The sequence below is a fragment of the Streptococcus acidominimus genome (assembly GCF_001921825.1).
GTDB lineage: Bacteria > Bacillota > Bacilli > Lactobacillales > Streptococcaceae > Streptococcus > Streptococcus acidominimus.
On record NZ_MSJL01000008.1, the window covers coordinates 1 to 57,671 of the forward strand.

The following is a 57,671-nucleotide window of genomic DNA, read 5'->3' on the forward strand; positions in this document are numbered from 1 at the left end:
GCGAAGTTTAAGACTTTTCAAATCATGAAACAAGACTATCGTGGTCGGAGAAAACGTTTTGAAATACGTGCTGAGTTAATTTGTGGGATTATTAATTTTGAAACCAAGTAGTTACCGAACAAGTCTATTACAAGGGTGCTGAACGTTTAGATGAAGATATTTATTACAAAAGATTCTAGGTGACTTTGCTTACCAACTTAAAAAATGGCTATGTATTAGCCTTTATTAATACTTCATGGTTGGATCATGAGGTATTTTTGTTGTGTTGAGTGAGTACAAGTCCTTTCAGAATAAATATGTAGAGAAGCGCTAAAAAATGGTATAATGGAACTATTAAATAAAATGAGGATAAGATGATGTCAGAACAAGTACAGAGACAGGAACTACACCGGAGGATTTGGGCGATTGCGGATGATGTGCGCGGTGCGGTGGATGGCTGGGACTTCAAGCAGTATATCTTGGGGATTTTATTCTATCGCTTTATCAGTGAGAATTTTGTAAACTATATCGAGGGTGGTGATCCTACTGTTCATTATGAAGAGTATTCTGAGGAGTTGATTACGGATGAGGTTAAGGATGACGCTATCAAAACCAAGGGCTATTTCATTATGCCTGACCAGCTTTTTTCAAATGTCGTCAAAACAGCTCGAGCAAATGAGGATTTAAATACCGATCTAAAAGATATTTTTGATGCCATTGAAAGTAGCGCCACTGGCTATGCCAGCGAACACGATATCAAGGGGCTTTTTGATGATGTCGATACGAGAAGCAACAAACTTGGAAGCACCGTTGCCGAGCGCAATCAACGTCTTGCGCTGATTCTTGAGGGGATTGCCAGCCTAGATTTTGGTAATTTTGAAGACAACCAGATTGATCTTTTCGGAGATGCCTATGAGTATCTGATTTCTAATTATGCCTCTAATGCGGGGAAATCTGGAGGTGAATTTTTTACGCCTCAGAGCGTGTCACGGCTCTTAGCCAGAATTGTTATGCTAGGGAAAAATGAGAAGAATAAAATCAACAAGATCTACGATCCAGCCTGCGGGTCGGGTGCGCTTCTTCTCCAAGCGAAGAAGCAATTTATCGATCATATCATTGAAGATGGATTCTATGGTCAGGAAATCAATATGACCACCTACAACCTAGCAAGGATGAATATGTTCTTGCACAATATCAACTACGACAAGTTTAGTATCGAGCGAGGCAACACCCTCTTAGATCCCAAGCATGGGAATGACAAGCCCTTTGATGCTATCGTCTCAAATCCTCCTTACTCGATCAAGTGGGTGGGGAGTGATGACCCAACGCTTATCAATGACGACCGTTTTGCACCAGCGGGAGTGCTTGCCCCTAAGTCCAAGGCTGACTTTGCCTTTATCCTGCATAGTTTGTCTTATCTATCGAGCAAGGGGAGAGCTGCTATTGTGACCTTCCCGGGGATTTTCTATCGTGGTGGAGCGGAGCAAAAGATTCGCAAATACCTAGTAGATAATAACTTTGTAGAGGCTGTCATCCAATTGCCAGATAATCTCTTTTTTGGAACCTCTATTGCCACCTGTATCCTCATCTTGGCGAAGAACAAACCGACAACTGACCTTCTCTTCATCAATGCAAGTCAGGAGTTTAAGAAAGAAACCAATAACAACATTCTGACGGAAGATAATATTGAAAAAATCCTGAAGAGCGTTGAGAGCAAAGAAAATGAAGACTACTTTGCCCAAGTTGTGTCACAAGAAAAGGTGGCAGAGGCAGATTATAATCTATCCGTTTCGACTTATGTGGAGAAAGAAGACACTCGTGAGAAGATTGATATTGATCAGCTCAATCGAGACATCAAAGAGACCGTCCAAAACATTGATCGCTTGCGCGCGGAGATTGATAAGATTGTCGAGGAGTTAAGCTAATGAAAATGAGACATAAACTAGGTATTTCAAGAGCAGATATTGGGGGGAGTTTTCTATGACCTATATTGATGATTTAATCAAAGAACATTGTCCTAATGGAGTGGAATGGAAAGAGTTGGGGAGAATATCTGAGTTTTATGGTGGATTAACAGGGAAAAATAAGTCAGATTTTCAAGTAGGAAATTCTAAATATGTCACCTATAAGAATATTTTTAGTAACATAGAAGTTAAAGAAGAATTATTTGAGTATGTTAAAGTTGCTAATGATGAGAAACAACATTTTATTGCTTATGGCGATATATTGATTACAGGATCATCAGAAAGTCGAGAAGAGGCGGGCTTGTCATCGGCTGTAACGTTTATTCCAGAAGAGAGAATTTACTTGAATAGTTTTAGTTTTGGAATACGTTTTAATAATGATATTGAGATAGTTCCAGAGTTTTCTAAATATCTTTTTCGTTCTAGGGCAATCCGCAAACAGATTGAAAAAACAGCAAGTGGAGTGACGAGATATAACATTTCTAAAGTGGCGTTTAAAAAAATCAAAATCCCCCTCCCACCCTTAGAAATTCAGCAGGAAATCGTCAAAATACTTGACAAATTCACAGAATATGTTACGGAACTTACGGCGGAACTTACGGCGGAACTTACGTTCCGTAAGCAGCAATACGCCTATTATCGGGACAAGCTCCTATCCTTTGAGGATGACGTCTATCAGGTAGAGTGGAAGACCTTGGGGGAGGTGGCAACAAAGATTATATCTGGAGGTACTCCAAGTAGAGCGAATAATTCTTATTATGGAGGAGCAATACCATGGTTAAGAACACAGGAAATTGATTTTCGCGAAATTTATTCCACAGAATTAACAATTAGTGAAGAAGGGTTAGCTAATTCATCTGCAAAATGGGTAGCTGAAAATTCTGTGATTATTGCTATGTATGGTGCGACCGCTGGAAAAGTTGCTATTAATAAAATACCTCTAACCACTAATCAAGCTTGTTGTAATATTGAAGTTAATGAAAGGTTAGTGATTTATCGCTATGTTTATCATTGGTTGAGCTATAATTATGAAAACTTAAAATCAATGGGACAGGGCTCCCAATCAAATATAAATATAGGAATTGTTAAATCTTTTCACATTCCTGTCCCATCTCTCGACATTCAATCTCGTACCGTCCAAGTTCTCGATAACTTTGACACGGTTTGTAATGATTTAAAAATCGGACTTCCCAAAGAAATAGCACTACGTCAGAAACAATATGAATTTTTTAGAGAAAAACTCTTGACATTCACCGCCGAAGGCGTGTATCCTAAACGGAACGGAACGGAACGGAACGGAACGGAACGGAACGGAACGGAACGGAACGGAACGGAACGGAACGGAACGGAACGGAACGGAACGGAACGGAACGGAACGGAACGAGGACATAATTAGGCTCTTAAACTGGGTCTTTGGACCGATACGGGTGTCACTCGGATCTATCTGTGACTTCACACGAGGTAATGGTCTTCAGAAAAAAGACTTTGTTGCTAATGGCTTTCCTGTTATTCATTATGGACAAATCTACACTAGATATGGTTTTTCGGCTAGAGAAACACTCTCTTTTGCAGAAAAGGCTGTCTTTGATAAATTGAAAAAAGCCCAGCCACAAGATATTGTCATGGCGACCACTTCCGAGAACGTTGAAGATGTCGGAAAAGCCCTTGTCTGGGAAGGGAAGGAAGAAGTGGGCATTGGAGGACATTCATGCATTTTGCATACCGAGCAAAATGCTAAATATTTAGTCTACTATTTTATGACCAATCAGTTTAAAATTCAAAAAGAGAAATTAGTTGTAGGAACAAAAGTCATTGAATTTTATCCTAAGAATATTGAAAAAGCAATTATTATTCTCCCTCCAATCGACACTCAAGCTCGTATTGTCTCCATTTTGGACAAATTCGACACGCTGACTTCCGACCTTAGTCAGGGCTTACCAAAAGAGATCGAACAAAGACAGAAGCAGTATGAGTATTTTAGGGATAGTTTATTGAATTTTAAATCGTAGATTCTTATACTCAACTGATTGATTTTTACCCTCATAATAAGCATGCCGATTTAGAGTACAGAGAATTACTACCACATGAGAAAAATACCATCATCAATCTATTTAGGAGTTTTGATGCCACTTATCATTTTAGAGAAAAGGAGTAACCATGTCTGAAAGTATACAAACAGAAACGATTTTGGAATCCAACAACTTTATTGTATTAGAGAAATACACCAAATCTGAAAAGGTTGGGTCCTATCAGACAGAGGCGGATTTGGAACGGGAATTGATTGCTGATTTGCGTGGTCAAGGCTATGAGTATCTGAACTATGTGACGACACCAGAAGCGCTTTTGCTCAATCTCAAAACGCAACTAGAAAGTCTCAATTCGGTTACTTTTACAGATAGTGAGTGGCAGCGTTTTTTAGATGAGTACCTGAATAAGCCGAGCGATAGCTTGATTGACCGCACGCGAAAACTACATGATAACCATATCTATGATTTTATCTTTGATGATGGGCATATCCAAAATATCTACCTCTGGGATAAGAAAAATATCAGTCGTAATAAACTGCAAGTTATCAACCAGATGAAGCAGACGGGCACCAGTGCCAATCGCTATGATGTGACCCTGCTAGTAAATGGGCTACCCTTGGTTCAGATAGAGTTGAAAAAGCGGGGTGTAGCTATCCGAGAGGCCTTTAATCAGGTACATCGTTACAGCAAGGAGAGTTTTAATGAGAAAAACTCCCTCTTTAAGTATTTACAGCTCTTCATTATCTCAAATGGGACAGATACCCGCTATTTCGCGAATACGACCAAACGGGATAAAAACTCCTTTGAATTTACCATGAACTGGGCATTGAAAAACAACGACCCGATCAAAGATTTGAAGGACTTTACAGCAACCTTCTTGAGCCAGCAAACCTTGCTCAATGTCTTGATTAACTATTCCGTATTTGATATCAATGACACGCTACTCATCATGCGCCCGTATCAGATTGCAGCAACGGAGCGCATCATCTGGAAGATTCGCTCTGCTATTGCCTCAAAAACCAAAAGCGGACCTCGGACAGGAGGTTATATCTGGCATACGACAGGGTCGGGAAAAACCTTAACCAGCTTTAAGGCGGCAAGACTAGCGACCGAGATGGAAGAGGTGGATAAGGTCTTCTTTGTAGTGGATCGTAAGGACTTGGACTACCAGACCATGAAGGAGTATCAACGATTTTCACCTGATTCGGTCAATGGATCGAATAGTACAGCAGGATTGAAGCGCAACATCGAACAAGATGATAATAAGATTGTCGTGACTACGATTCAAAAGCTGAACAATTTTATGAGTAGTGAAAGTCAGCATGAGATTTACCAGAAGCAGGTCGTCTTCATCTTTGATGAGTGCCACCGCTCCCAGTTCGGTGAAGCGCAGAAGCGCTTAAAACAAAAATTTAAGAAATATTGCCAGTTTGGTTTTACAGGGACCCCCATCAAGACAGAGAATGCCATTGGGTATGAGACGACCGAATCCGTATTTGGTCAAGAACTACATACCTATGTGATTACAGATGCCATTCGTGACCAAAAAGTCTTGAAGTTCATGGTGGACTACAATGATGTCCGCCCGCAATTCAAGGAATTAGAAACCGAGCAGGATTTAAAAAAACTGCTTGCAGCTGAGACCAAAGAGGGGCTACTCTGTCCAGCGCGGATTACAGAAATTTCTAGCTATATTTTAGAACATTTCGACCAAAAAACGCACCGTTTTTCAGGAAAAGGTTTTAATGCCATGTTTGCCGTTTCGAGTGTTAAGGCGGCGAAAGCCTACTATCAAGAGTTGCAAAAACAGCAAAAAGATGTAGCGAAACCTTTGAAAATTGCGACCATCTTCTCCTATGCAGCCAATGAATCGCAGGCTGCAATCGGTGAAATTGATGACGAGACCTTTACACCCAGCGATCTGGCAGATGTCAGTAGCAAAGAGTTTTTGAGCTCTTGTATCGCTGATTACAACCGTCTTTTCGGGACAAACTTTACGATGAGCGGAAAGGATTTCCAAAATTACTATCGTGACCTCGCCAAGCGTGTTAAAAACCGTGATGTCGACCTGCTAATTGTTGTAGGAATGTTTCTGACAGGATTTGATGCTCCGACCTTAAATACGCTATTTGTCGATAAGAACTTACGCTATCACGGTTTGATCCAAGCCTTCTCTAGGACCAATCGGATTCATGATGCGACGAAATCCTTTGGAAATATTGTCACCTTCCGTGATCTAGAACAGGCAACGACAGAAGCCATCAAACTCTTTGGTAAAACCGAAGAATCGGAAGTCTTACTTGAGCGCTCTTATCAAGATTATATGTATGGTTACATAAAAGAGGGTGAGGAACAAAACGGTTATCTGGCTGTTGTTCAGGAGTTGCGAGAACGCTTTCCAAACCCGTCTGAGATTACTACCGAAAGTGATAAGAGGGCATTTGTTGACCTATTTGGAAAATTCTTGCGCTTGGAGAATATCTTGCAGAATTATGATGAGTTTATGAGTTTGCAAGCCTTTCAAAGTCTTGATTTTTCTGATGAGGGGGCAGTTGATCGTTTCAAGGAACATTTCCATATCGATGATGAGGAATTTGAAAGGATCGCTCAGTTCTCGATTCCGACTGCGCGTGAGATCCAAGATTACCGTTCAACCTATCATGACATCAAAGACTGGTATAGCAATGAACGTCAAAATCAGCAAGACAGCCAATCTAATGTGAACTGGGATTCAGTTGTTTTTGAAGTCGAATTGCTAAAATCGCAAGAAATCAATCTGGATTATATCTTAGAGTTGATTTTTGAGACCAACAAGAAGGTTTCTGATAAGGAGCTTTTGATTGAAGAAATCACGCGTACTATTCGGGCAAGTCTGGGAAATCGTGCCAAGGAAGAGTTGATTGTCGCGTTTATCCAGCAGACTGATTTGGATCGTTTTGTGGATAAGGCTGCCATTATTGAGAACTTCTTCCTCTTTGCGCAAGAGATCCAGAAAAAAGAGGTAGATGGACTGATTCAGTCAGAAGAGCTCAATGAAGAGAATGCCAGACGTTATATTCAAATCTCTTTGAGGCATGGATATGCCAGTGAGAACGGCAATGCCCTCAACGAAACGCTCCCCAAAATGAGCCCGCTCAATCCGCAGTATCGGATCAAGAAGCAGAGGGTCTTTGAGAAAATCGTCGCCCTAGTCGAAAAATTTAAGGGAATTGGTGGAGAAATCTAACCACTCCTTTCTCAATCAATCAAGATACTCTAATCCCCCCTTTGCACAAGAACAGTTGTAACAAGCAATTCCCCGAAATTGCTTGTTACAAAAATAAGCCGTACTTGCTACATCAAGTCGGCTTATTCTTTTATAGTCATTTAGTTTATATTTTTATTACTTCGTTAACTCGTCTTGCTGTACTATTGAGAAAAGTTACACTTTTCTTATCTATCACTTGAAATAGTTATCAACTATTTCAACTACCTGCGACTCGTTGCCTAGTACTAAAAATAAACTAAACGGCTATAATACTCGTCAAAAATCAAATTCCTAGGAAATCTTTAAGCTATCAAACCCCTTATCAGGTGTTTATGAGAAAACTAAAAATGGTGAACTTAATTTGACAAACTGGGCTGTTCTTTTGCTACAATTAGCAGGACAGGCTTTAGAGAGAGGGGAGGCACCGTCTTGGCTATTCTTTCTAGTCTTAGTCCTCTTGGGCTTCTTGCGGGGGCTTTTCCGCTATGGTGAACACTACTTTGGGCACTATGTAGCCTTTCATAGTCTAGCAGTCTTTCGGAAGATGGTCTTTGCCAAATTACGCGCCTTGGCGCCAGGAAAGCTGGATCGTCAAGATAGCGGCAGTTTGCTCAAGATGATTGGGGAGGATATCGAGGCCTTGGAAATCTTCTTTGCCCATACCTTGGCACCTATTGCAACAGGTCTGTTGGTTGCCCTTCTCATGGTTGGTACTTTTTCTGCTTATAGCTGGGACTTGGCAATGCTAGCGCTCGTGACCTACGTCTTGCTCGCTCTTGTGTTGCCTCAGCAATTTGCCAAGCGTCTGACACCGATTTTGCAGGCGCAAAATCAGGAGCGAAAGACCTATGTGGCTTCTTTTCTCCAAGGGTTGAAAGCGGTCAAGGACTTGCTGCAATTCCAGCAAATAAAAGCCTACACCCAGACCTTGCAGGCAGCAAGCCAGCGAGTCAATGCTAGGGAAAGACAAGTAGCCCAGACCAACTTTATGCAACAGGCTTATAGTTTTGCGGTGATTGGTCTTGGAATGACGTTCTTTGCTTGGCGGACGCTTATGCTCGTTCAACTGGAGCGCTTGAGCCTGTTTGTCGGTCTGTCATTGGTCGTTGCCTTTAGCAGCTCCTTTGCTCCCTTTTTGGAGTTGAGCCGTCTGCCCTTAGGATTTAAGCGGGCGATCAATGCAGGGCGCAATATCTTTGCCCTCCTTGATGAGCCAGAGAGGGAACGGGCAGGAAAACCCTTGTTGGAGACCATTGATGAGGTCGGGATTTGTAACCTACAATTTGCCTATGCAGATGGTGGCAATTTGGTCTATGATGGCTTGTCCGTTGACTTTGCCAAAGGGGGAATTATCGGGATTGTTGGTCCATCAGGTGCGGGTAAATCTACTCTGATGAAGTTAATCATGCGGTGGTATGATTGGCAGGCAGGAAGCATTCGACTGAACAAGTATGATAGTCAGACCTTACATCCTAGCTACTTACAGGCTCATTTTGCCTATGTTCCCCAGATTCCCCAAATTTTTAAACAGACGATTCGTGAAAATCTGGTCTTGGGAAGAAGCGATATTTCTGATGAAGATATTCTTGTTCTGGCAGAAAAGTGCCAGATGAAAGACCGGATTTTAGAAGCAGAAGCAGGCCTTGACACGCTTGTTGATGCAACTAATTTTTCAGCAGGCGAAGCCCAGCGTCTGGAATTGATGCGTGCCTTGTTAAAACGGGCAGACTGCTATATTTTTGATGAACCGACCAGCCATCTGGACTCGCTCAATGAAGCCCTATTTCTGCAATTGATCAAGCAGGAGTGTCATGGTCTGATCTTTCTTATCTCACATCGCCCAAGCACTCTTGCCTGTGCGGATCGGATATATCGAGTGGAAAATGCCTGCCTAGTTTCGGGTGAAAGATAGACACTGGCGGCTATTCATGCTATCATTTGAACTAAGCGTATGATTGATATAGATAGTCATTTAGTTTATATTTTGTAATTGAACACGCCCTAAACTCTGTGCGAAAAAGATAAATCTTCCTAGAGTCTGATGCCTCTGCGTCAGATTTCCTATTTTCGCTTTGAGTTTTTAACGGGCTTTGTATCTTGGTGTAATTGAACACGGGCTAGAAGCTCGGAAAAAAGAGACGCAGATGTTCTAGCTTTAGCTAGTTACAGCTGTGGCTACCTTTAGGTATAGACTTCCTTGCTCCAAAGGTATAGTATACCTTTGGAGGCGAGAAATAGAAGTTTGCGGAGCAAACTCTCATCTAAAAGTTCTGCGTCAGATTTCCTAGTTTGCCGTAGCTGTTGCAGGCTATGCCTGCTTTACAGATACGGATACTCTTGAGTACCCTGTGTGCTTTATACGCTCTCATATCTTGTGGAATTGAGTTCAGCCTAAAACCTCGGAAAAAAGATAAATACTCCTAGAAGCAGAGACTTCTTCGTCGTATTTCCTATTTTTCAGTCGGTTTTTTAACGGCTTCACATCTTAAAATTGAACTCGAGCTACAACTCACTGACAAAAAGATCAAACTCATTGATTGCAAGCCAATCTGCTTCGTTTGCCTATTTTGTCTAGGAGTTGTCAAACGCTCTCGTATCTTGGCTTATAGAGAAGGAGAAAATGATGAAACAATTAAAAGTGAAAGATTTAATGGTAACAGGGGCTTTTGCGGCTCTGTACTTTCTATGTGTGGGTCTGGGGACCTTGGTGGCTGCGATCTTTGATCGCTCGGGAAATATGATGTATGCTCCTGCCTTTGCAGCTATCTTAGGTGGTCCAGTTTATATGATCTTGATTGCTAAAGTTGGAAAATTTGGTTCGATCAGTCTGGTCAGTGCTGTCATGGCATGCTTCTTTTTCCTATCAGGCTATATGACAGCTGCCTTTTTACCAAGCCTATTCTTTGGTATCTTGGGAGATCTGCTCGCCAAGCAGGGGCAGTACAGGCAGAAATGGCTCAATCTCATGAGTTTTGTTGTCTTTTCCTTTGGAAATTTAGGGCCGATTATTCTCATGTGGTTGATGAGGGATACCTATGTGGAAAGCCTTGTGGCACGCGGGAAATCCGCAGCATATATTGCGCGTGTTATGGTTGATTTTACTCCTTTAAATGTCCTTAGCTTGTCTGGAACAATTGTGCTTGGTGCTTTACTTGGAGGTTTTTTAGGTCAGAAAATGCTGGCTAAATCCTTCAAAAAATCGGGGTTGTTAGAATGAGGTTTGATGCTAGAAGCAAGATTCTGTTGGTTATTTTTGCAGGGGTCACCTACGGGATGCATGTAACAGTTTGGGAGCGGATCTACTTGCTTGGAGGCATTGCAGTATGTAGCCTCCTTGTGGGGCGCTTTAAAATGGCTCTTGTGACCCTATTTGGGTATCTTCTAGTCTATCAGGTGAGCCAAGTAGAGCTACTTCCCATGTGGCTCTTTCGCTTTACCTTTTTGCTTAGTCATATCTGGGTTCCCCTTATGGCTGGGCATTTTCTACTTTTGACGACCTCTGCCTATGAATTGATTCATGGGCTTAGAAAATGGCGACTGCCAGAGAGTTTTTTATTGACCCTAGGCGTCATGTTCCGCTTTCTTCCCCTGATAAAAAAAGAGATTCGAGTGATTCAAGCATCTTTGAAAACACGAGGAATATTTTTGAGCAAACGCCATATTTTCCTACGGCCTCACCGTTATGCAGAGTATATCTTAGTCCCTTTGATGATGTCGCTTCTGCGTTCGGCGCAGGATTTGACGATTGCAACCTTGACCAAGGGGCTTGCGGTGGGTAAGAGACCTAGTGAATTTGTACAGTCTCGGTGGACATGGCTAGATTGGAGTGTATGTGCATGGTGTATCAGTTTTCTCATTCTGAAATTCAAGTGAAAGCCCAATCCTTACGGCTTTGCTATACCCATAGCAGGGCTCTAGCCTGTCAGGTGGAGGAGTTGCGCCTTGAAAGAGGGCAATGCCTAGTTCTGTGTGGTCCGAGTGGATCTGGTAAGTCTTCGTTTCTACATCTTATCAATGGTCTGGTTCCAGAATATTATCAAGGAGAGGTTGAGGGGAGCTTGCAAATCGGAGGGCTCCCCTATCAAGCTGCAAGTGTTGAGACTTTAGCCTATCACGTTGCTTCCGTTCTTCAGAATCCAGCAGCTCAATTTTTCCATCAAAAGGTTCTGCAAGAGCTGGTCTTTCCTTGTGAGAACCAAGGTGTATCACGCACTACCATTTCCGAGCGCTTGGTAGAGGTGAGCGAAAACTTTCAATTGAAGTCCTTGCTAGAGCAGGATATGGATAGTCTATCTGGTGGGCAAAAGCAGGTGGTTGCTATTGCGACAGCAGCCATGCAGGGAACAGACATCATGGTCTTTGATGAGCCGACTGCCAATTTAGATGCAGCAGGGGTAGAGCGGGTGCAGGAATTGCTCCTTTCCTTGAAAAAGCAGGGCAAGACCCTAGTGATTGCAGAACACCGCCTAGCCTATCTAAGAGAGATAGCAGATTCCTATGCTTATTTTTGTGACGGCAAGCTAGTAGAACACCTGCCAGCACTTGATTTTCTGGCATACTCTGAAGAAAAGCGGCAAGAGTGGGGCTTGCGAACGTCTGATTTGACTCCCTATCAAGCCCGCGTAAAAGAACTGGTGCAAGCCTTTAGAAATGACCAAGCAGGACTTGAGTTACACTATTTTTGTGTCCATCATCAGGGGGATTTCCTTTATCAAATAGAGCAGCTCGTGCTTGCTCCGGGACAGGTCGTTGGTATGATCGGGGCAAATGGTTCTGGAAAAACCAGTTTTGCGCGTTCGCTGGTGGGCTTGGAAGGAGATAAGGTGGGGGTTGTTCGTTGGCAAGGACAAGTCTTAAATGCTCGAGAACGTCTTGCTAAAATGGCATACGTCATGCAAGATGTGCGCCAACAACTGGTGACAGAACGGGTGGCGAAAGAGTTGAGTTTAGGTCTAGCCTCTGACCCATTAGATCAGGAAGTATTGGAGACCTTTCGCCTATCCCATCTCTTAGACCGCCACCCCATGAGCCTATCAATGGGGGAGCAACAGCGCCTGATGATTGCGGCTAGCCTACTAAGCGATAAGGAAATCATGATCTTTGATGAACCTTCAAGCGGTCTGGACAGAGAGCAGATGGAGCAACTGGCAAATCAACTCCAGTATCTAAAAACCAAAGGTAAACTGGTACTGCTCATCTCTCATGATGATGAATTACTAGCCAGAATCTGCGATAGAATAGTAGATATAAGATACGAGAGCGTTAAACAACTCCTAGACAAAATAGGAAATCGAAGCAGGGTGTCTTGCACCCAATGAGATTTATCTTTTTGTCAGTGAGTTGTAGCTCGAGTTCAATTACCCAAGATACGAGGACGTTAAAAAAGCGACTGAAAAATAGGAGACTGACGTAGTATTCAATGAACACAAGGAAGTCTATCTTTTTTCCGAGCTTTTAGCCCGAGTTCAGTTACACCAAGATACAAAGCCCGTTAAAAACTCAAAGCGAAAATAGAAAATTCAACGCAGAAACTAGAGAGAGTTTGCTTCGCAAACTTATATTTCCCGCCTCCAAAGGTATACTATACCTTTGGAGCTAGGAAGATTTATCCCTAAAGGGAGCCACAGCTGTAACTAGCTAAAGCTAGAACACCTGCGTCTCTTTTTTCCGAGGTTTTAGGCTGAACTCAATTCCACAAGATACGAGGACACTCGTTCTATCTCCAACCTTCAATAGTCTTTCTAGACTGTTGAAGCGAGCAAAGCAGACCCTTTAGGTAATAACAGTCATTTTCCTGATTGTTTCTATCCTATCTATTAAAGTACAGAATGTAGACAACTTTATATTCCTTGCTTTATGATTTTTTAAAATGTATAATGAAAGCGATAACAGAATTTTGTATTAGAAAGGCAATAAAATAGGAAACAATGCTATCCAAAATTCAAGTTGTAAAAAGGCGTAAGTTAAATGATAGTGAATTGAATAAAGGTTAGGACGTTGTTCATTAACATCAGTCATCTGCATTAACTTACCGTATACCTTTGTCAGCCTAATTTAGAAAGGTTTCATTATGGAAAAGATAACAAAATTAAAAAGACTTTTCTTAGCGCTTTTAATTCTTAGTATTACTACATTATTTGATATAACAACTGCATACGCGTACGAAAATACTCAACAAGTGAATGTAACAAACGACACAATGCTGGAGCCTAATCAACCAAATATACCCATTCAATCAACAGATGAGCGAATTGCCTACATAGATCAAGAAACAGAAGTCGCAATGAACTATATTGTCCATCATAATAACCGAATGTACTTTGATTTGGATAGAGCGCAAAAAGATGGTGTTTCAGGTGAAGCACTTGATATTGGTTTAGCAATTGAAGACGTTAGCAATGAATATATGAGTGGAAAATTTATTCCAAGTACTTATTTTCGCTCTGTTCCGCTTCCTATATATGGTAACTACTGTGGACCCGGACATAGTGGGAATAACTTCACATTACCTCCCATTGATCACTTAGATTGGGGTTGTATGCAACATGATAAATGTTACAAGCCTTGGTCTCCAGGGCAAAATTGTGAGTGCAATAGGCAGCTCATCTATTTCATTCAAACAAATCGAAGATGGATGCCAGATTCTGCACTTCCAATTGCTAACGCTATTAGAGCATATTTTGAAAGAGTAGGGCTTATTGGATGTTAAAAAGGATAAAGGTAATTGGGAACAAATATAGTCCTCATGTTATCGGAATAATTTTATTCATTTGGATTGCCCTACTCCTTCTTCCCGGTCAATATCTAGGAGAGAATTATTTTATCAGAAATAAAATACTACTTGATATATTTCCGGTGATTGGAGTGCTACTCATTGTTTTATCTGCTCTATGTAAAAACATAAAATATTTAATTTTGGGTATCAGTTTGCTTTTTGCATTCTATCTCACCATGCTTCTTGGCTATCTGTTTCTCGGAGTTTAATAGCTATATAAAGGTATTTTTGTACATAAAAAAGATGTTTTGTGAAAACTACGGAAAAATAGGAGATATAAGAAAAGAACCAAGTACCGCTAGGGATAAAAGTATAGCTGGCTTGTATCATCTATAAAGGAGTGGACTTCATTTGGCGATTGAAATCACAATGAAGTTCTGCTCCTTTTTGGTGATACTTGACATCAGTTTAAGGTTTCTATTAGAAAAATTTAATGATATTTTCAGAAAATAGACATATACTCTTTCTATGTTGATAGTCTACGGAAATCCTAATCATGGATTGGAATATCGAGAAGAATAGAATGGAGAAAATCTGAATGAATGTAAAACAAATCTTTGTATCATCGGTCACGCTCTTGAGTATCGGCTCGCTTGTAGCCTGCTCAAGGGTTACGGGTCAATCTTCTGCTAGCACGCAGACAAGCCAGACTGTGACCACTGTCGCCGCGACCATTGATTGGGCTAGTTTGCCGACCAAGGAAGTGACTTTGAGTAATGAGGGGCTAACGATCACAGAGGCGGGAACCTATGTGCTGACAGGCACGACCACAGCAGGAGTTAAGGTCAATACGTCTGGCAATGTCCGTCTGGTTTTAGCAGGGGTGACCATTTCAAGCCAAGATACAGCAGCCATTTATGTGGAAGCGGCAGACAATGTGCTGTTAGAATTAAAGGAGGGAACGGAAAATACCGTATCAGATAGTAAGCAGCATACCGATAGCAATATCGAAGGTGCCATTCATTCCAAGGCTGACTTGACTATTACGGGTACAGGCAGTCTCACGGTTGAGGGAAATTTTGAAGACGGAATTGTATCTTCTGATGATCTCATGATTGAAGCGGGAATGATTCAGGTTACGGCTGCTGACGACGGGATCCGAGGGAAAGATTCGGTGACGATTACAGGCGGTACGATTGATGTGACCGCAGCAGGTGACGGGATTAAGTCGAATAACGATCAGGATACGACCAAGGGTAATGTCCAGATTAGAGGCGGTATAGTGACGGTTGAGGCTGGTGATGATGGGATTCAGGCAGAGTCGAGTTTGAGCATTGATGACGGGCAAGTGACAGTAGCCAAAAGTACAGAAGGAGTAGAAGGAGCGAATGTCACAATTAACGGTGGAACGGTTGATGTTACTGCAACAGATGATGGGGTCAATGCCGCAAGTGATGTCATGGGTGCAGACATCTTTATCAAAGTGACAGGTGGTAAGGTCAAGGTGAACGTTGGTCAAGGGGATACGGATGCCTTTGATTCAAATGGAGATCTAGCCATTTCAGGTGGTAGTATCGAGATTACAGCACCAACATCAGCCTTTGATGTTGATGGAACAGTCAGCTTTACCGGTGGTGATGTGACAGTCAACGGACAAAAGCAAACCGAGATTGTGGCAACTGGTCCGGGTGCTGGTGGCTTTGGTGGAGAGCCCGGAGCAGGCAACCGTTCTCGAGGTTGGTAATCGTATCAAAATACAATAAACAAAAAACGCTGGTTTTCAGCGTTTTTTGTTTGTTTTCTCCATATTGGGTAGATTGATACGGTATTTGATAACGAGGAGACGAATGAGGAGGAAGAGGAAGAAAAGACTGATAAAGGCAGGAATCCGAGCCCATTTCCAATCAAGGACAAGGATGTGGTAGCTGATACCTGTAAAAAGGGCAAGGACAGCATAGACATCTTCTTTTAAAACGATCGGCGTCTCATTGACCAACAAATCACGGACAATACCACCGCCCACTCCTGTTAGGGCTGCAAGGATACCGGTGGTCATAAAGTTCAGCCCTAGTTCTACACCAGAACTGGCCCCGAGCAAGGCAAAGATGACCAGACCAATTGCATCAAAGACCAGATTGGTCTTGCTGAGAAAGAGATACATGCTTTTATCGCGCGGGGATTCATTTTTCTTCATGATGACAAAGAGGTACATCATCATTGAGACAATGATAGAGAGATAAATAGAAGAGGGTTCCACGAGAGCGGTAGGTAGTCGATTGATCATGGTATCGCGAATAATCCCGCCGCCAATGGCGGTGATCGTAGCCAGTAGGGTGATACCAAAAATATCCAGTCTTTTCTTAAAGCCCTTAATCGTTCCAGAAACAGCAAATGAAATGGTACCAATGTAGTTGCAAATCAGTAAAAATAAATCGAAATCCATAGCGCCCTCCATGCTTATCTTATCATAAAAACGGGAAGGATTCAATGGCTTATAGTTTGTGAAAAAAAGAACATGACTATAAAAATAGTAAGGCAAAATTTGTGAAAAAATGCACGAATGGAAGCCTTTTTCAAGGTCGGGACAGAAACTGGAAAACGGTTAAATTATTTGCTATTTGTGAAATTTTGGATTATCATAGAGGAGAAACAGAATAACTTTGGAGGAAATTATGGTCTCTATTTCAAAAGAAAAACATCTAGACATGTTTTTAAAAATGCAACAAATCCGTGATGTGGATATGAAATTAAATAAACTTGTTCGCCGTGGATTTGTACAGGGGATGACCCACTTCTCGGTCGGAGAAGAGGCAGCTTCTGTTGGAGCAATTGCGGATTTGACAGATCAAGATATTATCTTTTCAAATCACCGTGGACATGGTCAGACAATTGCGAAAGGAATTGACATCAATGCCATGATGGCCGAGCTTGCGGGTAAGGCAACAGGTTCCTCAAAAGGACGTGGTGGTTCAATGCACTTGGCAAACCTTGAAAAAGGAAACTACGGAACAAACGGTATCGTTGGTGGTGGTTATGCCCTTGCAGTCGGTGCAGCCCTTAGTCAACAGTATCTCGGAACAGATAACATTGTCATTGCTTTTTCAGGAGATTCAGCGACCAACGAAGGTAGCTTCCATGAGTCCATGAACTTGGCGGCTGTTTGGAATTTACCAGTTATCTTCTTTATTATTAACAACCGTTACGGTATTTCAACAGACATTACCTATTCAACAAAAATCCCTCACCTTTACCTACGCGCTGACGCTTACGGTATGCCGGGTCACTACGTCGAAGACGGAAATGATGTCGTAGCTGTTTACGAAAAAATGCATGAAGTGATTGAGTATGTCCGTGCTGGAAATGGACCTGCCCTTGTTGAAGTTGAATCTTACCGCTGGTTTGGACATTCAACTGCTGATGCGGGTGTTTACCGTACGAAAGAAGAAGTTGACGCTTGGAAAGCAAAAGATCCACTTAAAAAATACCGCGCTTACTTGACAGAAAACAAGATTGCAACCGACGAAGAATTGGATGCCATTGCGGCACAAGTCGCAGAAGAAGTAGAAGCATCTGTGAAATTTGCTCAAGAAAGTCCAGATCCAGACATTTCGATTGCTTACGAAGATGTCTTTGTGGATTAGTAGTCAATAAAAATCAAAAGCAAGCAAATTGAACTCGGGCTAAAAACTCGGAAAAAGAGACATAACTGTTTCAGCTTCAGCTGATTACAGGTATGGCTCCCTTTAGGGGGACGAGCTGTTCTAGCGTTAGCTAGTTACAGCTGGAGTTCCCTTTAGGGACAGACTTTCTTGTATTTATCGAACACAGCGTCAGTCTTCTATTTTTGCCGTAGCTGTTGCAGGCTATGCCTGCTTTAGGGGGAACGTCCTTGTATCTTAAAGAAGTTAGCCATAGGCTGTACAGACGTACGGCAAGGTGACGCTGGCCTAGGTTGAATTTGATTTTTGAAGGGTATAGCCTCAAAAGGAAAAAGAGCAAGCCTCCCTTAGTGGAACAATAAGATTTGATATTTTCTAGGAGAAAAACATGACTGAAACAAAAGTAATGGCCTTGCGTGAAGCGATTAACTTGGCGCAAAGCGAGGAAATGCGTAAGGATGAACGCGTATTCTTAATGGGAGAAGACGTAGGGATCTATGGTGGGGACTTCGGTACCTCTGTTGGAATGTTGGAAGAATTTGGTGAAAAACGCGTCCGCGACACACCTATTTCAGAAGCAGCAATTGCAGGTTCAGCAGTCGGTGCAGCCCAGACAGGTCTTCGTCCGATCGTTGACTTGACCTTCATGGACTTTATTACCATTGCCCTTGATGCAATTGTCAACCAAGCAGCAAAAACCAACTACATGTTTGGTGGTGGTTTGAAAACACCTGTCACCTTCCGTGTGGCTTCAGGTTCAGGGATCGGATCAGCAGCACAGCACTCCCAATCTCTTGAAGCATGGTTGACCCATATTCCAGGAATTAAGGTGGTCGCACCAGGGACAGCCAACGATGCCAAAGGACTGTTGAAATCTTCTATTTTAGATAACAACCCCGTTATCTTCTTAGAGCCAAAAGCGCTTTACGGTAAGAAAGAAGAAGTGAACCTTGATCCAGATTTCTACATTCCACTTGGAAAAGGAGAAATCAAACGCGAAGGTACAGATGTGACGATCGTATCTTACGGTCGTATGTTGGAACGCGTGCTTCAAGCCGCTGATGAAGTAGCAGCAGAAGGTATCAGTGTAGAAGTGGTTGATCCACGTACCCTTATTCCTCTTGACAAAGAACTGATTATCAATTCTGTTAAGAAAACTGGAAAAGTGATCCTTGTCAATGATGCCTATAAGACAGGCGGTTTCATCGGTGAGATTGCTTCTATTATCACAGAAAGCGAAGCCTTTGATTACCTAGATGCACCAATTATTCGTATCGCTTCTGATGATGTTCCTGTTCCTTATGCTAACATTCTTGAAAATGCAGTCTTGCCAAATGTTGAAAAGATTAAGGCTGCAATTTACAAACAGGTAAATAAAGGGTAAAAGCGAGACAGGCGGTTTTGGGATCTTCCAAGCCGTCGCTCCCTTGTTCTCCAACTAATACTCAAAGAAAATCGAAAATAGCCAAGGAAACGAATCCGATGATAGAACTGAAGTTCATCAAGGAGAGTTGACGACGGATAGTTTTTATTTTCAAAGAGTATAAAAAGAATGGAAAAAACAGAAAGGAAGATTACATGGCAGTAGAAATTATCATGCCTAAACTCGGTGTGGACATGCAAGAAGGTGAGATTATCGAGTGGAAAAAACAAGAGGGTGATCTTGTCAATGAGGGCGATGTTCTCTTGGAAATGATGTCTGATAAGACCAGCATGGAATTAGAAGCTGAAGATTCGGGTGTCCTTCTAAAAATCGTTCATGGAAATGGTGCGACTGTACCGGTAACAGAGGTCATTGCCTATCTCGGAGCAGAAGGAGAAAGTGTAGATGTGGCAACCAGTTCAACGCCTGCACCTGCATCAGCTCCAGAGGTCGCTCCGATAGCGACTGAACCAGTAGTTGCGGCTACTCCTGCACCAGTTGCCAAACCTCAAGGAGGTGGCAAGGTTCGTGCAACACCAGCTGCTCGGAAAGTAGCGAAAGACTTGGGAATTGATCTGGGACTTGTTCCAGGAACAGGTGCAAATGGTCGCGTCCACAAGTCAGACGTCGAAGACTTCAAGGGGGCAGCTCCTAAGGCAAGTCCACTTGCCCGTCGCATCGCAGCTGATAAGGGAATCAACCTCGAAGATCTCGTTGGAACAGGTGTCAATGGTAAGATCCTCAAGGAAGATGTGCTTGCAGCAGTCGCAGCGAGCCAACCAGCAGCGGTAGAAGAAGCGCCAACGAAGGCAGCAGAAAAACCAGCTAAAGAATTGCCAGAAGGCGTTGAAATCATCAAGATGAGCCCGATGCGCAAGGCAATCTCAAAAGGAATGGTCAACTCTTACCTTACTGCACCAACCTTTACGCTTAACTATGACATTGATATGACCAACTTAATGGCGCTTCGTAAGCAGGTTCTTGAGCCAATCATGAATAAGACTGGTTTGAAAGTGACCTTTACGGACTTGATCGGTCTAGCGGTTACCCGTACGCTGATGAAAGAAGAGCACCGCTACATGAATGCCTCTCTAATCAATGATGCGCAAGAAATCGAGTTGCACAAATTTGTCAACCTTGGAATTGCGGTTGGTTTGGATGACGGCTTGGTCGTACCAGTTGTTCATGGTGCAGACAAGATGAGCCTCTCTGAATTTGTTGTAGCCTCAAAAGATGTGATTAAAAAAGCCCAATCAGGGAAGTTGAAAGGGGCAGAAATGTCTGGTTCTACCTTCTCTATTACCAACTTGGGTATGTTTGGTACCAAGACCTTTAACCCAATCATTAACCAACCGAACTCTGCTATTCTTGGAGTTGCTTCAACTGTTCAAACACCAGTTGTGATTGACGGTGAAATCAAAATCCGCCCAATCATGGCACTCTGCTTAACCATTGACCACCGTATTATCGACGGTATGAATGGTGCCAAGTTCATGGTTGACTTGAAAAACCTACTTGAAAACCCATTGGAACTACTGATATAAGAGCGTTAAAAGCACAAGTGCTTAGCTCGCGTTCAGTTATAAGATGTGATTCTATTAAAAAAAGACTATCTCTTAGGGCATTCGTATCCGAGCGTGAAAAGGGATATGTAGAAAGAAAATGATAGAGATTCAAGTAAGATTGGCTTGACATAAAAGAAATTAAGAAAGGAACAACAATTATGGCAGTTGAAATTATTATGCCGAAACTTGGCGTTGACATGCAAGAAGGTGAAATCATCGAGTGGAAAAAACAAGAAGGTGATGTAGTCAACGAGGGTGATGTTATTTTAGAAATGATGTCTGATAAGACTAGCATGGAATTAGAAGCAGAAGATTCTGGTATCTTGCTAAAAATCGTTCGTGGAAATGGAGAAACCGTCCCTGTAACAGAGGTTATTGGTTATATCGGTGCAGAAGGTGAAGTTGTGGATGCAGGCGCAGCCCCAGCAGCAGATGTAGCCCAAGCAACAGCAGACTTGAAAGCGGCAGGGCTTGAAGTACCAGTAGCTCCAGCGGCAGCTCCAGTTGCCCCAACGGCGGAACTTGCGACAGACGAATACGATATGGTTGTTGTCGGTGGAGGTCCAGCAGGATACTACGCAGCGATTCGCGGAGCTCAATTGGGTGGAAAGATTGCCATTGTTGAGAAATCAGAATTTGGTGGAACCTGCTTGAACAAGGGCTGTATCCCAACAAAGACCTATCTTAAAAATGCAGAAATCCTTGACGGCTTGAAGATTGCGGCTGGTCGTGGGATCAACCTTGCTTCTACCAACTACACTATTGATATGGATAAGACGGTGGACTTCAAAAACTCTGTTGTGAAGACATTGACAGGTGGAGTACAAGGTCTCTTGAAAGCCAACAAGGTGACAATTTTCAATGGTCTTGGTCAAGTAAACCCTGATAAGACTGTAACGATCGGTAGTCAAACAATCAAGGGTCGCAGTATCGTGCTTGCGACAGGTTCAAAAGTATCCCGGATCAACATTCCAGGAATTGACTCAAAACTTGTCTTGACATCAGATGATATTCTTGATCTTCGTGAAATTCCAAAGACACTTACTGTTATGGGTGGTGGAGTTGTCGGAGTGGAACTCGGACTTGTATATGCTTCATACGGTACAGAAGTAACGGTGGTTGAAATGGCAGACCGTATCATTCCGGGTATGGATCGTGAAGTGTCTGTTGAGCTTCAAAAAGTTCTTTCTAAGAAAGGCATGAAGTTCTTGACTTCTGTTGGTGTTGCTGAAATTATCGAAGCCAACAACCAATTGACTATCAAATTGAATGACGGTTCAGAAATCGTATCTGAAAAAGCCCTTCTTTCTATCGGACGTGTGCCTCAATTGGCGGGTCTTGAAAATCTTAACCTTGAAATGGATCGCGGACGTATCAAAGTGAATGCCTACCAAGAGACCTCTATCCCAGGTATCTATGCACCGGGTGATGTCAACGGTACGAAGATGTTGGCACATGCCGCTTACCGTATGGGTGAGGTGGCAGCAGAGAACGCTATCAAGGGCAACCACCACAAGGCGAAATTGGATTTCACACCTGCAGCTGTCTACACACACCCGGAAATTGCTATGGTCGGTTTGACAGAAGACCAAGCGCGTGAGCAATATGGTAATGATATCTTGATTGGTAAATGTAGCTTTGCTGGAAATGGTCGTGCGATTGCTTCAAACGAGGCACATGGATTTGTCAAAGTCATTGCAGATAAGAAATACCATGAAATCCTCGGTGTCCACATCATTGGTCCAGTAGCAGCTGAAATGATTAATGAAGCAGCTACGATCATGGAATCAGAATTGACCGTAGATGATGTGGTAGCTTCTATCCACGGTCACCCAACCTTCTCTGAAGTGATGTACGAAGCTTTCTTGGACGTCTTGGGAGTGGCTATTCACAATCCACCAAAACGTAAATAAAAATAAAGATGATAAAAGAGGCATTTGCCTCTTTTCATGATGGTGCTACAACTTGCTAAACATCACACGGAGTGGATGTTCGTTGAGTAAATAGCCCAAATAAGGTGACTGTGTTTAAAGGGAATAAGGAAAAATGAGGAGTATACGATGAAATACATTGTCAACAACAGCAATGACCCTGCTTACAATATTGCTCTGGAAGCCTATGCTTTCAAGGAGCTAACCCATGTCGATGAGATTTTTATCTTATGGATCAATGAGCCTGCTATCATTATTGGAAAACACCAAAATGCCATTCAGGAAATCAATAAAGAGTACACAGATGCTCATGGTATCCACATTGTTCGCCGCTTGTCAGGCGGTGGCGCTGTATACCATGATTTGAACAATTTAAACTACACCATTATTTCCAACAAGGCTGATGAGGGGGCATTTGATTTTAAGACCTTCTCGAAGCCAGTTATCGATACGCTCGCAACCTTGGGTGTTACTGCTAATTTCACAGGTCGCAACGATCTTGAAATTGATGGCAAGAAGATCTGTGGCAATGCCCAAGCCTATGCCAAGGGGCGGATGATGCACCACGGCTGCCTGCTCTTTGATGTTGATATGACGGTCTTGGGTGCTGCCTTGAAAGTCAGCAAGGATAAGATCGAATCAAAAGGGGTTAAGTCGGTTCGTGCGCGTGTGACCAATATCAACAACGAACTTCCTCAAAAAATGACGGTATTAGAGTTCAAGGATGCCATTTTAAATCAAATGAAGCAGGAATATCCCGATATGGACGAATATGTCTTATCAGAGGCTGAATTGGCTCGAATCCAAGAAATTCGTGATAGCCAGTTTGGCACTTGGGATTGGACCTTCGGTCAGACGCCTGAATACACAGTAGAGCGCAGTGTACGCTATCCTGCAGGGAAGATCACCACCTATGTGAAGACAGAGAAATCAATTATCGAATCAATGAAGATTTACGGGGACTTCTTTGGAATCGGTGATGTCGCAGATATTGAGGAATTGCTCGTTGGCACCCGCTATGAATATGCAGATGTGCTTGCAAAACTCCAAACGATTGATACAAGTCACTATTTCTCACGCATGACGACAGAAGAAGTCGCAAAAGCGATTGTGGCTTAGTCTAGTAGGGTAGAGCTCCTATCTACTTTCGGGCAAATAAATTGCCTTGCCTTGTATAGGAGAAGTATAATAGGAGCGTGGATGGTAAATTCATACTCTGTGAAAATCAAAATGATACTTTGTTAACTTGCCTTGGTGAACGCCAGTTCTACCTTTAACTGCGTTTCCTTGTCTATTTTTGATTTTCTTTGAGTATCAGACAATTTTTAGAAAGAAAAGAGAGAAGAAATCTTATGGCAAAAGATATTCGTGTCTTACTGTATTACAAATATGTTCCGATTGAAAATGCGCAAGAATTTGCGGCGGAACATTTGGCATTTTGTAAATCAATCGGCTTAAAAGGACGTATCCTTGTGGCAGATGAGGGGATCAATGGTACGGTCTCTGGTGACTACGAAACCACCCAAAAATACATGGACTATGTCCACTCCCTCCCTGGTATGGAAGACCTTTGGTTCAAGATTGACGAGGAAGAGGAGCAGGCTTTCAAGAAAATGTTTGTTCGCTACAAGAAAGAGATTGTTCACCTCGGGCTAGAGGACAATGCTTTTGATACGGACATTGACCCGCTTGAAACCACAGGTGCCTACCTTTCACCACAAGAATTTAAAGAAGCCCTTTTGGATGAAAATACCGTTGTTCTTGATACACGTAATGACTACGAATATGACCTCGGGCACTTCCGCGGTGCTATCCGTCCAGATATTCGCAACTTCCGTGAATTACCACAGTGGGTTCGTGACAACAAGGAAAAATTCATGGACAAACGTGTCGTCGTTTACTGTACGGGCGGTGTCCGCTGTGAAAAATTCTCTGGCTGGATGGTTCGGGAAGGCTACAAGGATGTCGGTCAGTTGCACGGCGGCATTGCGACCTATGGAAAGGACCCCGAAGTTCGTGGCGAGCTTTGGGACGGGAAGATGTACGTCTTTGATGAGCGGATCGCTGTTGATGTCAACCATGTAGACCCCGTAGTAGTCGGAAAAGACTGGTTTGACGGAACACCGTGTGAGCGCTATGTCAACTGCGGCAATCCATTCTGTAACCGCCGTATCTTGACTTCTGAACAAAACGAGCATACCTACCTCCGTGGCTGTTCACACGAATGCCGTATCCACCCACGCAACCGCTATGTCGCTGAACACCAATTGACCCAAGAAGAAGTCGTGGAGCGCTTGGCAATTATCGGCGAAGCCCTCGATGGACTACTTGCACACTAAAACTAAAAACAACACCTCAAGACCTAGAGTGTCCATTCTAGTGCTTGAGGTGTCTTTTTACTTATAAAGTGATTTTTAGCAGAACACCTCATCCGAAGTGTTCTTTTTATTATGGCTTTGAGCAGTTTTTCTCATAGAAAGCCGTAATGTTTGAAAATCAAATTCAAACTCTGCTGTATGTTAGTCAGCCCGTGGCTAGCTTCCTAGTCAGTATCTAAAGGGGAGTTTGTTAGGTTTGCCCCTACGTACAGGTTGGAAAGCAAACGAACCTAGTATCTTGGAATTGAGTTCAGATTAGGCACTCTGTGCAAAAAAAGAGACGTAACTGTTCCAGTTTTAACTGATTACAGATACGGCTTCTACAGTCTAGGAATAGACTGTGGAAGGTTGGAGATAGAACGAGTGCAACTCGTGTCAAGTGTGGCTCCCTTTAGGGATAAATCTTCCTAGCTCCAAAAGGTATGGGATACCTTTTGAGACGGGAAATAGAAGTTTGCGAAGCAAACTCTCATCTAAATGTTCTGTGTCGTATTTCCTAGTTTGCCGTAGCTGTTGCAGGCTATGCCTGCTTTACAGGTACAGTAATAACAGTCAGGGAAGTGACTGTTATTACATGAAGAAGTGTACTGTGTGCTTTTATAGTGGTTTCACTTTTAAAAAGCACATTATGAAATTAGAAAAACTGTTCTTGAGCATGTAAAATAAACACACATCAGAACACTGTTTTAAAGCGAATTGGCTATGACGTTCTCGTATCTTAGAATTGAACACGCCCTAAACTCTGTGCGAAAAAGATAAATCTTCATAGAGTTTGATAACTCTGCGTCAGATTTCCTATTTTCGCTTTGAGTTTTTCACAGGCTTTGTATCTTTTATAACGGTCGTTTGTTAGGGATACCGGCTTTTCGGGGGTATTTGTTTGGGGTTTCTTTTTTCTTCTCAACGATAGTCAAGGTTCGAGGGTCTCCATTTGGAAGGGGGTAGTCTATATTTTCAATGACTTTGGCAAAGAGGCTGGTAAGGGCATTTTTGGCTTGGGTCAGTTCGTCTTCGGCGTTGGAGGCCTTGAGGGCAATCAGTTTGCCATTGACCTCGAGAAAGGGAATGGTCAACTCCAGTAGGATCTGCATGCGAGCCACTGCTCGGGCAGTCACGACATCAAACTGGGCACGAAAATCTCTGTTTTGGGCGAAATCTTCTGCCCGTCCGTGATAAAAGTGAACTCGTGTTAAGTCCAATTCTTGGGCTAAGGTGGTTAGAAACTGGATTCGTTTGTTAAGCGAGTCGATAATAGTTACCTCTAGCTCTGGGAAGAGGATTTTCATGGGTAAGCTCGGAAATCCTGCCCCTGCTCCGATATCCAGCAGGCGGATCGGTTCATTGGTCAGCCAACCTTTCAGGATGGGGGCAAGGGAGTCGTAGAAATGCTTGAGGTAGACTTCGTTTTCGTTCACGATAGCGGTTAGGTTAATCTTTTCATTCCATTCGACTAGGCGGGTAAAATACAGGGCGAATTGGTCTTTTTGGTGATCTGTTAAAGGGTAGCCTTGGGCTTCTAAGGTAGTATAAAATTCTTCTGGTTTCATAGTTCTATCTTATCATAAATAGGTGAAAAAAGCAGTCTGGACTCTTGGGCTGAGAGAAAAAGTTCTTGTGGAAAGTGATGAGGTAGTAGGTGAAAAAATCTAGTGGTGATTTCAAAGCTAGTCCGTGAAGTCGCAGCAAGGATCTGATGGTTGCTCGCTTGTTCTTCTAGTTGCTGTTGGGGAGATAGTTTCCACATGTTTTTTACGTTTATAGTCATTTAGTTTATATTTTTATTACTTGGTTAACTCGTCTTGCTGTACCCCAGTACTACCTGCGACTTTTAACGAAAACTTCGTTTTCTTCATTTCCGACCTCCAACAGTCTCTCCCCAGACTGTTTTGACGAAAACTTCGTTTTCTTCATTTCCCGCCTCCAACAGTCTCTCCCCAGACTGTTTTGACGAAAACTTCGTTTTCTTCATTTCCCGCCTCCAACAGTCTCTCCCCAGACTGTTTTGACGAAAACTTCGTTTTCTTCATTTCCCATCTCAAACAGTCTCTCCCCAGACTGTTTGAGCTAGTACTAAAAATAAACGAAACGGCTATAAAAGATAAATCATATATAGAAAAACTCCCCAGATACTTTCTAGCAGAATGCTCTGGGGAGTGTGTCAATTTGAGACTCAATGAAAACCAAGAAAAGGCGGGGAAACGAAGTTGAAGATAGAATATTGTTCCTAAGGGTAGATATATCTGTACTAGCTAAGGGTAGCACAGTTTTTGCACAGCTCGTAGTCCGAGTGCAATTCATCAAGGTTTGGTTTTGATTTTCAATGAGTAGGAATTTAAGTTTTATTGCGAAGAACTTGGTGCAGGATTGATAGGTGCAGGTTGTTCTTGTGCGGTGCTGGCTGAAGCACTTGTTTGTGGCTGTTCAACTGCTGGCTCTGTTGTACCCGTTGTGCTAGAGCTTGTATCCGAGCTGCTAGGAACAGGAGTAGAGCTACTTGGAGTGCTATTCGTGCTTGGGGTATAAGTATACTGTGGATAACTTCCATCCAGATATAGATAGGACCCGTACAGGTTTACGCCACTTGGCATTTCCCAATCAGTAGCAGTGTCAACAGGATTGAGGTAGGCCATCATGTTCCGGTAAACGTCCGTTGCGATAGGGATACCATTGTCTAACACGGGGGTCTGGCGATTGGTATAGCCTGTCCAGACAGCCATGGCATAGCGCGTTGTGTAGCCGACAAAGTTTTCGTCAGGAACAACGAGTGAACTGTAATTCGCTGCCTCATTGTTGGCAAGGATCGTCTCCATTTCCGCATCCGTATAATTGGCTGTCCCCGTCTTTCCTGCTTGAGGAAGCCCCGGAACTGCTGCGTTTAGACCATTTCCGTAAGTCAAGACACTCTTCATCATATCGGTCATCATATAGGCCGTTTCGGGTGTCATGACGCGACTGCCTTCAGGAGCAAATTCTTTCGTGCTACCGTCGCTAAAGACCACTTTATTGACATATTGTGGCTTGTAGTAGGTGCCTCCATTGGCAAAGGCTGCATAGGCTGCCGCCATCTTTTCACTACTTGCCCCATATTTAGAGCTGGCATCTGTTGTGTTACTTGAAATCGAGTTTGAATAGAGTAGCTCTGGATAGGAGATACCCAGACTGTTTAAAAACTTATGGGCTTTCTCTAGACCTACTGCTTCTAGTGTCTTAACGGCAGGCACATTTCGTGAATACTGAATGGCTGCTTTTAAGGTCATTGAACCATAGTAGGTTCGATCCCAGTTATAGACAGGTGTGTTAGAAGCAGGATAGTTATAAGGTGCGTCAACGATTAAATCGGCGGTCGACTTATAGACCCCATATTCAAGAGCAGGCGCATAGTCTGTAATAGGTTTCATGGTCGAACCGAAATCTCGGTTGGTTTCAACAGCCTGATTTGTACCAAAGGAAACATTGCTTGCTTGATTTCTTGAGCCAAGCTGGGCGATGACATGCCCGTTTGAAACATCAACGACAGTGGAAGCAACTTGGAAGTGTTCATCAGGATAGCTGACATAGGTGTCAGAGTTATAGATATCCCATAGCTGTTTTTGAGCGTTAACATCGACATTGGTATAAACATCAATTCCCGTAGTCAGGAGATTATAACCCGTCTTTGCCTCAACTTCTTCGATCACTTCCTTGAGGTAGTTATCCATGTGAGGTGGATAAGCAGAGGTATTTGACAGCGGTTGTAAACCATCTGTAATCTCCGTTAGAACAGCCCCTTCATACTGTTCTTGGGAAATATATTTTTCCTCTAACATTTGTTGTAATACAAGATCTCTACGATATTTCGCAGCTTCTGGTTGGGTGTAAGGGTCGTATTGGTTAGGAGCTTGAGGCATGCCTGCTAAGAGCGCTAACTGTGGCAGAGTAAGATCCCTTAACTCTTTTCTATAGTAGGCTTTGGCAGCAGTTTTCATTCCATAATTTCCATTTGCCATAAAGACCTTGTTGATATAGTAGGTCAAAATTTCTTGCTTGGTGTTGCGGCGTTCCAATTGGAGCGCCAACCATGCTTCCTGAATTTTTCGCTTAATGGTCTGGTCATGGCTTGACGTTGAGAAATAGGTTAATTTGATAAACTGCTGATCCAGAGTGGAGCCACCTTGGAGGTGCCCTCCTTTTAAGTTATTGATAAAGGAGCCTGCAATTCGAATGACATCAATTCCACGATGATCAAAGAAACGACGGTCTTCGATCGCAACAATCGCATTGACTAAATCCTTTGGAATTTCCGACGTCTTTGCATTGGAGCGTTTTTCTGATCCCAAATCAGCAATCAGATTATTGTCCTTGTCGTAGATTTTACTGGAGACAGTAGCTGTCAGTGCTTCTTCTGTTAGGGTTGGAGCAGATTTGACATAGTAGATCACCAGTGATAAGACTGCGATAAAGAGACAAATGAAGCTGGCCAGAGCAATGTTGGCGAAAACGACCCATATTTTTTTAAGGTTTGGTTTTTTCAAAAGTATCACCACCTAATAAATTTTTTTCAACAACTTCTAAGTAGGGCAGGCTGGGATAACCCCCTATCTCGATTTTAAAGCCATGCTTACGAATGTAGGCAATCGGCATGGATTTCTTTCCGCTTTCGACCCGATAAAAATGAATTAGGGCAGAAGCAGGAAGTAGATAGGTTTCTTTCAGTGTTGAAAAGTGAAGGAGTACAAAACAAATTCCTCTCTGTTGCAGGACTTGATCCATATGTTCAATCTGATGCGCGTGAAAATTTTTCATGGGCATCGATGTTTTTTGCCGTGTTTCCTTAGCTTCAAAGTCAATATAGTGACCTTGATAAACCCCTGAATAGTCGGTTGTAGATGCTTGCCTAAAGTAGGCCTCAACGATTTTCGCTCGGCTTCTTTTGGGGTAGTCTACTTTCACGATCTGTACGGGGGTCGGTTTTTTATGGATCACAGCACGACCATGGGTTAAATAGTAGTTGTTACTATCGTTAATAGCGGCTTCAAAAGACATACCGCGATTGGCAAAGTTCACCTGCCGAAGAGAAGAATGTGAATTGGTTCTACTGATTTTTTTTCTAACCTGATGAGGATAATTGACCATAGAACTCCTTCTTGATAAAATAAAATCATTATATTATATCACAAGATAAGAAAAGAGTTCAAGTAATGCACATTGGTCGGATATTGATAACAGGCTATCGCCACACCGATTTGGGGATTTTTTCAGACAAGGATCCCCGACTTTCCATCATTAAAAAAGCCATTCGGATGGATCTTATTCGCTTCTTGGAAGAGGGGGTAGAGTGGTTCATTCTGACAGGCAATCTAGGCTTTGAATACTGGTGTTTAGAGGAGTTGCGAGACCTGCGGCAAGAGGGCTACGACTTTCAGATTGCGACCCTCTTTTTGTTTGAAAATCATGGCGAGAACTGGAATGAAGTCAATCAGATAAAATTAGCCCATTTCAAGTCGGTTGATTTTGTAAAAATGACCTATCCTCGCTATGAGAATCCGAGCCAATTTCGGATCTACAATCAATTTTTGTTGGACAATACAGATGGAGCTTACCTTTTCTACGATCCCGAAAATGAAACAAATTTGAAATATCTCTATCATCTGATGTTAAAAAATGAGGAGTATACTAGAAAAGCGCTTACTTTTGAACGTTTAAATGAGGTGGCTGAAAATTTTGAAGAAATTGAGTAATATGACTTGATTTTTCCCTATATTTTTTCATATAATAGAGGTAATGACGTTTTAGAAGGTAGAGGTGTAGAAATGGCAAGTATTAAATTTACGACAAAAGATATTTTTGAACAAGACTTTAAAATCGGTTTCCGTGGTTATGAGCAAGATGAGGTAAATGATTTCCTAGATGAAATCATGAAAGATTATGATGCTTACGAAGCCATCATCAAAGAGTTGAAAGGTGAGATTGCCCGCTTGAAAGCACAGATGGCAAATACCCCCCGTGTCGCTGTATCGGGATTGGAAGATTCTGACACCTTGAGAACAGAGCGGACATCTTCAGCGACGAACTTTGATATTTTACGTCGCTTGAATCGTTTAGAGAAGGAAGTCTTTGGCAAGCATATTGCCCAAGAAAACTAATAGGTGAAGTCTTTGCAATTTTTGGATAATCGCATGGTAGGAATCTACCATGAGGAAAGTCCATGCTAGCACCGGCTGTGATGCCGGTAGTGTTTGTGCTAGGCGAACCAATAAGCCTAGGGACGTAGCAATGCGTTACGGCGATTGAAAGAGCTAAGTCGCAAGATATGTTCGAGTAGGTCTGAAAAGTGCCACAGTGACGGAGTTTTTATGGAAACATAAAAAGTGGAACGCGGTAAACCCCTCAAGCTAGCAACCCAAATTTTGGTCGGGGCATGGGAAAGTCGGAAACAGAACGAACTTTCCTGACTGCATAAGCAGTAGACAGATGATTATCGAAGGTGGTAGTGCCTAGTACCACTGGAACAAAACATGGCTTATAGAAAATTGCATATATAGGTAGGCTAGCTTTGCTAGCTTTTATTATCGGAGAATCATGAAGAAACTATTTACATTTATTGCAACGGCGGCAGCTGGATTAGAGGCAGTTGTCGGTCGTGAAGTCCGCGAGCTGGGATATGACTGTCAGGTGGAAAATGGCCGCGTTCGCTTTGAAGGCGATGTCGAGGCGATGATTAAAACCAATCTCTGGCTTCGCTCAGCTGACCGGATTAAGATTGTAGTCGGCAGTTTTAAGGCCAAGACCTTTGAGGAACTGTTTCAAGGTGTTTTTGCCTTGGACTGGGATCAGTATCTGCCCCTAGGGTGTAAGTTCCCAATTTCAAAAGCCAAGTGTGTCAAGTCAACCTTGCACAATGAGCCGAGTGTCCAAGCCATTTCTAAAAAGGCGGTTGTTAAGAAGTTGCAGAAGCATTTTTCGCGTCCAGAAGGAGTTCCCTTGCAGGAAGTGGGAGCAGAATTTAAAATTGAAGTATCGATTTTAAAGGATGTAGCAACGGTTTTAATCGATACAACAGGCTCTAGCCTCTTTAAGAGGGGCTATCGTGTTGAAAAAGGTAGTGCGCCGATCAAGGAGAATATGGCAGCAGCGATTCTGCAGTTGTCCAACTGGTATCCGGATAAGCCCTTGGTCGATCCAACCTGTGGTTCAGGAACCTTTTGTATCGAAGCTGCAATGATAGCCCGCAATATGGCTCCCGGTTTACAGCGCTCCTTTGCTTTTGAGGAGTGGAACTGGGTTGATCAGGCCTTGGTAGAGCGAGAAAGACAGGCTGCTCGCCGAGCGATTCGGACGGATCTAACTTTGGATATTTCAGGATTTGATATTGATGGTCGTATGATTGAGATTGCCAAGAAAAATGCCCTTGAGGCAGGGGTGGCTCAAGACATTACCTTTAAGCAGATGCGTCTGCAGGATTTCTACACGAATAAAATCAATGGTGTCATCATTTCAAATCCCCCTTATGGGGAACGTCTGCTTGATGATACGGCACTCATGACCCTCTATCGTGAAATGGGGGAAACATTTGCTCCTCTCCTAACCTGGTCTAAGTTTATTTTGACCAGTGACGAGCAATTTGAGCAGCGCTATGGCAGTCAGGCAGATAAAAAACGGAAATTATACAACGGGACCTTAAAGGTTGACCTTTATCAATTTTTTGGACAGCGCGTCAAGCGAGTGGTGAAAGAGCAGGAATAAACATGGTAAAGAATACAGAAAAGAATGATGGTCTCCCAAGTGATGGAGAAAAAATCTTAGATTTTGAAGATGCAAAAAATATGACCGTTGGTCAAGCCGTCCGTAAGCATGAGGAAATCAAGGCGGGTGTGACTGAAGAAGATGGTCTCTTGGATCGCTACATCAAGCAACACAGGGCAGAGATCGAACAGGAAAAATATGAGACGCAGATGAACCTCCCTGTCCTGACCGCAGAGGATGTGGCTGAAGCAGCAGAGGTTGGTGACGAGAGCGAAAACGCTCTGGATACGGCTCTGGAAGAGCAAGTAGAAGCCCTATCCATCCATAAGGTCACTCCAGAAACTCCTACCACGGAAGAAGTGCTACCAGCCCCTGAAACAGCTCCTTTTAATGATCTTGAAGAAGAGGAGGAGCGATCTTCTCGTAAGCCTTTAGCGATTTGGCTAGCATTAGCCTTGGTCTTTGTTACTGCTCTTGCACTCGCCTTTATGTGGATGAAGCAGTCGGAAAAAGTTGAGGAAACGCCCTCCTCCTCGGCATCAAGCAGTCAAAGCAGTAAGTCAACCAGCCAGAGCAGTAGCTCAAGTAAGGAAGATGAGGCTGTAACAGCTTTTAACCGTTTATATGAGACTTTCTTTGTGGATAAGGAAGAGAGCAAGTTGAAGAACAGTACCTTTGGACAATTACCTGAACTGAAAAAGGCGCTGGATAAGATAGGTCAGAAGACATCTGCTTATCAAAATGCTAAGAAAAAGTATGAGCAGCTTGAAACAGCTATTAAGGCTCTTCAATCCTTGAACAATCAGTTTGATAAACCAATTATTGTGGACGGTGACTTGGATACCACGGCAACGGTTAAGGACGGTGAGAACCTAACACCAGCCACCACAGGTATTTCCGCTGTTGATGCTAGCATTACAGCAGCGATCAATCTCGGTCGCTCTCAACAGACAGCTAGTAGCGCAGCACCAGCTACTAATGCAGTAGCTCCAGTAGCTGAAGCGACACCACCTGCAAGTGTGGAACAGACAGCTCCTGCTGTTCAGACAGACGGCGCTAGTGCTGGTACTGCTCCTCTGTACGGAATCGCGGTTCCAGCAGGTGTCACTCTGCAACGTCACCTCAGTCGTGTCCCTTATGACCAAGCCAAGATTGATGATGTGAACAATCCAGCGTGGACCTTTAACCCAGGTGTCTTAGAGACGATTATTGCCGTTTCGCAAGAACGGGGCTATGTGTCTGGCTATCAGTATATCTTAGAACGCGTCAATATCATCAACGGAAATGGCTATTATAACCTCTTCCGTCCAGATGGCACCTACCTCTTTTCAATGAATGCCAAGACAGGCTACTTTGTTGGAAACGGTGCAGGCTACGCAGACGATTTGGATTACTGATGTTCATTGCGGATACACATCCATAAATACAAAAAAGAACCAAGGATGGATTTCTGTTATAGATACTCCATCCTTGGTCATTTTCTAATGAAGGTTATTAGGTAATACTTTTTGAAATTCAAAAACACCCTCCACAATGAAGCCTTGTGGAAGGAGTCAGAAGCTATTCTTTTTAAAAGCTCTAACTTTACTATTATAACACAAATATTTTTTAAAAAATAGACTTGTATTTTTTTCATTTTGTGATACAGTAGAACTATAAATAAAAAAGGAGGCATTTGCCATGAAAAAATTACGTTTATTATCGTCATTGGGAGCGCTGATAGTTTTAGCTTTAGCCAATACAGCTGTTAGTGCAGCAACTCCTAAAGAAAATGTAGAACTTCCAGATATAGTTCCTCCTTCAGAAAGTCAAATTGTACAGGTTCTACCAGAAGGAGGATACATAGCAAATGATGATGGAAGTTCTGAGTTTGACCCTGAAACAGTTCAGAATAACGGTGGTATTTTAATGACTTATGGAGAATATTTAACTAGAGAACAAACGGATACTTCGTTAGATGCGTTTGTATCCTCTTATATTGGTTTTAGGTCAGCTTCTCCACGTAAAGCCGTGGAAAATCCTAAAATTCTACAACTTAAACAACACTATCGCTCAAATCCATTTTCTGCAAAAGGTTGGAGATTCTCGGAAGCTAAGTTTAGGGCGGCAGACGGCACAGGTACTTGGTTACTTTGGGAAACTTATGGAGATGGTGGCGTTGTCGGGAATGAATGGGAAGCTTATCAGACGTATCAGAGTGGGCAATCTATTGGTAGAGCTAAGATTGAAGCGAATCGTCAACAATATGTCAACGGTAACGGGTCTTGGTTATTTTTCTATACTTATAACCCAATTCCAGGATCGGGTTATGTAGTCTATAATTACTAGGAGAAAAAGTTATGAAGAAAAAATTGTTAGTGCTAGGGGCGTTCCTATTTATTGTAGCTGGTGCCATGATTTCCTTGTCAGGAAACCTGAAAGCAAGAGAAGTTTCTGGTGAACCTGCTATTGAAGCAAGTAGTGAGAATAGGACAGTCCGTGCCTTGGTTGAACAATATCAGTCGGGCGAAGATCCCTATCTTCTGGAGCACCTCCAAAAGCTGTCTCCTGAAGCTCCTATCATTGAGTGGAATGGTGGTTTCTTTAGTAGTGATGTGGAAACAAAGGAGACCTTTACTGTTGCAACATGGAATGAGGAGGGGACAGAAATTATCTCTGTCGAAGGAGATGCGGCAACCGTCGGGGAAGTTATCGAAGCGATAAAAGCCTCTGAAGCAACAGATTAAGGATGTATGGTCGAAAGATGATAGAAAAAACTCTGGGTTTTCCAGAGTTTTTTTGCGAGTATTAGACTGGGTGGCGTTCAAATGGGTCGTCTGAAATGCCTTGAGATAGGATGAGTTTTGCCCATTCTTTGGCAGAAAAGAGGCTGTGATCCTTGTAGTTACCGCAAGATTCAATCGTCGTTCCAGGTACATCTTCCCAAGTCGTGACCTCTGCGATTTCCTCTAAGCAAGATGTGATGACTTGGGCAATCTTGGTGGTGGAATGCTGTCCCCACATAATCATGTGAAAACCTGTCCGACAACCGAATGGTGAGCAGTCAATCAAACCATCCATGCGTTTTCTAATCAGCAGCGCCAGTAAATGCTCAATGGTATGGAGACCTGCGGTAGGAATAGCATCTTCATTGGGTTGAACCAGACGAATATCGTAGTTTGAAATCACATCCCCTTTAGGGCCGGTTTCCTCTGAAATCATGCGGATATAGGGCGCTTTGACAATAGTGTGGTCAAGTTCGAAACTCTCAACAAGCACTTCTTTGGTCATAAAAATCCTCCTTTTCTTATCCTGATTATACCATATTTTTGCATGACAAAGGCAGGAAAGATGTTGGAATGAAAAGCCTAGTTCCCTTTTAGTAGGAGTTTGGAGAATAGAGAATGATTTCCTATCTTCGATAGTCCGAAGAAGTCATTTGACTGATACATTGTTAGCACGATTTGTTGTGGGGCAGGCTGAAATGATATCAGTAGTCTTTGGGGCTTGGGTCATGCTCTGGATCTAGTTGTCAGATTGGTAACAAGGCTTAAAAGTAAATATTTATAGGGAAAAATTCCTTTCTGTAACAATATTTGAAAATGGTATTTTCATGTTTCTTGGCGTGGATTTTTTGACTTTGACATTGTGAAATGGTTTGAAATATGATAGAATGAAAGAGGATTTTTTGAATCTATGGTCATTTGAATGAACTTTGCTACATTGTTACTTTCGACTTGCCGTACTCCAGTATGGTCTGCGTCTTAGTTCCTTGTTTGAAAGCTAATTCATTTGACTATAATAAATAAAAAGAGGTGGAAAAATGTCAGCAATGTCTATTGGTGCTGCCCTTGTTTCCGCTCTCATTGGTTTAGTTATTGGTTATCTAGCGATTTCTTTAAAAATGAAAGCTGCAAAAGAAGCTGCAGAACTGACACTTTTAAACGCTGAACAAGAAGCAAGTAATATTCGCGGAAAGGCAGAGCGGGAAGCCGACCATATCATGGTGGTTGCAGAACGTGACCGTCAGACCTTGAAAAAAGAATTGCTTTTAGAGGCGAAAGAAGACGCTCGAAAATATCGTGAAGAAATTGCGGAAGAATTTAAGTCAGAACGACAAGAATTGAAACAAACGGAAGTGCGCTTGACAGAACGTGCAAGCAGCTTGGACCGTAAAGACGATAATTTAACAAATAAAGAAAAAGCTCTGGAACAAAAGGAGCAGTCCCTAACAGATAAGTCTAAACACATTGAAGAGCGCGAAGAAGAGGTTGCAAAACTAGAAGAACAAAAGGCTCTCGAATTGGAACGGGTAGCCTCGCTTACTCAAGAAGAAGCACGCGATTTGATTCTAACCGACACGCGGGATAAGATGGCGCATGAGATTGCGACGCGTATCAAGGAAGCAGAGCGGGAAGTTAAGGAGCGGGCAGATAAGACAGCAAAGGATCTACTCGCCCAAGCCATGCAACGGATTTCAGGCGAGTATGTAGCAGAGCAAACCATTACATCTGTTCATCTTCCAGACGATACCATGAAGGGGCGTATTATCGGACGTGAGGGTCGCAATATTCGAACCTTTGAAAGTTTGACTGGAATTGATGTGATCATTGACGATACACCAGAAGTGGTTGTCTTGTCTGGTTTTGACCCGATCCGCCGAGAAATTGCGCGTATGACCATGGAAGCCTTGTTGCAAGATGGTCGGATTCATCCTGCTCGTATCGAAGAGTTGGTTGAAAAGCACCGCGTAGAGATGGATCATCGTATTCGGGAATATGGGGAGGCAGCTGCCTATGAAATTGGAGCGCCAAACCTACATCCAGATTTGATTAAGACTATGGGGCGCTTGCACTTCCGGACATCTTATGGTCAAAATGTGCTTCGTCATTCGATCGAGGTGGCAAAATTGGCGGGTGTGCTTGCGGCAGAACTGGGTGAAAATGTCACAATGGCGCGGCGCGCAGGTTTCTTGCATGATATAGGAAAAGCCATTGACCGTGAGGTAGATGGTAGCCATGTGGAGATTGGAACTGAATTGGCGCGTAAATACAAGGAGCATCCAGTAGTGATCAATGCCATTGCTAGTCACCATGGTGATGTGGAAGCGACCAGTACCATTGCGGTGATTGTAGCAGCTGCTGATGCCCTTAGTGCAGCGCGTCCAGGTTCCCGTCGGGAATCCATGGAAGCCTATATCAAGCGGCTCCAAGATTTGGAAGAGATTGCCAATAGCTTTGATGGGATCAAGCAAGCCTATGCTATCCAAGCGGGACGCGAAATTCGGATTATCGTCCATCCAGCGATTGTCAATGATGATAAAATCACTATTCTGGCTCATGATGTGCGCGAAAAGATTGAAAACAATCTCGACTATCCAGGCAATATCAAGGTGACCGTTATCCGTGAAACACGGGCGACAGAAGTTGCTAAATAAGAAACTAAAGAGGCTGGGACAAGAGGTCCTTGCCTCTCAATTTTTACTTCCTCTCTGCTCTAATGAACTAGGCATTTTGTTGCTTTCTGGGTGGTTAGGGGACATTGGAAGATTTTTCCTTTGCCTTAACTTGGCTCAACTAAAGTCATTTATTGACTGCCCTCTGATATTTACTCCCAACCAAACCTTGCTAAATTCCTATTCTTTCACAAGGCTACTTAGCTGGTAAAAAATGGTATATTGCCTCAAGCCCCTCATTTGTGAAGAGAGATTCTTGCGATTTTCTTGGATAAGATAATGAAAATCAGTTGAAAAAGGCTTGTTTTTTTGATACACTAAAGTGAAAGATTGTGAAGGAGATATGATGGCAGAACGTGGCTTGTTAATCGTTTTTTCAGGACCTTCTGGGGTAGGGAAAGGAACGGTTAGACGTGAGATTTTTGAAAGCTCAGAAAATAAATTTCAGTATTCTGTTTCGATGACAACTCGCCCTCAACGTCCGGGTGAGGTAGACGGAGTGGATTATTTCTTCAGAAGCCGTGAGGAATTTGAAGAGTTGATCCGTCAAGGACAAATGCTAGAATACGCAGAATATGTAGGAAATTACTACGGTACGCCATTGATCTATGTCAATGAAACGCTTGATAAGGGCATTGATGTCTTTCTTGAAATTGAGGTTCAAGGAGCTTTACAAGTAAAAAAGAAAGTGCCGGATGCGGTCTTTATCTTTTTGACGCCACCTGACTTGGATGAATTGCAAGATCGCCTCGTTGGACGGGGGACAGATAGCGCAGAAGTGATTGCCCAGCGGATTGAAAAGGCAAAAGAAGAAATTGCCCTCATGCGTGAATACGACTATGCGATCGTCAATGATGAGGTGCCTTTGGCGGCTGAGCGAGTGAAGCGGGTCATCGAGGCGGAACACTTCCGCGTTGACCGTGTGATCGGGCATTATCAGGACATGCTAAAAGAGATAAAAAATTAGAAATTAGGTAAGAGATATGATGCTAAAACCCTCTATTGATACGTTGTTGGACAAGGTACCATCAAAATATTCATTGGTTATCTTGGAGGCAAAACGTGCGCATGAATTGGAAGCAGGAGCAAAGGCAACTCAAGAATTTACTTCTGTCAAATCCACCTTGCGCGCCTTGGAAGAAATCGAATCTGGTAATGTCGTGATTCACCCAGATCCAGAAGCGAAACGCGAAGCTGTCCGCCGTCGTGCGGAAGAAGAACGTCTTCGTCAAGAAGAAGAAGAGCGTAAGATTAAAGCACAGATTGCCAAAGAAAAAGAAGACGGCGATAAGATTTAAGAGGCAGGCTCAGTTGGCATTCCAACTGGGTTTATTTTGATTTTTAATGTCACATACGAGAGACTAGAAAGGAGCAAGGATGTTTGCAGAGGTTATTGTTGACGTCCCCTTGATGCAGACGGATCGTCCCTATACCTACCATATTCCAGAAGAATTTGAAGCTATGTTGCAGGCAGGGATGAGGGTCCATGTTCCCTTTGGAAAGGGGAATCGGCTCATTCAAGGGATTGTGGTCGGTTTTTCAGAAAGCTCTGACACTGAAACAAAAGAGATCGTAGAGGTGTTGGATTTTTCACCTGTGTTAAATACGGAACAGCTATGGCTGGCAGAGGAGCTGCGAAAAACAGTCTTTTCCTATAAAATTTCCCTCTTAAAAGCCATGTTACCCAATTTGCTCAATTCTTCTTATGACAAGGTACTCTCGCAGGGAGTAGACTTGTCGGATGCAGATAGGCTGGCGATTTTTGGTGGTCAAGAGAGTGTGCATTTCTCGGATTTAGACCTCACCCAGCAGGCGCGTGTCATGCGCCTAGCTCAAGCTGGGAAAATTATGGTCGACTATCTCGCCAAGGACAAAAAGCAGATTAAGACGGAGAAATGGTATAGGGTTAATCAGAAACAGTTGCAGGATCTTGAGATTAGTAAGCGTGCTAAAAAGCGACAGGCCTTAAAAGAACTCTTGCTACAACAGGAAGAACCGGCTCCTCTGGCTCATTTGCGTCAGGATTTTTCGATAGAAAATATCCGTTACTTCCAAGAACAGGGTGCTATTAAAGTGTGGGAAGAAGAAGTCAGTCGTACGCAGGCTTATTTTGACCAGGTCAAAGAAACGGGGGCTTTGCAGCTCAATAGCGAGCAGGCGAGAGCGGTTCGAGAAATTGTGTCAGAGCTTGGTCAGGCAAGTAGGACCCATCTCCTAGAAGGAGTGACAGGGAGTGGGAAGACCGAGGTCTACTTGCAGGTCATTGATTATGTTGTAAAGCAGGGGAAGACAGCCATTATGCTGGTGCCTGAAATCTCCTTGACCCCGCAGATGACCCAGCGTTTTATTGCCCGTTTTGGTCAGAAAGTAGCGATTCTCCATTCGGGTCTGTCAGACGGGGAAAAGTATGATGAGTGGCGCAAAATTGAGCGGGGAGAAGCCCAAGTAGTTGTGGGAGCTCGTTCTGCGATCTTTGCCCCCTTGACCAATATTGGTGCCATTATCATTGATGAGGAGCATGAGGCGACCTATAAGCAGGATTCTAATCCCCGTTACCATGCCCGAGACGTAGCTAAACTACGGGTGGACTACAATCAAGCGGTCTTGGTCCTAGGTTCTGCTACTCCGAGCTTGGAAAGTCGGGCACGGGCTAGCAAGGGGCTATACGGCTTTTTGACCCTAACCCAACGAGCCAATCCTCAAGCCCGGATTCCGTCAGTAGCGATTGTTGATTTCCGAGATTATATCGGTCAGCAGGAAGCAAGCACGATTACCCCTGTTTTACTTGAGAAAATCAAGGAAAAACTAGCGAAAAAGGAGCAGGTAGTCTTAATGCTCAATCGTCGTGGCTACTCGTCTTTTGTCATGTGTCGGGATTGTGGCGCGGTGGATGAATGTCCGAATTGTGATATTTCCCTGACCCTCCACATGGATACTAAGACGATGAACTGTCACTATTGTGGTTTTCAAAAGGGCATTCCGCGTATCTGCCCCAATTGCCATAGCAATGCCATCCGCTATTATGGAACGGGTACTCAAAAGGCCTACGACGAGTTAATGGAAGTATTGCCCGAAGCCCGCATCTTGCGTATGGATGTCGATACGACGAGGAAAAAAGGCAGTCATGAAAAAATCTTGACAGCCTTTGGTCGTGGTGAAGCAGATATCCTCCTTGGAACGCAGATGATTGCCAAGGGCTTGGACTTTCCCAATGTGACTCTGGTCGGGGTCTTAAATGCGGATACGGCTTTGAATTTGCCTGATTTTCGCTCTGCAGAACGTACCTTTCAGCTCCTTACTCAAGTGGCGGGACGGGCAGGTCGAGCCGATAAAGTCGGGGAGGTCGTGATTCAGACCTATAATCCAAACCACTATGCTATTTCCTTTGCCAAGGAGCAGGACTATGAAGGCTTTTATCAGTATGAAATGGGCATGCGCAGAACGTGGGGCTATCCGCCTTACTACTACACCGTTGGTGTGACCCTGTCGCATAAGTCGGAAGACTTTGTTGTTAAAAAGGCCTTTGAGGTTATGAACATGTTACGGGAGCATCTGAGTGATCAGATTCAGCTCCTTGGTCCTACGCCCAAACCGATTGCCCGAACGCACAATCTCTATCATTATCAGATGATTGTCAAATACCGCAAGGAGCCACAGTTGGGGCAAGTCCTGAATCGTGTGTTAGACTGGACTCAGGAAAGGGAAAATCAGGACCTGCGTGTCGTGATTGACCATGAACCGCAAACGATGATGTGAGGTGGGGAATGCTGAACGGCATTCTAATGGTTAGATAGTGTGTCTAATCTTGGAGTGCTGTTCAGATAATCCTTGCCTTTTTATTTTTAGTGAGGATGAGATAAACTAAACGGCTATACCCTTGAAGCAGAGAAATAGGATAAAAGATGGTATAATAAAGTAGATAGATTGGATGGTTCAATAACATCAAGAGCAAATAAATGGAATATGGGTTAAAGCTTGGAAAAAGAGACATAACTGTTTCAGCTTCAGCTGATTACAGGTATGCTCCCTTTAGGGATAGATTTCCTTGTGTTCATGGAACACATCGTCAATCTCCTATTTTTGCTTGGCTCGCTTCAACAGTCCAGAAGGACTGTTGAAGGCGGGAGATAAAACGAGTGAAACTCGTATCAAATGCCCTCGTATCTTGGGGAATTGAGTTCAGCCTAAAACCTCGGAAAATAGATAAACATTCCTAGAAGCTGCGCTTCTACGTCATGTTTCCTAATTTTCAGTCGGTTTTTTAACGGCTTCACATCTTATTGTAATTGAACTCGAGCTAAGCACTGTGTGAAAAAGATAAATTGCCTTGTGTCTTGAGACACGGCGTCAATTTCCTATTTTCACTTTGTGCTTTTAACGCTCTCGTATCTTAACTGAACACGCCCTAAACTCTGTGCGAAAAAGAGACGCAACTGTTGCAACTTTAGTTGCTTACAGGTGTGGCTCCCTTTAGGGATAAACATTCCTAGAAGCTGCGCTTCTACGTCATGTTTCCTAATTTTCAGTCGGTTTTTTAACGGCTTCACATCTTATTGTAATTGAACTCGAGCTAAGCACTGTGTGAAAAAGATAAATTGCCTTGTGTCTTGAGACACGGTGTCAATTTCCTATTTTCACTTTGTGCTTTTAACGCTCTTGTATCTTGTGTAACTGAACTCGGGCTACGAGCTGTGCAAAAAAGATAGATTTCCTTGTGTTCATGGAACACATCGTCAATCTCCTATTTTTGCTTGGCTCGCTTCAACAGTCCAGAAGGACTGTTGAAGGCGGGAGATAGAACGAGTGCAACTCGTATCAAATGCCCTCGTATCTTGTGTAACTGAACTCGGACTACAACTCGCTGACAAAAAGACCAATCTCATTGGGTGCGAGACACCCTGCTTCGATTGCCTATTTTGTCTAGGAGTTGCTTAACGCCCTCGTATCTTGTGTAAAGGAGTATGTGTATGACAAAATTGATTTTTATGGGAACGCCTGTTTTTTCGGCGACGGTTTTAAAGGGGTTGCTAGAAGATAGTCAGTATGAATTGTTAGCAGTGGTTACTCAACCCGATCGTGCGGTGGGTAGAAAAAAAGAGATTCGAATGACACCGGTTAAAGAGCTGGCATTATCGCATGACCTGCCGGTATATCAACCTGAAAAATTATCTGGAAGCAGAGAATTAGAAGAATTGATGGAGCTTGGTGCAGACGGGATTGTTACGGCGGCTTTTGGTCAGTTTTTACCAACAAAACTCTTAAATAGCGTATCATTTGCCGTCAATGTCCATGCTTCGCTTCTGCCTAAATATAGAGGTGGTGCGCCGATTCACTATGCCCTCATCAATGGGGATGCCGAAGCTGGCGTGACCCTCATGGAAATGGTCAAGGAGATGGACGCCGGCGATATGATTGCTAAAAAAGCTCTTCCGATTACGGATAAGGATAATGTAGGAACCCTATTTGAAAAATTAGCGGTCGTCGGACGTGATTTATTGCTGGAACACCTCCCTGCTTATGTGGCAGGTGAGCTGAAACCCGAAGCCCAAGATCCAAGCCAAGTGACTTTCTCACCCAACATTAGTCCCGAGGAGGAGCGTCTAGATTGGACCAAGACCAATCGTCAACTCTTCAATCATATCCGCGGGATGTACCCGTGGCCAGTGGCGCATACTCTTTTACATGGAGAACGCTTCAAGATTCACGAAGCTAGCCTAGCAGAAGGTTCTGGACAACCAGGTGAAATCATTGCGCTTAGTAAGAAAGAATTGCGGATCGCAACGGGTGAAGGAGCGCTTGCTCTAAAAACAGTTCAGCCAGCAGGCAAGCCTAAAATGGGAATCGCCGATTTCTTAAACGGGATTGGTCGCAAGTTAGCAGTAGGAGATCGTTTTGGTGAATAAAAAGGAAACAGCACGAGGTCTTGCCTTAACGGTTTTGGGGCAGATATTTGACGAGGGAGGCTATTCGAATCTTGCTCTCCATCAAGCCCTGCACTCCTCTTCCTTGTCGGAAAAAGATAAAAGGCTCGTAACCGAGCTGGTATATGGCACTGTTGCGCGGAAAATCACGCTGGAATGGTATCTGGCACATGTGATTGAAGATAGAGAGAAACTGGATTCATGGGTCTATCAGCTCCTCCTGCTTAGTCTCTATCAGATTGTTTATTTGGACAAAATTCCCAACCATGCCATTGTCAACGAAGCGGTAGAAATCGCCAAGAAAAGCCGGGGGACAGATAAATTTGTCAATGCAATTTTAAGAAAGCTGATCGATCATGAGCTACCAGATATTGCCAGCATTAAACGGAAAAACAAACGGCTGTCAGTTCAGTACTCCCTGCCTGTATGGCTGGTGAAAAAGCTGATAGATGAATATGGAGACGAACGGGCAATCAAGATTTTTGAGAGTTTGCTCGTCCGCAATAAGGCGAGCGTCCGTGTGATCAATTCTCAGGAAGTGGAAGAGGTAAAGCAGGAGACGCAGGCAGACTTGTCTGTTTTATCAGCTGTTGGTCTGGTAAAGCCGAGCGGTCACTTTGCAGGGACCAAGGCCTTTACAGAAGGTAGGATCACGATTCAAGATGAGAGTAGCCAGCTCGTTGCGCCAACGCTCCAACTTCAAGGAGATGAGGCAGTGCTGGATGCCTGTGCAGCTCCGGGTGGAAAAACGGCGCATATAGCTAGCTATTTGACGACAGGGACTGTCACAGCCCTTGACTTGTATGACCATAAGTTGGACTTGATTGAGCAGAACGCTACGCGTCTCGGCGTGGCTGACAGGGTAATCACTAAAAAGTTAGATGCTAGAAAGGTTTTTGAGACATTTGGCGCAGATGCTTTTGATAAGATTTTGGTAGATGCGCCTTGCTCGGGTATCGGGCTCTTACGCCGTAAGCCAGACATCAAGTACAACAAGGAAACGGCAGATTTTGAAGCGCTGCAGCAACTGCAACTAGAGATCCTAAGCAATGTTTGTCAAAGTCTTAGAAAAGGTGGTATAATAACTTATAGCACCTGCACAATTGTGGCAGAAGAAAATCATCAAGTGGTGGAGGCTTTTCTAGCCAAACACCCCAACTTTAAACAAGTAAGATTAGATCATAACAGAAAAGATATTTTGCAAGATGGCTGTATCCTTATCACCCCGGAATTATATGGTAGTGATGGTTTCTTCATCAGTCAATTTCAGCGAGTATCGTAAGAGGAGGAAATGGGCCAAATGGAAATTTCATTATTAACAGATGTAGGTCAAAAACGTACCAACAATCAAGATTATGTCAACCGTTATACAAACCGAGCAGGTATTGATTTGATCGTTTTGGCAGACGGTATGGGTGGTCATCGTGCAGGGCATATTGCCAGTGAAATGGCGGCAACAGACTTGGGTGTTTCGTGGGTAGATACACAAATCCATACGTTGAATGATGTTCGGGAATGGTTCGCTGTTGTCCTCGAGCAAGAAAACCAAAAGATTCATGAGTTGGGACAAACAGAAGAATACCGCGGGATGGGGACAACATTAGAAGCCGTTGTCATCATCGATCATCAAATGATCTACGCCCATATTGGAGACTCACGAATCGGTCTGGTACGCGACGGGGAGTACAGCCAATTGACCAACGACCATTCCTTGGTCGGAGCCTTGGTTCGAGCAGGCCAGTTGACCGAGGAAGAGGCGCAACACCATCCACAGAAGAATTTCATTACCCAATCCATCGGTCAGCAAAATCCTGTCGAAGCAGATATTGCCTTAAAAACGCTAGAGTTGGGCGATTATATTCTAGTCAATAGTGATGGCTTGACCAACATGGTTTCCAACGAAGATATCCGAGATATTATCCTTAGTGATGTTTCTCTAAATAGCAAGGCAGAAAGTCTCGTTCGCTTTGCCAATAACGCTGGCGGTACAGATAATATCACCGTAGCCCTTATCCACATTACCGAGGAGGCTAGGCAATGATTCAGATTGGGAAAATCTTTGCTGATCGCTACCGAATCGTCCGTCAAATTGGACGTGGAGGAATGGCGGACGTCTATCTGGCAAAAGATTTGATTTTAGACGGGGCAGAGGTCGCTGTCAAGGTTCTGCGAACCAACTATCAAACCGATCAGATAGCCGTGCAACGTTTTCAGCGAGAAGCTAGAGCCATGGCAGACTTGGATCATCCGAATATTGTACGCATTTCAGACATTGGCGAAGAAGACGGACAACAATATTTGGCGATGGAATATGTCAATGGTCTCGATTTAAAACGATATATTAAGGAGAATGCTCCTCTGTCCAATGATGAAGCGGTACGGATCATGGGGCAAATCCTGCTAGCCATGAGAATGGCGCATACCCGCGGTATCGTACACCGTGATTTGAAACCACAGAATGTCCTCTTAACCAAAGAAGGCACCGCCAAGGTGACGGATTTCGGGATTGCGGTAGCCTTTGCAGAGACCAGCTTAACCCAGACCAATTCGATGCTGGGATCGGTTCATTATCTATCACCTGAGCAGGCTCGTGGTTCAAAAGCGACGGTTCAAAGCGACATTTATGCCATGGGGATTATCCTGTTTGAAATGCTGACAGGGCGGATTCCCTATGACGGAGATAGCGCCGTAACGATTGCGCTTCAGCATTTCCAGAAAGCCCTGCCGTCTGTACGGGAAGAAAATCCGAATGTGCCACAGGCGCTTGAAAATGTCGTCTTAAAAGCAACTGCCAAAAAACTGACAGATCGTTATAAGACAGTTGCCGAAATGTATACAGATATTGCCTCTTCCTTGTCGAATAATCGGTTGAATGAAAGGAAGGTTGTCTTAGAGGACGGAAAGGTCGATACCAAAACCCTACCAAAGCTATCAACCATTGCGACAGAACAGAGAACCTCTTCTATTAAAGTACCCCATGCTGCACCGGCTGCCCAACATCCAGAGCGTCCAGTAGGAGCAGCTTCTAAGTCCAGACGAAAAATACGGACGCGGTATAAGGTATTGTTTGGGGCAATTGTATTGATTATTGCTGCTGTGGCGGCTCTTTTACTAAATACTCCTGCCACGATTAAAGTGCCAGATGTTAGTGGTCAGACCTTAGACGTTGCGCGTGAAATGCTAGAGACAGCCGGTTTAAAGGTTGGAAAAGTGAAGGAAGAACCGTCTTCAGAAGTTGCAGAAGGAAAGGTCATTCGCACCAATCCGGCAGCAGGCACCTCTAAGCGAGAGGGCAAGCCAGTCGATATTGTAGTGGCAACCACTGATGCTGTAACAGTACCTGATGTCGTCGGAAAAGATATCAAAGATGCAAAGATTGAGCTAGAAGCCGCAGGCTTTGTCGTTGAAGAAGTACAGGAACACAGTGATAGCGTGGAGGCAGATCAGGTTATCTCGACCGACCCGAAAGCCAATTCTTCTAAGGCCAAGGGAAGCACTATCACTGTTAAGGTATCCAAAGGAGCTGAACAGCCTCAAGTTCCAGATGTTACTGGTAAGAGCTTAGATACAGCTACACAAGAACTCAAAGCCGCAGGCTTGGTCGTTGGAACAATAAGCGAAGAATACGGCACCCATCAAAAAGGACTGGTCACTCGTATAGAACCAGAAGCTGGAACTGCTCTCCCGAAAGGTTCAGCAGTGAATCTTGTTATCTCAAAAGGCCCAGCACCGGTTATGCCTGACTTTGGTGTACTCAAAACGAGCTATGCTGATGCACGTAGGCAGTTACAGAATTTGGGGGTCAATGTCACGGTTGAAAAGATAGAGGATTCTGGTTATTCCGCTAATGGAGAGTTGGTAGTAGGACAATTTCCTGCTGCTGGTACTGCTATTGGAGAAAGCGTTACTCTCTATGTATCCGTGGCAGCTCCTGCTTCGTCAACGCCGAGCAATAATGCGAATATCCCTAGCTCTGGCAGTAGTTCTACAACTACCAGCAGTTCAGATCATTAAATAGAAAGTAGGAGGAAAGCCATGGTCGTTTTACAAAATGATACCTCCACTGCTGGGGAGAGAGCCACCGCTTTAGCAAATGGTGTCTCTGCCTTAGTCAGTAGTGGCAGTGTGATGCTAGATTTTCAAACAAAACTTGGTGGTAACGAGCAAGCCAAAGAAGCGATTGCTAAATCACAAGAGCTGGCTAGCCAATTAGGAACAATCCTCTCTTCGATGTCCAGCAATATCCAAAGTGTGTCTGCTAGCTTTCAAGCAATGGATGCACAGTTGGGTGTTCAATTACAAAGTACGGGGTTTAGTTTGAATGAACCGAAGTGAATTAAGAGAAGTTAGCAAGCGAGTTAATGAGCGACTAGCCCATCAGCAAGAGCTGATAAAAGCAAGGCAAATGAGTATGGAAGAGCTGGGTCAACTCTCAAAAGAGTCGGATCATTTCTTACGGGAGTTAGTCGCGCTTCTTCACGGCTCTTCAGACCGTTCTCTTTTTCAGGGGCTTGTTGATGAGCAGCTTGCCCAGAACAAGAAGATAAAGACGGACTTGGAGAGAGAATATGAAGAACTGCTGTATGAAAACCGCCGTCTGACCAATCAGGCAGAGGAACTTGCAGTAGAGCAAAGGAGATTGGAAGAGGAGGAAACATAGTGGGAATTGAAATGTATCTAGGATCCTCTGACCAACAAGCCCAAAGTGTTGGTTCAGTATTGGGAAATCGCCTAAATGCCTATCAGTCTTTACAGGCTAGTTTGAGCCAGTTTATCCATGACAGCGCAAGTTTGTCAGGCCATACCTACGATTCAGCCAAGGCTTATAGCCAACAGATTCTGCACCCCTTAATCAAGGGGTGCATTCTCCTAGATGAAGCGGTGAACACGGCTTGTAGCAAGCTGCCAAGCCAATACCGCAGTCAGGTAGACCAAGTGGATTTGAAGGAAGATGAGCTGATGGAGCAGATTTATAGGGCAGACCTCTTTATCAGTCGCTACATGGAGCTGATTGCCTTAGAATACCGTCAAGACCAACCCAGCTACTCCTATATCTCATCTCTACGCTCTTCTGAAGATAGGTACCGGAGCCTAAAGCAGAAGCTGGAGGAGAAATTACAGAAACTACGGGCTTTTGATGGCTCTTCTGTGTATTTATTTTCCAATATCCAGCCCCTGATAGCCGCAGTCCAAGCAGGCATGCGCCAAGCCACCAGCTCATGGAATGCCGAAACCAAGGTCTTCACCCTCCCACCTGCCAAGGATATGGAGTGGGTCAAGCAGGTGGATGAGAGGTGGGAAAGTAAAAAAGAGAAGGAGGAGACAGAGGCTTATAATGCTGCGGTAAAAAAAGCAGAGAATGGTCAAGTCCTTGCTGATGAAGATATGCAGGCTGTCTACACTTATGCTCGATCCCATCCGGATGAGCTACTTAGTCAAGCGTTACTTGCTTCGATCAAGAATTTTGTGGATAAATCCAAAGATTTATACGATAGAAGTAGTACACAACTTGATGTGGCTGCAACAATTACCGAACAACTTGGTTTAGGTGTTCAGCGCTTAGGTGGTTTAATTACTATTTTGGAAGGCATAAAGGGACCAGCTACAACTAACGTTCAAGGATTATCAACGACTTTTATCGTAGTTAATAAAGGAGGCATCGGACAAGCCTTGGTTCAACACGGAACAAAAACAGCAGCTGTTGGCAAGGGACTTGGTTATGGTTTGATGGGGGTTGGTTTTGGTCTAGGCATGTATGATGATATAGTCAACCAAGATAAAACTTGGGGTCAAGCCCTTGTTCATAATGGTTTATCGACAGGGATAGGATGGGGCGCGGGTGTGGGAGCAACCGCTGCCATATCAGCTATATTCTTTGTCAGCAATCCTATTGGTTGGGCAGCAGCAGGTGTAGCAGCCGCGAGCCTTGCTGTTGGTACAGTTGTTAGTTTGGGATTTGAAACAGCTTACAACAATAATTTCTTGGGTCTTCAAGATGGGTTGGATACCGTCGGTGATTGGTTAGATGATGCGGGTAAAGACGTTGGAACGGCAGTTTCTAATAGTATAGAGGGTGTAAAAAATTGGATCGAAGACCTTACAGATGATGTTGGGAAAGCTTTTTCAAGTGGTTTAAGTATTTTGACCCCATTTGATTAAGGAGGAATGATGCAGAGCTTTCATTTTACTTATGCGAATTTTCGCTATCTAGTTTTTCAGATTGATGGACAGTATTATTTATTGGATAGGCGTCCCAATCATCTAATAGGGTATCTATTTATGCCTCTGAATTGGTTTTTTTATCAAAGAATTTATCCTATTACAAACGAAGACTATCACAAGATAAATCAGAAGAATGACAGATTAAAGCATCTAGTGCTTCCTTCTACTTTAGGAGCAGGACTGTCAGTCTTTGTAGGAAATTGGCTTCGAATTCATCATGTTTCCAAATATTTCGAGACAGACTTCTCACTAAAACTTAATATAATTTTAGCGCTTATGGGGATATTCCTATCTTTTATTTTAGCAGGGTGGTTTTATCGCTCTAGAAAGCGCAGTATAACTTCATTAACATATATAAACGTGGAACACCCACTCTACTATAAACTTGTACCTTCCAAAATCAGTTGGAAAATGATTATAACCTATATTGCCTATCTTATTCTTATCGTAGGGACAGCTATTCTATCTCTTGTAGGATTTATTTACTTAGGAAATCTAGTATTTTTACTGACAGCTACTTTATTGGTATTTTTACATCTTATAGCAGTAAATCTTGCTTATAGTACTGATAGTGATCATTTTTATAGGGTAGTGGATATACGTCAAAAAAGAGATAATCATTGGTCTGACTATTCTAAAACTATTTGATTGAGGAGGAATGATGAAACTTATTCAATTACAGTATCAGAGTAATCTTCGCTATTTATTATTTCTAGTTGACGAACAATATTATTTGTTGGATATTCGTCCTAGAAATATCATTGGACATTTATTTTTTCCTCTAAACTGGGCATTATACCACAAGGTTTATCCTATTACGACCGAAGAATATTTGATACTCAAGGAAAAACATGCAAGGGCAAGTAAATTTGTGATTCCTACTTCCTTAGTAGGAGGTGCAACTGTATTTTTTAATGCCTGGATACGCGTAAACAAGATAGATATTTTCAAACATTTTAATACCGATTTTTCAATGATAACCAATTGTATATTGTTAGCGATTGGGTTGGTTGTAGCTTTTCTTTTATTACAGTTGCTTTATTATTCCAGAAGGAAAAGCCTACAAGCACTCCTTGATAGAGAGTTAAAACAACCACTTTACTATAAAATGAGACCTCACAATCCCTTGGCATTTTTTCTCCATATTCTTTGGGCATGGCTATTCATTTTATTTTTGTTCATCATCTTTACTGGAATTTTCCTGTATTTAGGGAATATTGTTTTGCTTTTAGTCGCCATATTGTTAGCTTTCATTTATCTCGGTGCAGCAAATGGAGCATTCTCTGCCAAAGAAAAATGGAAATATAAAATAGTGGATATTTTACTAAATTAGGAAAAATAATCACTAGATGGTATCGGAAAATGGTTAAAGCAAGGATTTGTCAGACTGTGCATCAAATAATCTAAGGTTTGTCTATATCAAACCATTATTAAAAGTAGAAAGGAAGTATGAAGTATGTTACCAATTGGTAGTATTGTTTATTTGAAAGAGGGCAATCGTAAAATCATGGTTCTCAACCGTGGTGCGATACTTAATCAAGAGGGAGAAAATATTATTTTTGATTATTCAGGATGTATTTATCCAGTAGGACTAGAAGCAGAACATGTTTTTTATTTCAATGAAGAAAATGTTGATAGAGTTATTTTTGAAGGATTCAAAGACGAGGAAGAAAGTCGTTATCAAGAACTGTACCGACAGTGGCTAGCAGAAAATGCAACAAGGTTGAAGAAAGGAAAAACTGGGAATGACTAGTTGTTGCTAAGTGTCTATGCACAATCTTGAATAATGGAGTTTCTCAATCGCCATATTCTAAAGGTGAAGTCTAATATTAATGCTTCCAGATACAGAACTATTATTTCCTTAGTGTCACTAAGGAAATTTTTGGTATAATAAGTATGAGGAAATTAGTAAATGAGATCATTACATAAGTTAGAATCGAGATTCTGATTGATATGATAGGGGAATGAGACGAGGACGTAGCTTTAAAACCTTATTGAATTACTAAAAGGAGGGGTGGGTTGTGAAAAAGCAAAAGCAATTTGTAGCTAGGCTAACTGGTTGCTTGAATTACAGGTATTATGTCATTGAACTGCGCCGTCGGGTCTATATTATTGACTATGCTAATCCCAAAGATATTCGTAGTTATTTTCCTGGCTTCTTTCCAAAATACAATAGAGAATACACAGTTTATGATATTACTGCTACTCAAGAACAATATGCTATCCGATCGGTTCCGTGGTTGCAGAGCTATTTTCGTCAATTTACTGAATGGTGGTTTGTAGTTGGCTTGATGATGGTAGCAGCAATTACATCTCACCTAAGAATTGAATGGCTGTATAATCAAGACGTTCCAAGATTTTGGAAGATGATTCTCTTGATATATGTTATAGGGGCTGTTGGCATTATCTTCTGGCTGAATAGGATAACTAAGGAGCCAAAAGGATTGTTGGAGGAAAAAAGCTACAAACTTGAGCGCAAACCTCGACCTAGATATGTTAATGCAAAACAAAAAGTCAAGACCGGTCCCGTGGGTGATTTTATACTGACATTATTTGGTCAATCCATATCATTAGTATTTCTGTTTAATTATAGTTACATCATGGTATTACTTGGTTTTTTTGCAGGTTATAGTATTCTCTTTATAAGGTTTCTTAATCTTTATGAAGTGTTAAACATGAACAAGTTTATTTTTTTAGAGGAGGAAGAATGATGACGTTACTACCGGTTTAGATGAAAATAATCAAAAAATAATTAGCTGCAGGTGGTGTAATCGTTAATAACCTATTTCATATTGTTTATGATGGCTTTTCTCACGGAAAATGAGAAAAATGGAATGATTTTTGTTGATATATGTTTTTTAGAAAAATCGTTTATATGGGCGAATGTGGCGAGGGGCTGTCTATTTTGATACAGAGCAAAATCTTGCTCTGCTTGCTCCACCAAGTAGGCTCTTGAATACGGCAAGTACAGACGCTTATATTTTAGAAGGAGAAGCGAAAGCAGGTTTTACTGTATTTGGTATAAAATTTAATGTGAGTGGATCTGCAGGTATAGGTGTTTCAGCAAGAGCTAAAGTTGGTGTTACAACACAGAATGCAGAAGCGAAATTAAAATTAGGACCATTTGGTCTAGGTTTATCAATTGGGTGGTAATTCTATTATGGAAATTCAATTAAGATTAAAAGGTAATTCAGAAGGATTTGTTCTTCAATCTAAGTCGTTGATAGCCGATAACTGGGTCGATGAACTTGGAATTGAACAAGATAAAGACGGCTACCGACTGCGGGCAGGTGCTGATGAAATCCTTGTTCTAAAGCACTATGAGTATATTTCAAAAACAGAGCGAATTGTAGCACGTTCCGCCCATTCAGAAATAATATTCTATGAGCAAAAACGAATTGACCGTTTATGGGAACCAGCCTACTGGTATGGCATATTCCGATACGATCAAGATCATTATGAGTTAAAACGAGTTGCTTCAGGGACTAAGGGAGATATTCTAGCCATTAGTAAAAACGGACGTCCGATTGGTGTTTTTGCTGCAGGAAATGTAATAGTAGCGGGTAAGCGACATTTTTCTCTTTACACGGAGTATCTTGAGGAAGTAGAACCCTTATTATTGTTTTATGTACTTAATTATATAAGAGGTTTAGAGTCTTTAGATATTGACTTACTACAAGTAAAATATCGTTTATTCTATGCTTTTAATGACCGTTCTGCTTTGACGAAGGAACACTTAGAAATGCTTCCCAACTCTAGACGTCCCTCTATCCTAGAGGCGGTCTTTTGGTGGTGTTTAACGCTCATCATTATCGGAATAGTTGGCTATATTTCCTTGAAACCTCTTATGATCTTTTTCGGAGGGATAATTCTCTATCACAGTTATATTTTCATTAAAAATTGGAGAGAAAAAAATGGATAAAAAATGGTTATCACTTGGGACGACTGTATTATTAAAAAATGGAAGTCAACCTATTATGATTGTTGGTCGATATCAGCAGAATAGAGAAGGAACGGTTTTTGATTATTCTGGAGTATTAAATCCTCAAGGATTCGAAGATGCTCAAACAATGTATTTGTTTAATGAATCAAAAATAGAACAGATTCTATTTGAATCTCCACATACTACTTTTGAGATGGAATTTATAAGCAAATTAAATGAATTTATTTCTCATGAGGAAATATGAGTGTTTACAGGCTAGTTTGAGCCAGTTTATCCATGATAGCGCAAGTTTGTCAGGTCATACCTACGATTCAGCCAAGGCTTATAGCCAACAGATTTTGCACCCCTTGATTAAGGGGTGCATTCTCTTAGATGAAGTGGTGAATACAGCTTGTAGCAAGCTGCCAAGCCAATACCGCAGTCAGGTAGACCAAGTGGATTTGAAGGAAGATGAGCTGGTGGAGCAGATTTATAAAGCAGACCTCTTTATCAGTCGCTACACGGAGCTGATTACTTTAGAGTACCGTCAAGACCAACCCAGCTACTCCTATATCTCATCTCTACGCTCCTCTGAAGATAGGTACCGGAGCCTAAAGCAGAAGCTGGAGGAGAAATTACAGAAACTACGGGCTTTTGATGGCTCTTCTGTGTATTTATTTTCCAATATCCAGCCCTTGATAGCCGCCGTCCAAGCAGGCATGCGCCAAGCTACCAGCTCATGGAATGCCGAAACCAAGGTCTTCACCCTTCCACCTGCCAAGGATATGGACTGGGTCAAGCAGGTGGATGAGAGGTGGACTTCTTATAAAACTGAAAATGATTATAAATCTATTATAGAGAAAATAAAAAATGGAGAAGATGTAACGGAGCAGGATTTGATTGTGATTGAAAACTATATCAAATCAAATCCTAATGAGGCATTGGATTCATCAATTGTTCATTTCTTGTTTGAAAATGAACTGAACCGCTATACCTCTTACTTTAATGCAGGAAGCTATGCAAGTACTGGCAGATTAGCTGGTGCAGAAGCACTAGCCAGTATTAAGAAAATAAAAAATGGGACATGGTGGCGAAAGCCAGTCTCTACCACCTATTCGAAAACTGGTTATAAAACCTGGAAACAGGTCAGCGGAGATGTCTCACGATTTAATAATGTTAAGGCAGCAAAGCATACGGAAGATTTACTGAATGGTACCGGAACCTTTGTTAAAGGTACTGGAGTTAAGGGAGCTGCAAAAAGTGTTGGTCTACTTGGCAGTTCGCTAGCAGTTTTAGATGGTGTATCAACCTACTTTGAACGTGTCGACCAATATGGTGCTACAAGTGCTGCGATTGATGGAGTTGCACATACCGGAACAGCTGTAGGAGCCATGTATGTAGGAGCAATTATAGGTTCTGCTATTCCAATACCAGTGGTTGGAACGCTTGCGGGAGCCGCAGGTGGTGTAATCGTTAATAATCTATTTAATATTATTTATGATGGCTTTTCTCATGGAAAATGGGAATGGGAAAATTTATTTAAATTTTGGTGATATATGTTTTTTAGAAAAATCGTTTATATGGGCGAATGTGGCGAGGGAGCTGTCTATTTTGATACAGAGCAAAATCTTGCTTTGCTTGCCCCGCCAAGTAGGCTTTTGAATACGGCAGGTGCAGGAAAAACAAATCTGTTGCTCCCTGCCTTAGTTGCCTTGGGATTTGGTGGGACAGGGTTAGTAGTTGCCAATCCTTTTGGAGGCTATTACAGCTATGCGACACTGGTTTATTTAATTCTTTTATGGCTAGCAGAGTGTTTTGGTTTGATTTGGCTCTTGGAACGTGCCCTTTACAAGAATGTAAAGCAAGCGCAACCAACGACACGACAACATTTTCGGACAGCTGTCTATGGCAATCTTTTTTGGAATAACTTTGGTGATAAAAGGGCAACTGTTGGGAAAAAATTAGCGATGTTCTTAGTAGTATTTAGTATAGTATTAACAAACTTAGCATTTATACCAGCTATGATTTATTCTATTATCCCCAATATTTTAAACCAAGTAGCTATTGATAGTCGTATCATTATATTAAGTATTTGGGGGATTATGCCAGCTATTTTGGTCATCTTAGTCTGGCAAAATAATCCCATTCGCTTGTTTAATATAGTTGGCAGATACCAGCGACGTGAAATTCCTTGGGGAAAGAGTGTACATTAGTTCTGGATGTTTAAAGAGTATCAACTACCTCCAACAGTCTCATTCTAGACTATTTGGGCTAGTCCTAAACGATAATATCCAGTATAACAATAGGAATGGTAGAGATACTGACCCAAAACTGAACAAGCATGCTGGGACTTTTTCCCAGCTTTTTTGATAGAACCCCTCCTATTTTTCCTACCCTAGGAGGAGGTAATTCTGAAGAATTTTGATACAATAGTAGGGAAAGGAATCAGGAGATGAGAAAAGTCCAGTTTTTTTTACTAGTCGAAAGTATTATTTTCACCCTAGCCTGCTTTGATGTATTGGCAAGTGAGACTGCTCGTACGATTTTACTTGTTGCCTTACTATTGCTCGGAATCTGGTATCTGACAGGTAGAAAGATAACCAGCGTATTTCTATCTAGTGCGATTTTTTTAATTTTCCTTGTCTTTGTCTTAAATCCCTACTTTATCATCGGTGTGATTTTCCTCTTAATTTACATGATGATCAATTTTTTCTCCCGGTATGAGAAGCGCAATCAGTACACGCATCTGCATTTTGAAGACACGGCGCTTGAAGCCCATAAACAAAAGACCAAGTGGTTTGGGAATCAAGACCATTCACAGGACTCGTACGGTTTTGAAGACATCAATATTGTCCGTCTGTTCGGAAATGATGTTGTTGACCTTGATGAGACGATTTTAGTGGGGCGAGATAATATTGTCGTCATTCGCAAGACCTTTGGAAAAACAAAGATTATCCTGCCAATTGATGTCGAGATTTCCTTATCGGCTGCAAGTCTATACGGTAGGGTCTATTTCTTGGGACTATCTTACTGGGATTTACGCAATGAGAGCTTCTCCATTGCAAGTCCCTATTACAAGGAATCTCATAAACGGGTAAAGGTTGTTGTCAACTGTATCTTTGGTGATGTGGAGGTGGTTCGCGTATGATTAAAAAAGGAACCCTTGTCCTCCTCACCTGGTATGCCACCTTGATTGTATTAGTAGTGCTAGCAGCAGTTTTTCCCCTCTTTCACCACTCTCTTCTTGATTTGTCCTTGTGGACCTCGACAGAGCAATTTGTGTTCACCGTGTTTCTACTCATTGTCATTCTGACCTTTTTCTTGGTTGTATTGGTTCAATCTGTCGCTATCGTTGCGACGCAAGGAATGCGGCAGAAAATTCGCTCGATCATTCAAAATAAGAATATCCGCACCTCATCAGAAGATGACCAGCTCCTACTGCAATTATCGGAAAAAGTGCGTGGTTTGACCCGTCACGTCCAGTTGATTGATAACCAAGATTTGGTAAAAAAGGAAGAGATCGTTGAAAGTGAGCGTAGGCGGATTGCCCGCGATTTACACG

General features: G+C 42.7%; 49 protein-coding genes, 1 other RNA gene and 1 pseudogene (1 of these 51 running past the window's edge). 46 read left to right on the plus strand and 5 right to left on the minus strand.

Annotation, left to right across the window (positions count from 1 at the left end):
- The 11 genes and pseudogenes from BU200_RS10885 to BU200_RS02665 form a co-directional block, all read left to right on the plus strand.
- Nucleotides 1–111: pseudogene (locus tag BU200_RS10885) on the plus strand (IS5/IS1182 family transposase); the annotation flags it as partial.
- A 245-nt stretch (nt 112–356) separates the two neighbouring features.
- Entirely contained in the window at nt 357–1,904 is a 1,548-nt protein-coding gene (locus BU200_RS02610) for a type I restriction-modification system subunit M (RefSeq protein WP_075098733.1), read from the plus strand.
- A gap of 55 nt (nt 1,905–1,959) precedes the next feature.
- The gene (locus BU200_RS10590) at nt 1,960–3,339 is read left to right on the plus strand and encodes a restriction endonuclease subunit S (protein ID WP_083609334.1); all 1,380 of its coding nucleotides are present in this window, start codon (nt 1,960–1,962) and stop codon (nt 3,337–3,339) included.
- A 31-nt stretch (nt 3,340–3,370) separates the two neighbouring features.
- The gene (locus BU200_RS02625; RefSeq protein WP_083609335.1) at nt 3,371–3,952 is read left to right on the plus strand and encodes a restriction endonuclease subunit S; all 582 of its coding nucleotides are present in this window, start codon (nt 3,371–3,373) and stop codon (nt 3,950–3,952) included.
- A 148-nt stretch (nt 3,953–4,100) separates the two neighbouring features.
- A complete protein-coding gene (locus BU200_RS02630) occupies nt 4,101–7,196 on the plus strand; it encodes a type I restriction endonuclease subunit R (RefSeq protein WP_075098687.1) in 3,096 nt (1,031 codons plus the stop codon).
- Nucleotides 7,197–7,578: 382 nt separating this feature from the next.
- On the plus strand, nt 7,579–9,129 hold the full coding sequence (locus BU200_RS02635) for an amino acid ABC transporter ATP-binding/permease protein (protein WP_075098688.1): 1,551 nt from the start codon (nt 7,579–7,581) through the stop codon (nt 9,127–9,129).
- A gap of 711 nt (nt 9,130–9,840) precedes the next feature.
- Nucleotides 9,841–10,434, plus strand: coding sequence for an MptD family putative ECF transporter S component (locus BU200_RS02640; protein WP_075098689.1), 594 nt, complete (start codon nt 9,841–9,843; stop codon nt 10,432–10,434).
- Nucleotides 10,431–11,090 carry an energy-coupling factor transporter transmembrane component T family protein gene (locus BU200_RS02645; protein ID WP_075098690.1) on the plus strand — a complete coding sequence of 220 codons (660 nt, stop codon included), beginning with the start codon at nt 10,431–10,433 and terminating at the stop codon, nt 11,088–11,090. The genes BU200_RS02640 and BU200_RS02645 overlap by 4 nt, the downstream gene beginning before the upstream one ends.
- Nucleotides 11,054–12,535 (plus strand): ABC transporter ATP-binding protein, encoded by a 1,482-nt coding sequence (locus tag BU200_RS02650; RefSeq protein WP_075098691.1) that lies wholly within the window; start codon nt 11,054–11,056, stop codon nt 12,533–12,535. The genes BU200_RS02645 and BU200_RS02650 overlap by 37 nt, the downstream gene beginning before the upstream one ends.
- Before the next feature lie 752 nt (nt 12,536–13,287).
- On the plus strand, nt 13,288–13,926 hold the full coding sequence (locus tag BU200_RS02655; RefSeq protein WP_083609337.1) for a phospholipase A2 family protein: 639 nt from the start codon (nt 13,288–13,290) through the stop codon (nt 13,924–13,926).
- Nucleotides 13,927–14,530: 604 nt separating this feature from the next.
- Nucleotides 14,531–15,676 carry a carbohydrate-binding domain-containing protein gene (locus tag BU200_RS02665; RefSeq protein WP_075098693.1) on the plus strand — a complete coding sequence of 382 codons (1,146 nt, stop codon included), beginning with the start codon at nt 14,531–14,533 and terminating at the stop codon, nt 15,674–15,676.
- Between the two features lie 36 nt (nt 15,677–15,712).
- Here the strand turns inward: BU200_RS02665 and BU200_RS02670 are convergent, their stop codons facing one another.
- Nucleotides 15,713–16,375: a trimeric intracellular cation channel family protein gene (locus BU200_RS02670; protein WP_075098694.1), complete on the minus strand. Its 663-nt coding sequence runs from the start codon at nt 16,373–16,375 to the stop codon at nt 15,713–15,715.
- Between the two features lie 229 nt (nt 16,376–16,604).
- Between BU200_RS02670 and BU200_RS02675 the strand changes: the two genes are divergently transcribed.
- The 6 genes from BU200_RS02675 (at nt 16,605) to trhO (ending at nt 24,849) form a co-directional block, all read left to right on the plus strand.
- On the plus strand, nt 16,605–17,573 hold the full coding sequence (locus BU200_RS02675; RefSeq protein ID WP_075098695.1) for a thiamine pyrophosphate-dependent dehydrogenase E1 component subunit alpha: 969 nt from the start codon (nt 16,605–16,607) through the stop codon (nt 17,571–17,573).
- A gap of 406 nt (nt 17,574–17,979) precedes the next feature.
- A complete protein-coding gene (locus tag BU200_RS02680) occupies nt 17,980–18,975 on the plus strand; it encodes an alpha-ketoacid dehydrogenase subunit beta (protein ID WP_075098696.1) in 996 nt (331 codons plus the stop codon).
- Nucleotides 18,976–19,169: 194 nt separating this feature from the next.
- On the plus strand, nt 19,170–20,558 hold the full coding sequence (locus BU200_RS02690) for a dihydrolipoamide acetyltransferase (protein WP_075098698.1): 1,389 nt from the start codon (nt 19,170–19,172) through the stop codon (nt 20,556–20,558).
- A gap of 179 nt (nt 20,559–20,737) precedes the next feature.
- Nucleotides 20,738–22,492, plus strand: a complete 1,755-nt coding sequence (gene lpdA, locus BU200_RS02695) for a dihydrolipoyl dehydrogenase (protein ID WP_075098699.1) — start codon at nt 20,738–20,740, stop codon at nt 22,490–22,492.
- Nucleotides 22,493–22,639: 147 nt separating this feature from the next.
- On the plus strand, nt 22,640–23,629 hold the full coding sequence (gene lplA, locus BU200_RS02700) for a lipoate--protein ligase (protein ID WP_075098700.1): 990 nt from the start codon (nt 22,640–22,642) through the stop codon (nt 23,627–23,629).
- Nucleotides 23,630–23,862: 233 nt separating this feature from the next.
- Nucleotides 23,863–24,849: an oxygen-dependent tRNA uridine(34) hydroxylase TrhO gene (gene trhO, locus BU200_RS02705; protein ID WP_075098701.1), complete on the plus strand. Its 987-nt coding sequence runs from the start codon at nt 23,863–23,865 to the stop codon at nt 24,847–24,849.
- An 872-nt stretch (nt 24,850–25,721) separates the two neighbouring features.
- Here trhO and rsmG read toward each other — a convergent pair.
- From rsmG to recU, 3 genes are all read right to left on the minus strand, one after another.
- On the minus strand, nt 25,722–26,435 hold the full coding sequence (gene rsmG / locus BU200_RS02710; RefSeq protein ID WP_075098702.1) for a 16S rRNA (guanine(527)-N(7))-methyltransferase RsmG: 714 nt from the start codon (nt 26,433–26,435) through the stop codon (nt 25,722–25,724).
- A 792-nt stretch (nt 26,436–27,227) separates the two neighbouring features.
- Nucleotides 27,228–29,411: a penicillin-binding protein PBP1A gene (pbp1a, locus tag BU200_RS02720; RefSeq protein WP_075098704.1), complete on the minus strand. Its 2,184-nt coding sequence runs from the start codon at nt 29,409–29,411 to the stop codon at nt 27,228–27,230.
- Nucleotides 29,380–30,000: a Holliday junction resolvase RecU gene (recU, locus tag BU200_RS02725; RefSeq protein ID WP_075098705.1), complete on the minus strand. Its 621-nt coding sequence runs from the start codon at nt 29,998–30,000 to the stop codon at nt 29,380–29,382. Before recU ends, pbp1a begins: the two co-directional genes overlap by 32 nt.
- Before the next feature lie 65 nt (nt 30,001–30,065).
- Between recU and BU200_RS02730 the strand changes: the two genes are divergently transcribed.
- From BU200_RS02730 to BU200_RS02760, 7 genes are all read left to right on the plus strand, one after another.
- A complete protein-coding gene (locus tag BU200_RS02730; protein ID WP_075098706.1) occupies nt 30,066–30,605 on the plus strand; it encodes an SLOG family protein in 540 nt (179 codons plus the stop codon).
- Nucleotides 30,606–30,677: 72 nt separating this feature from the next.
- Nucleotides 30,678–31,010, plus strand: coding sequence for a cell division regulator GpsB (gpsB, locus tag BU200_RS02735; RefSeq protein WP_075098707.1), 333 nt, complete (start codon nt 30,678–30,680; stop codon nt 31,008–31,010).
- A 17-nt stretch (nt 31,011–31,027) separates the two neighbouring features.
- An RNA gene (gene rnpB / locus BU200_RS02740) (RNase P RNA component class B) lies at nt 31,028–31,395 on the plus strand.
- A gap of 51 nt (nt 31,396–31,446) precedes the next feature.
- The gene (locus BU200_RS02745; protein WP_075098708.1) at nt 31,447–32,610 is read left to right on the plus strand and encodes a THUMP domain-containing class I SAM-dependent RNA methyltransferase; all 1,164 of its coding nucleotides are present in this window, start codon (nt 31,447–31,449) and stop codon (nt 32,608–32,610) included.
- Between the two features lie 2 nt (nt 32,611–32,612).
- A complete protein-coding gene (locus BU200_RS02750) occupies nt 32,613–34,007 on the plus strand; it encodes a cell division site-positioning protein MapZ family protein (RefSeq protein ID WP_075098709.1) in 1,395 nt (464 codons plus the stop codon).
- 283 nt (nt 34,008–34,290) lie between these two features.
- Nucleotides 34,291–34,938, plus strand: a complete 648-nt coding sequence (locus BU200_RS02755; protein WP_075098710.1) for a hypothetical protein — start codon at nt 34,291–34,293, stop codon at nt 34,936–34,938.
- 11 nt (nt 34,939–34,949) lie between these two features.
- A complete protein-coding gene (locus BU200_RS02760; RefSeq protein WP_075098711.1) occupies nt 34,950–35,336 on the plus strand; it encodes a hypothetical protein in 387 nt (128 codons plus the stop codon).
- Nucleotides 35,337–35,397: 61 nt separating this feature from the next.
- Here the strand turns inward: BU200_RS02760 and BU200_RS02765 are convergent, their stop codons facing one another.
- A complete protein-coding gene (locus tag BU200_RS02765) occupies nt 35,398–35,880 on the minus strand; it encodes an S-ribosylhomocysteine lyase (protein WP_075098712.1) in 483 nt (160 codons plus the stop codon).
- A 532-nt stretch (nt 35,881–36,412) separates the two neighbouring features.
- Between BU200_RS02765 and BU200_RS02770 the strand changes: the two genes are divergently transcribed.
- The 22 genes from BU200_RS02770 to BU200_RS02880 all read left to right on the plus strand — a co-directional run.
- Entirely contained in the window at nt 36,413–38,026 is a 1,614-nt protein-coding gene (locus BU200_RS02770; protein WP_075098713.1) for a ribonuclease Y, read from the plus strand.
- A gap of 361 nt (nt 38,027–38,387) precedes the next feature.
- The gene (gene gmk, locus BU200_RS02775) at nt 38,388–39,011 is read left to right on the plus strand and encodes a guanylate kinase (RefSeq protein WP_089503544.1); all 624 of its coding nucleotides are present in this window, start codon (nt 38,388–38,390) and stop codon (nt 39,009–39,011) included.
- Nucleotides 39,012–39,027: 16 nt separating this feature from the next.
- A complete protein-coding gene (gene rpoZ, locus BU200_RS02780) occupies nt 39,028–39,342 on the plus strand; it encodes a DNA-directed RNA polymerase subunit omega (protein ID WP_075098715.1) in 315 nt (104 codons plus the stop codon).
- A 79-nt stretch (nt 39,343–39,421) separates the two neighbouring features.
- Nucleotides 39,422–41,800, plus strand: a complete 2,379-nt coding sequence (locus BU200_RS02785) for a primosomal protein N' (RefSeq protein ID WP_075098716.1) — start codon at nt 39,422–39,424, stop codon at nt 41,798–41,800.
- 1,211 nt (nt 41,801–43,011) lie between these two features.
- Nucleotides 43,012–43,947, plus strand: coding sequence for a methionyl-tRNA formyltransferase (gene fmt / locus BU200_RS02790; protein ID WP_075098717.1), 936 nt, complete (start codon nt 43,012–43,014; stop codon nt 43,945–43,947).
- Nucleotides 43,937–45,247 carry a 16S rRNA (cytosine(967)-C(5))-methyltransferase RsmB gene (gene rsmB / locus BU200_RS02795; protein ID WP_075098718.1) on the plus strand — a complete coding sequence of 437 codons (1,311 nt, stop codon included), beginning with the start codon at nt 43,937–43,939 and terminating at the stop codon, nt 45,245–45,247. The genes fmt and rsmB overlap by 11 nt, the downstream gene beginning before the upstream one ends.
- Nucleotides 45,248–45,265: 18 nt before the next feature.
- Nucleotides 45,266–46,006 (plus strand): Stp1/IreP family PP2C-type Ser/Thr phosphatase, encoded by a 741-nt coding sequence (locus BU200_RS02800; RefSeq protein WP_075098735.1) that lies wholly within the window; start codon nt 45,266–45,268, stop codon nt 46,004–46,006.
- The gene (gene pknB / locus BU200_RS02805) at nt 46,003–47,979 is read left to right on the plus strand and encodes a Stk1 family PASTA domain-containing Ser/Thr kinase (RefSeq protein WP_075098719.1); all 1,977 of its coding nucleotides are present in this window, start codon (nt 46,003–46,005) and stop codon (nt 47,977–47,979) included. The genes BU200_RS02800 and pknB overlap by 4 nt, the downstream gene beginning before the upstream one ends.
- A gap of 21 nt (nt 47,980–48,000) precedes the next feature.
- Nucleotides 48,001–48,300: a TIGR04197 family type VII secretion effector gene (locus tag BU200_RS02810; RefSeq protein ID WP_075098720.1), complete on the plus strand. Its 300-nt coding sequence runs from the start codon at nt 48,001–48,003 to the stop codon at nt 48,298–48,300.
- A complete protein-coding gene (locus tag BU200_RS02815; protein ID WP_142237015.1) occupies nt 48,287–48,625 on the plus strand; it encodes a DUF3958 family protein in 339 nt (112 codons plus the stop codon). The genes BU200_RS02810 and BU200_RS02815 overlap by 14 nt, the downstream gene beginning before the upstream one ends.
- Nucleotides 48,625–50,124, plus strand: coding sequence for a T7SS effector LXG polymorphic toxin (locus BU200_RS02820; protein WP_083609339.1), 1,500 nt, complete (start codon nt 48,625–48,627; stop codon nt 50,122–50,124). Before BU200_RS02815 ends, BU200_RS02820 begins: the two co-directional genes overlap by 1 nt.
- Nucleotides 50,125–50,130: 6 nt before the next feature.
- Nucleotides 50,131–50,835 carry a DUF443 domain-containing protein gene (locus tag BU200_RS02825; protein WP_083609340.1) on the plus strand — a complete coding sequence of 235 codons (705 nt, stop codon included), beginning with the start codon at nt 50,131–50,133 and terminating at the stop codon, nt 50,833–50,835.
- A gap of 10 nt (nt 50,836–50,845) precedes the next feature.
- Nucleotides 50,846–51,520 carry a DUF443 family protein gene (locus BU200_RS02830; RefSeq protein ID WP_083609341.1) on the plus strand — a complete coding sequence of 225 codons (675 nt, stop codon included), beginning with the start codon at nt 50,846–50,848 and terminating at the stop codon, nt 51,518–51,520.
- Nucleotides 51,521–51,643: 123 nt separating this feature from the next.
- Nucleotides 51,644–51,940: a DUF4176 domain-containing protein gene (locus tag BU200_RS02835; protein WP_075098724.1), complete on the plus strand. Its 297-nt coding sequence runs from the start codon at nt 51,644–51,646 to the stop codon at nt 51,938–51,940.
- A gap of 268 nt (nt 51,941–52,208) precedes the next feature.
- Nucleotides 52,209–52,898 (plus strand): hypothetical protein, encoded by a 690-nt coding sequence (locus BU200_RS11450; RefSeq protein ID WP_075098725.1) that lies wholly within the window; start codon nt 52,209–52,211, stop codon nt 52,896–52,898.
- A gap of 241 nt (nt 52,899–53,139) precedes the next feature.
- Nucleotides 53,140–53,340 (plus strand): hypothetical protein, encoded by a 201-nt coding sequence (locus tag BU200_RS02845; RefSeq protein ID WP_075098737.1) that lies wholly within the window; start codon nt 53,140–53,142, stop codon nt 53,338–53,340.
- A 7-nt stretch (nt 53,341–53,347) separates the two neighbouring features.
- Complete coding sequence (locus BU200_RS02850; protein WP_075098726.1) at nt 53,348–54,109, plus strand: hypothetical protein; 762 nt, start codon at nt 53,348–53,350, stop codon at nt 54,107–54,109.
- Nucleotides 54,102–54,374, plus strand: coding sequence for a DUF4176 domain-containing protein (locus BU200_RS02855; protein ID WP_075098727.1), 273 nt, complete (start codon nt 54,102–54,104; stop codon nt 54,372–54,374). Before BU200_RS02850 ends, BU200_RS02855 begins: the two co-directional genes overlap by 8 nt.
- Nucleotides 54,346–55,662 (plus strand): T7SS effector LXG polymorphic toxin, encoded by a 1,317-nt coding sequence (locus tag BU200_RS10595; protein ID WP_083609342.1) that lies wholly within the window; start codon nt 54,346–54,348, stop codon nt 55,660–55,662. Before BU200_RS02855 ends, BU200_RS10595 begins: the two co-directional genes overlap by 29 nt.
- A 3-nt stretch (nt 55,663–55,665) precedes the next feature.
- The gene (locus tag BU200_RS02870) at nt 55,666–56,322 is read left to right on the plus strand and encodes a hypothetical protein (protein ID WP_075098728.1); all 657 of its coding nucleotides are present in this window, start codon (nt 55,666–55,668) and stop codon (nt 56,320–56,322) included.
- A gap of 239 nt (nt 56,323–56,561) precedes the next feature.
- Complete coding sequence (gene liaF / locus BU200_RS02875) at nt 56,562–57,257, plus strand: cell wall-active antibiotics response protein LiaF (RefSeq protein ID WP_075098729.1); 696 nt, start codon at nt 56,562–56,564, stop codon at nt 57,255–57,257.
- Nucleotides 57,257–57,671, plus strand: partial view of a sensor histidine kinase gene (locus BU200_RS02880; RefSeq protein WP_075098739.1) — the 5' portion only. It continues 605 nt past the right edge of the window; the window shows 415 of its 1,020 coding nt (coding positions 1–415); its start codon is at nt 57,257–57,259; its stop codon lies off the right edge, out of view. The genes liaF and BU200_RS02880 overlap by 1 nt, the downstream gene beginning before the upstream one ends.

Excerpts from the sequence above, each read along its gene's own strand:
- liaF (WP_075098729.1), top strand. The coding sequence starts at position 56,562 with ATGAGAAAAGTCCAGTTTTTTTTACTAGTCGAAAGTATTATTTTCACC.
- trhO (WP_075098701.1), top strand. The coding sequence starts at position 23,863 with ATGGCAAAAGATATTCGTGTCTTACTGTATTACAAATATGTTCCGATT.
- BU200_RS02745 (WP_075098708.1), top strand. The coding sequence starts at position 31,447 with ATGAAGAAACTATTTACATTTATTGCAACGGCGGCAGCTGGATTAGAG.
- BU200_RS02855 (WP_075098727.1), top strand. The coding sequence starts at position 54,102 with ATGGATAAAAAATGGTTATCACTTGGGACGACTGTATTATTAAAAAAT.
- BU200_RS02750 (WP_075098709.1), top strand. The coding sequence starts at position 32,613 with ATGGTAAAGAATACAGAAAAGAATGATGGTCTCCCAAGTGATGGAGAA.
- BU200_RS02675 (WP_075098695.1), top strand. The coding sequence starts at position 16,605 with ATGGTCTCTATTTCAAAAGAAAAACATCTAGACATGTTTTTAAAAATG.
- BU200_RS02800 (WP_075098735.1), top strand. The coding sequence starts at position 45,266 with ATGGAAATTTCATTATTAACAGATGTAGGTCAAAAACGTACCAACAAT.
- BU200_RS02640 (WP_075098689.1), top strand. The coding sequence starts at position 9,841 with ATGAAACAATTAAAAGTGAAAGATTTAATGGTAACAGGGGCTTTTGCG.
- lpdA (WP_075098699.1), top strand. The coding sequence starts at position 20,738 with ATGGCAGTTGAAATTATTATGCCGAAACTTGGCGTTGACATGCAAGAA.
- BU200_RS02630 (WP_075098687.1), top strand. The coding sequence starts at position 4,101 with ATGTCTGAAAGTATACAAACAGAAACGATTTTGGAATCCAACAACTTT.
- BU200_RS02680 (WP_075098696.1), top strand. The coding sequence starts at position 17,980 with ATGACTGAAACAAAAGTAATGGCCTTGCGTGAAGCGATTAACTTGGCG.
- BU200_RS02835 (WP_075098724.1), top strand. The coding sequence starts at position 51,644 with ATGTTACCAATTGGTAGTATTGTTTATTTGAAAGAGGGCAATCGTAAA.
- rsmG (WP_075098702.1), bottom strand. The coding sequence starts at position 26,435 with ATGAAACCAGAAGAATTTTATACTACCTTAGAAGCCCAAGGCTACCCT.
- BU200_RS02655 (WP_083609337.1), top strand. The coding sequence starts at position 13,288 with ATGGAAAAGATAACAAAATTAAAAAGACTTTTCTTAGCGCTTTTAATT.
- BU200_RS02730 (WP_075098706.1), top strand. The coding sequence starts at position 30,066 with ATGCACATTGGTCGGATATTGATAACAGGCTATCGCCACACCGATTTG.
- BU200_RS02825 (WP_083609340.1), top strand. The coding sequence starts at position 50,131 with ATGATGCAGAGCTTTCATTTTACTTATGCGAATTTTCGCTATCTAGTT.
- rpoZ (WP_075098715.1), top strand. The coding sequence starts at position 39,028 with ATGATGCTAAAACCCTCTATTGATACGTTGTTGGACAAGGTACCATCA.
- BU200_RS02650 (WP_075098691.1), top strand. The coding sequence starts at position 11,054 with ATGGTGTATCAGTTTTCTCATTCTGAAATTCAAGTGAAAGCCCAATCC.
- BU200_RS02850 (WP_075098726.1), top strand. The coding sequence starts at position 53,348 with ATGGAAATTCAATTAAGATTAAAAGGTAATTCAGAAGGATTTGTTCTT.
- BU200_RS02665 (WP_075098693.1), top strand. The coding sequence starts at position 14,531 with ATGAATGTAAAACAAATCTTTGTATCATCGGTCACGCTCTTGAGTATC.
- BU200_RS10590 (WP_083609334.1), top strand. The coding sequence starts at position 1,960 with ATGACCTATATTGATGATTTAATCAAAGAACATTGTCCTAATGGAGTG.
- BU200_RS02870 (WP_075098728.1), top strand. The coding sequence starts at position 55,666 with ATGTTTTTTAGAAAAATCGTTTATATGGGCGAATGTGGCGAGGGAGCT.
- gpsB (WP_075098707.1), top strand. The coding sequence starts at position 30,678 with ATGGCAAGTATTAAATTTACGACAAAAGATATTTTTGAACAAGACTTT.
- BU200_RS02760 (WP_075098711.1), top strand. The coding sequence starts at position 34,950 with ATGAAGAAAAAATTGTTAGTGCTAGGGGCGTTCCTATTTATTGTAGCT.
- recU (WP_075098705.1), bottom strand. The coding sequence starts at position 30,000 with ATGGTCAATTATCCTCATCAGGTTAGAAAAAAAATCAGTAGAACCAAT.
- BU200_RS02810 (WP_075098720.1), top strand. The coding sequence starts at position 48,001 with ATGGTCGTTTTACAAAATGATACCTCCACTGCTGGGGAGAGAGCCACC.
- BU200_RS02645 (WP_075098690.1), top strand. The coding sequence starts at position 10,431 with ATGAGGTTTGATGCTAGAAGCAAGATTCTGTTGGTTATTTTTGCAGGG.
- BU200_RS02830 (WP_083609341.1), top strand. The coding sequence starts at position 50,846 with ATGATGAAACTTATTCAATTACAGTATCAGAGTAATCTTCGCTATTTA.
- fmt (WP_075098717.1), top strand. The coding sequence starts at position 43,012 with ATGACAAAATTGATTTTTATGGGAACGCCTGTTTTTTCGGCGACGGTT.
- BU200_RS02765 (WP_075098712.1), bottom strand. The coding sequence starts at position 35,880 with ATGACCAAAGAAGTGCTTGTTGAGAGTTTCGAACTTGACCACACTATT.
- lplA (WP_075098700.1), top strand. The coding sequence starts at position 22,640 with ATGAAATACATTGTCAACAACAGCAATGACCCTGCTTACAATATTGCT.
- BU200_RS02770 (WP_075098713.1), top strand. The coding sequence starts at position 36,413 with ATGTCAGCAATGTCTATTGGTGCTGCCCTTGTTTCCGCTCTCATTGGT.
- BU200_RS02610 (WP_075098733.1), top strand. The coding sequence starts at position 357 with ATGTCAGAACAAGTACAGAGACAGGAACTACACCGGAGGATTTGGGCG.
- BU200_RS10595 (WP_083609342.1), top strand. The coding sequence starts at position 54,346 with ATGAATTTATTTCTCATGAGGAAATATGAGTGTTTACAGGCTAGTTTG.
- BU200_RS02785 (WP_075098716.1), top strand. The coding sequence starts at position 39,422 with ATGTTTGCAGAGGTTATTGTTGACGTCCCCTTGATGCAGACGGATCGT.
- BU200_RS02755 (WP_075098710.1), top strand. The coding sequence starts at position 34,291 with ATGAAAAAATTACGTTTATTATCGTCATTGGGAGCGCTGATAGTTTTA.
- BU200_RS02670 (WP_075098694.1), bottom strand. The coding sequence starts at position 16,375 with ATGGATTTCGATTTATTTTTACTGATTTGCAACTACATTGGTACCATT.
- BU200_RS02690 (WP_075098698.1), top strand. The coding sequence starts at position 19,170 with ATGGCAGTAGAAATTATCATGCCTAAACTCGGTGTGGACATGCAAGAA.
- BU200_RS02815 (WP_142237015.1), top strand. The coding sequence starts at position 48,287 with ATGAACCGAAGTGAATTAAGAGAAGTTAGCAAGCGAGTTAATGAGCGA.
- gmk (WP_089503544.1), top strand. The coding sequence starts at position 38,388 with ATGATGGCAGAACGTGGCTTGTTAATCGTTTTTTCAGGACCTTCTGGG.
- pknB (WP_075098719.1), top strand. The coding sequence starts at position 46,003 with ATGATTCAGATTGGGAAAATCTTTGCTGATCGCTACCGAATCGTCCGT.